Source organism: Bradyrhizobium sp., assembly GCF_030646015.1.
Classification (GTDB): domain Bacteria; phylum Pseudomonadota; class Alphaproteobacteria; order Rhizobiales; family Xanthobacteraceae; genus Bradyrhizobium.
Genome location: NZ_JAUSLT010000174.1, coordinates 1 through 57671 on the forward strand (window position 1 = coordinate 1; position 57671 = coordinate 57671).

The 57671-nt window shown below is 62.0% G+C and carries 49 protein-coding genes (1 of these 49 running past the window's edge); 34 read left to right on the top strand and 15 right to left on the bottom strand.

Annotation, left to right across the window (positions count from 1 at the left end; translation table 11 throughout):
- Positions 1-237, top strand: a 237-nt coding sequence (locus Q7T45_RS25390) for a hypothetical protein (RefSeq protein WP_304874599.1), incomplete at its 5' end; no start/stop codon positions are given.
- Between the two features lie 76 nt (positions 238-313).
- Entirely contained in the window at positions 314-3085 is a 2772-nt protein-coding gene (locus Q7T45_RS25395) for an EAL domain-containing protein (RefSeq protein ID WP_304874600.1), read from the top strand.
- 21 nt (positions 3086-3106) lie between these two features.
- Here Q7T45_RS25395 and Q7T45_RS25400 read toward each other — a convergent pair whose 3' ends face one another.
- Positions 3107-3319, bottom strand: coding sequence for a hypothetical protein (locus tag Q7T45_RS25400; RefSeq protein ID WP_304874601.1), 213 nt, complete (start codon positions 3317-3319; stop codon positions 3107-3109).
- A 367-nt stretch (positions 3320-3686) separates the two neighbouring features.
- Between Q7T45_RS25400 and Q7T45_RS25405 the strand changes: the two genes are divergently transcribed.
- The 10 genes from Q7T45_RS25405 (at position 3687) to Q7T45_RS25455 (ending at position 14609) form a co-directional block, all read left to right on the top strand.
- Complete coding sequence (locus Q7T45_RS25405; protein WP_304874602.1) at positions 3687-4619, top strand: hypothetical protein; 933 nt, start codon at positions 3687-3689, stop codon at positions 4617-4619.
- 1423 nt (positions 4620-6042) lie between these two features.
- Entirely contained in the window at positions 6043-7131 is a 1089-nt protein-coding gene (locus Q7T45_RS25415) for a hypothetical protein (RefSeq protein WP_304874604.1), read from the top strand.
- Positions 7132-7700: 569 nt separating this feature from the next.
- The gene (locus Q7T45_RS25420) at positions 7701-7868 is read left to right on the top strand and encodes a hypothetical protein (protein ID WP_304874711.1); all 168 of its coding nucleotides are present in this window, start codon (positions 7701-7703) and stop codon (positions 7866-7868) included.
- A gap of 75 nt (positions 7869-7943) precedes the next feature.
- Complete coding sequence (locus Q7T45_RS25425; protein WP_304874606.1) at positions 7944-8372, top strand: GNAT family N-acetyltransferase; 429 nt, start codon at positions 7944-7946, stop codon at positions 8370-8372.
- A gap of 347 nt (positions 8373-8719) precedes the next feature.
- Positions 8720-9727, top strand: coding sequence for an ABC transporter substrate-binding protein (locus tag Q7T45_RS25430; protein WP_304874607.1), 1008 nt, complete (start codon positions 8720-8722; stop codon positions 9725-9727).
- A 38-nt stretch (positions 9728-9765) separates the two neighbouring features.
- Positions 9766-10581: an ABC transporter permease gene (locus Q7T45_RS25435; RefSeq protein WP_304874608.1), complete on the top strand. Its 816-nt coding sequence runs from the start codon at positions 9766-9768 to the stop codon at positions 10579-10581.
- Positions 10582-10585: 4 nt separating this feature from the next.
- Positions 10586-11371, top strand: a complete 786-nt coding sequence (locus tag Q7T45_RS25440; RefSeq protein WP_304874609.1) for an ABC transporter permease — start codon at positions 10586-10588, stop codon at positions 11369-11371.
- Positions 11368-12429 (top strand): ABC transporter ATP-binding protein, encoded by a 1062-nt coding sequence (locus Q7T45_RS25445; RefSeq protein WP_304874611.1) that lies wholly within the window; start codon positions 11368-11370, stop codon positions 12427-12429. The genes Q7T45_RS25440 and Q7T45_RS25445 overlap by 4 nt, the downstream gene beginning before the upstream one ends.
- 10 nt (positions 12430-12439) lie before the next feature.
- A complete protein-coding gene (locus Q7T45_RS25450) occupies positions 12440-13276 on the top strand; it encodes a phosphodiesterase (RefSeq protein WP_304874612.1) in 837 nt (278 codons plus the stop codon).
- 100 nt (positions 13277-13376) lie between these two features.
- Positions 13377-14609: an acetyl-CoA C-acetyltransferase gene (locus Q7T45_RS25455; protein WP_304874613.1), complete on the top strand. Its 1233-nt coding sequence runs from the start codon at positions 13377-13379 to the stop codon at positions 14607-14609.
- Between the two features lie 66 nt (positions 14610-14675).
- On the opposite strand, the gene Q7T45_RS25460 is transcribed toward Q7T45_RS25455, so the two are convergent.
- A complete protein-coding gene (locus tag Q7T45_RS25460; RefSeq protein WP_304874614.1) occupies positions 14676-15608 on the bottom strand; it encodes a CHAD domain-containing protein in 933 nt (310 codons plus the stop codon).
- Positions 15609-16026: 418 nt separating this feature from the next.
- Here Q7T45_RS25460 and Q7T45_RS25465 point away from each other — a divergent pair, with 418 nt between their 5' ends.
- Positions 16027-18720 carry a bifunctional acetate--CoA ligase family protein/GNAT family N-acetyltransferase gene (locus Q7T45_RS25465; protein ID WP_304874616.1) on the top strand — a complete coding sequence of 898 codons (2694 nt, stop codon included), beginning with the start codon at positions 16027-16029 and terminating at the stop codon, positions 18718-18720.
- A 61-nt stretch (positions 18721-18781) separates the two neighbouring features.
- Here the strand turns inward: Q7T45_RS25465 and Q7T45_RS25470 are convergent, their stop codons facing one another.
- Positions 18782-19099 (bottom strand): cytochrome c, encoded by a 318-nt coding sequence (locus Q7T45_RS25470; protein ID WP_304874618.1) that lies wholly within the window; start codon positions 19097-19099, stop codon positions 18782-18784.
- Positions 19100-19249: 150 nt separating this feature from the next.
- Between Q7T45_RS25470 and Q7T45_RS25475 the strand changes: the two genes are divergently transcribed.
- The 6 genes from Q7T45_RS25475 (at position 19250) to Q7T45_RS25500 (ending at position 25370) form a co-directional block, all read left to right on the top strand.
- Complete coding sequence (locus Q7T45_RS25475; protein ID WP_304874619.1) at positions 19250-19963, top strand: helix-turn-helix domain-containing protein; 714 nt, start codon at positions 19250-19252, stop codon at positions 19961-19963.
- 105 nt (positions 19964-20068) lie between these two features.
- Entirely contained in the window at positions 20069-20203 is a 135-nt protein-coding gene (locus Q7T45_RS25480) for a hypothetical protein (protein WP_304874620.1), read from the top strand.
- Positions 20185-20634, top strand: coding sequence for a hypothetical protein (locus Q7T45_RS25485; RefSeq protein ID WP_304874622.1), 450 nt, complete (start codon positions 20185-20187; stop codon positions 20632-20634). Before Q7T45_RS25480 ends, Q7T45_RS25485 begins: the two co-directional genes overlap by 19 nt.
- Before the next feature lie 12 nt (positions 20635-20646).
- Positions 20647-21399 (top strand): tripartite tricarboxylate transporter substrate binding protein, encoded by a 753-nt coding sequence (locus Q7T45_RS25490; RefSeq protein ID WP_304874707.1) that lies wholly within the window; start codon positions 20647-20649, stop codon positions 21397-21399.
- A gap of 333 nt (positions 21400-21732) precedes the next feature.
- Positions 21733-24939, top strand: coding sequence for an AAA family ATPase (locus Q7T45_RS25495; protein ID WP_304874624.1), 3207 nt, complete (start codon positions 21733-21735; stop codon positions 24937-24939).
- A gap of 41 nt (positions 24940-24980) precedes the next feature.
- On the top strand, positions 24981-25370 hold the full coding sequence (locus Q7T45_RS25500; protein WP_304874626.1) for a hypothetical protein: 390 nt from the start codon (positions 24981-24983) through the stop codon (positions 25368-25370).
- Between the two features lie 147 nt (positions 25371-25517).
- Here the strand turns inward: Q7T45_RS25500 and Q7T45_RS25505 are convergent, their stop codons facing one another.
- The gene (locus Q7T45_RS25505) at positions 25518-26903 is read right to left on the bottom strand and encodes a cytochrome P450 (RefSeq protein WP_304874627.1); all 1386 of its coding nucleotides are present in this window, start codon (positions 26901-26903) and stop codon (positions 25518-25520) included.
- 543 nt (positions 26904-27446) lie between these two features.
- Here Q7T45_RS25505 and Q7T45_RS25510 point away from each other — a divergent pair.
- A complete protein-coding gene (locus Q7T45_RS25510) occupies positions 27447-28181 on the top strand; it encodes a Crp/Fnr family transcriptional regulator (protein WP_304874709.1) in 735 nt (244 codons plus the stop codon).
- Positions 28182-28274: 93 nt separating this feature from the next.
- Here Q7T45_RS25510 and Q7T45_RS25515 read toward each other — a convergent pair whose 3' ends face one another.
- The gene (locus Q7T45_RS25515; protein WP_304874628.1) at positions 28275-29051 is read right to left on the bottom strand and encodes a cyclase family protein; all 777 of its coding nucleotides are present in this window, start codon (positions 29049-29051) and stop codon (positions 28275-28277) included.
- 42 nt (positions 29052-29093) lie between these two features.
- A complete protein-coding gene (locus Q7T45_RS25520) occupies positions 29094-30083 on the bottom strand; it encodes a fumarylacetoacetate hydrolase family protein (RefSeq protein ID WP_304874630.1) in 990 nt (329 codons plus the stop codon).
- Positions 30084-30177: 94 nt separating this feature from the next.
- Between Q7T45_RS25520 and Q7T45_RS25525 the strand changes: the two genes are divergently transcribed.
- Genes Q7T45_RS25525 through Q7T45_RS25545 form a run of 5 tightly spaced genes read left to right on the top strand, consistent with a single transcriptional unit; the run spans position 30178 to position 34149 of the window.
- Positions 30178-31104, top strand: a complete 927-nt coding sequence (locus tag Q7T45_RS25525; RefSeq protein ID WP_304874631.1) for an ABC transporter substrate-binding protein — start codon at positions 30178-30180, stop codon at positions 31102-31104.
- Positions 31105-31112: 8 nt separating this feature from the next.
- Positions 31113-31811 (top strand): GntR family transcriptional regulator, encoded by a 699-nt coding sequence (locus Q7T45_RS25530; RefSeq protein ID WP_304874710.1) that lies wholly within the window; start codon positions 31113-31115, stop codon positions 31809-31811.
- Between the two features lie 9 nt (positions 31812-31820).
- Positions 31821-32624 (top strand): ABC transporter ATP-binding protein, encoded by an 804-nt coding sequence (locus tag Q7T45_RS25535; RefSeq protein ID WP_304874632.1) that lies wholly within the window; start codon positions 31821-31823, stop codon positions 32622-32624.
- Entirely contained in the window at positions 32621-33385 is a 765-nt protein-coding gene (locus Q7T45_RS25540) for an ABC transporter permease (RefSeq protein WP_304874634.1), read from the top strand. The genes Q7T45_RS25535 and Q7T45_RS25540 overlap by 4 nt, the downstream gene beginning before the upstream one ends.
- Entirely contained in the window at positions 33382-34149 is a 768-nt protein-coding gene (locus Q7T45_RS25545; protein ID WP_304874635.1) for an ABC transporter permease, read from the top strand. Before Q7T45_RS25540 ends, Q7T45_RS25545 begins: the two co-directional genes overlap by 4 nt.
- A gap of 17 nt (positions 34150-34166) precedes the next feature.
- Here the strand turns inward: Q7T45_RS25545 and Q7T45_RS25550 are convergent, their stop codons facing one another.
- The 4 genes from Q7T45_RS25550 to Q7T45_RS25565 are packed head-to-tail and all read right to left on the bottom strand — an operon-like array spanning position 34167 to position 38471.
- Positions 34167-34874, bottom strand: a complete 708-nt coding sequence (locus tag Q7T45_RS25550) for a substrate-binding domain-containing protein (protein ID WP_304874636.1) — start codon at positions 34872-34874, stop codon at positions 34167-34169.
- Positions 34871-37012, bottom strand: coding sequence for a molybdopterin cofactor-binding domain-containing protein (locus tag Q7T45_RS25555; protein ID WP_304874638.1), 2142 nt, complete (start codon positions 37010-37012; stop codon positions 34871-34873). Before Q7T45_RS25555 ends, Q7T45_RS25550 begins: the two co-directional genes overlap by 4 nt.
- Positions 37009-37479 carry a (2Fe-2S)-binding protein gene (locus tag Q7T45_RS25560; RefSeq protein ID WP_304874640.1) on the bottom strand — a complete coding sequence of 157 codons (471 nt, stop codon included), beginning with the start codon at positions 37477-37479 and terminating at the stop codon, positions 37009-37011. Before Q7T45_RS25560 ends, Q7T45_RS25555 begins: the two co-directional genes overlap by 4 nt.
- A gap of 11 nt (positions 37480-37490) precedes the next feature.
- Positions 37491-38471: a tripartite tricarboxylate transporter substrate binding protein gene (locus Q7T45_RS25565; protein WP_304874642.1), complete on the bottom strand. Its 981-nt coding sequence runs from the start codon at positions 38469-38471 to the stop codon at positions 37491-37493.
- Positions 38472-38626: 155 nt separating this feature from the next.
- Here Q7T45_RS25565 and Q7T45_RS25570 point away from each other — a divergent pair, with 155 nt between their 5' ends.
- The 6 genes from Q7T45_RS25570 to Q7T45_RS25595 all read left to right on the top strand — a co-directional run bounded on the left by Q7T45_RS25570 (position 38627) and on the right by Q7T45_RS25595 (position 46823).
- Complete coding sequence (locus Q7T45_RS25570) at positions 38627-39691, top strand: ABC transporter substrate-binding protein (protein ID WP_304874644.1); 1065 nt, start codon at positions 38627-38629, stop codon at positions 39689-39691.
- 18 nt (positions 39692-39709) lie between these two features.
- The gene (locus tag Q7T45_RS25575) at positions 39710-41071 is read left to right on the top strand and encodes an MmgE/PrpD family protein (protein WP_304874645.1); all 1362 of its coding nucleotides are present in this window, start codon (positions 39710-39712) and stop codon (positions 41069-41071) included.
- Positions 41072-41077: 6 nt separating this feature from the next.
- Complete coding sequence (locus Q7T45_RS25580) at positions 41078-41836, top strand: 3-oxoacyl-ACP reductase family protein (protein WP_304874646.1); 759 nt, start codon at positions 41078-41080, stop codon at positions 41834-41836.
- Between the two features lie 256 nt (positions 41837-42092).
- Entirely contained in the window at positions 42093-44201 is a 2109-nt protein-coding gene (locus Q7T45_RS25585) for a molybdopterin oxidoreductase family protein (protein WP_304874647.1), read from the top strand.
- A 71-nt stretch (positions 44202-44272) separates the two neighbouring features.
- Entirely contained in the window at positions 44273-45052 is a 780-nt protein-coding gene (locus tag Q7T45_RS25590; protein WP_304874648.1) for an enoyl-CoA hydratase/isomerase family protein, read from the top strand.
- 802 nt (positions 45053-45854) lie between these two features.
- Complete coding sequence (locus Q7T45_RS25595) at positions 45855-46823, top strand: Bug family tripartite tricarboxylate transporter substrate binding protein (protein ID WP_304874649.1); 969 nt, start codon at positions 45855-45857, stop codon at positions 46821-46823.
- A 6-nt stretch (positions 46824-46829) separates the two neighbouring features.
- On the opposite strand, the gene Q7T45_RS25600 is transcribed toward Q7T45_RS25595, so the two are convergent.
- Both Q7T45_RS25600 and Q7T45_RS25605 read right to left on the bottom strand, forming a co-directional pair.
- On the bottom strand, positions 46830-48461 hold the full coding sequence (locus Q7T45_RS25600) for an alkaline phosphatase family protein (protein WP_304874650.1): 1632 nt from the start codon (positions 48459-48461) through the stop codon (positions 46830-46832).
- Between the two features lie 4 nt (positions 48462-48465).
- Entirely contained in the window at positions 48466-50832 is a 2367-nt protein-coding gene (locus Q7T45_RS25605) for a putative nucleotide-diphospho-sugar transferase (protein WP_304874651.1), read from the bottom strand.
- On the opposite strand from Q7T45_RS25605, the gene Q7T45_RS25610 reads away from it, so the two are divergent.
- Entirely contained in the window at positions 50812-51936 is a 1125-nt protein-coding gene (locus Q7T45_RS25610) for an ABC transporter permease (RefSeq protein ID WP_304874652.1), read from the top strand. The genes Q7T45_RS25605 and Q7T45_RS25610 overlap by 21 nt on opposite strands.
- 5 nt (positions 51937-51941) lie before the next feature.
- The gene (locus tag Q7T45_RS25615) at positions 51942-52709 is read left to right on the top strand and encodes an ABC transporter ATP-binding protein (RefSeq protein WP_304874653.1); all 768 of its coding nucleotides are present in this window, start codon (positions 51942-51944) and stop codon (positions 52707-52709) included.
- An 11-nt stretch (positions 52710-52720) separates the two neighbouring features.
- Here the strand turns inward: Q7T45_RS25615 and Q7T45_RS25620 are convergent, their stop codons facing one another.
- The 3 genes from Q7T45_RS25620 to Q7T45_RS25630 form a co-directional block, all read right to left on the bottom strand.
- The gene (locus tag Q7T45_RS25620; RefSeq protein ID WP_370691361.1) at positions 52721-53695 is read right to left on the bottom strand and encodes a glycosyltransferase family 2 protein; all 975 of its coding nucleotides are present in this window, start codon (positions 53693-53695) and stop codon (positions 52721-52723) included.
- A gap of 280 nt (positions 53696-53975) precedes the next feature.
- Entirely contained in the window at positions 53976-54404 is a 429-nt protein-coding gene (locus Q7T45_RS25625; RefSeq protein ID WP_304874655.1) for a heme-binding protein, read from the bottom strand.
- On the bottom strand, positions 54397-57387 hold the full coding sequence (locus Q7T45_RS25630) for an FAD-binding and (Fe-S)-binding domain-containing protein (protein ID WP_304874657.1): 2991 nt from the start codon (positions 57385-57387) through the stop codon (positions 54397-54399). The genes Q7T45_RS25625 and Q7T45_RS25630 overlap by 8 nt, the downstream gene beginning before the upstream one ends.
- 118 nt (positions 57388-57505) lie before the next feature.
- Between Q7T45_RS25630 and Q7T45_RS25635 the strand changes: the two genes are divergently transcribed.
- Positions 57506-57671: the 5' end (the start) of a glycosyltransferase gene (locus Q7T45_RS25635; protein ID WP_304874658.1), read on the top strand. 827 nt of this gene lie beyond the right edge of the window; 166 of the gene's 993 nt are visible here — the first part of the coding sequence; its start codon is at positions 57506-57508; the stop codon falls past the right edge of the window.

The window sequence follows — 57671 nt, forward strand, 5'->3', positions numbered from 1 at the left end:
GGCAACGGCAACGGCAACGGCAACGGCAACGGCAACGGCAACGGCAACGGCAACGGCAACGGCAACGGCAACGGCAACGGCAACGGCAACGGCAACGGCAACGGCAACGGCAACGGCAACGGCAACGGAAACGGCAACGGAAACGGCAACGGAAACGGAAACGGAAACGGCAATAACGGCAACGGCGCGAACGGCAACGGCAATGGCAGCAATGGCAATGGACGCGGGCATCGTTAACCGGTCGGGGCCGGCCGAAGGGGTGGATTGAAAAGGGGGCGCGCTTTCCTGGTGGGAGGTGCGCAAGGGGGACGACTTGAAACACTACCGGCCGCACATCTTTGTGGTGGTTGCGTTGGCGATCGTGCTGTCGACCGACTGGCATGGCGCGCTTCGCAGCGCGCTGACCGATTTGCGGTTTGGCTGGCAGTCGCGTCAGGCCAGTGGCGACATCGTCGTTGTCGCGATAGATGCTCCCTCGATCGAGAAAATCGGAATCTGGCCCTGGCCGCGCCGCCTCCACGCCGAGTTGTTGCGGCGGCTGGAAAGTGCCGACGTAACGGACGTTGTCTTCGACGTCGATTTCTCGACGCCATCCGATGCCGCGTCAGACCAGGCATTCGTCGAGGCGCTCAAGGCTGCGGGAGGATCCGTGGTGTTGCCGGCCTTCAAGCAACCAGCCACCGACGCCGGTAACGCAACCGCCGTGCACATCAATCGTCCGCTTCAGCAATTCGGTGAGCATTCGTGGACGGCCGTGGTCAATGTCGCGGTCGAGCGTGACGGGCTCGTTCGCCGTTACCCGCTCGGCGATACACTCGACGGGAAATTTTATCCGTCGATGGGAGCGGTATTGGCGGGGCAACTTGCTGCAAGGAGTACGCCGTTCCTGATCGACTTCAGTATCCGTGCTGCCTCAGTTCCGAGCGTGTCCTATGTCGACGTGCTGCGCGGGGATGAGACCGCTCTGAACAGGCTGAAGGGCAAGAAGGTCATCATCGGCGGCACCGCGTTAGAACTGGGGGATCGGTTCAGCGTCCCCAACGGCAAGGTTGTTCCCGGACCCATCCTGCAAACCCTCGCCGCCGAATCGATTCTGCAGAACCGCACGCTAAGCTGGACTTCTGACGTCGTGGCGCTGGCGGGGTTATGCATCCTTTCGCTGGTCATGATGTTTTCGTGGCGCCGCCTTTCGGCGGGTGTCCGGGTGATCGTTCTGGTCGGAATGGCGGCTGCCACTGAGGCCATCGCCATTCTGGTGCAGGCAAAGTTGCCTCTTGTTCTCGATACGTCGCTGCTTTTGACTGCGATAGCAGTCTACATGGCCGCCATCGCACTCGACGAAATCGATTTTCGGGATCTGCTGGGCAGCATTGCCGAAAATCGCTTTCAGCGGATCGCGATGTCGCTGGGCGATGGCCTGGTGTGCACCGATTCCAGCCATCGAATCACGGTGTGGAACCCCGGCGCGGTCACGATCTTCGGCTACCAGCCAGATGAAATGATCGGACGGCCGCTCGATTTGATTTGCGCGGCGTCGGCCAGGGCCGCACCCGGTTCGGTTTCGACCTTCGAAGCAGCCCGCACCCGATCACAGCAGCCCGGTGGGCTCGTGATGGAGTTCGACGGGCTGCGAAGCAACGGCGAGGTGTTTCCGGCCGAAGCCTGTTTCTCCGGCTGGCAGGGTACCGACGGCTTTCAATATGGCGCGATCCTGCGCGACATCTCGGTGCGGAAACGCGAAACCGAGCGTATCAGGTATCTGGCGGAATACGATTCGCTTACCGGGCTGGCCAACCGCGATACGCTTCACGACAGTTTGTCGGTGATGATTTTCAACGCGGAGAAGCAGGCCGGTGAAGTGGCGCTGCTGGTCGTCGGCCTCGACGGATTCCAGCATATCAACGACATGCTCGGACACGCCTGCGGCGACAGCGTGCTGCGTGCGGTGTCCGAACGGCTGAGGGCCGAGAGCGCGGGTGCCGGAATCGTGGCGCGTCTGAGCGGCGACGAATTCGCCATCGCTGTTCCCGGCGCCACCATGACGGAAACGGTTGCGCAGCTATCGGAACGCATCGCGCTTACGTTCGCCACGCCCCTCCTGGTCGGAACACGGCTGCACCGACTCAAGGTCAGCATCGGGGCCGCCGTCTATCCCGCCGATGGCCGTACGGCCGAGAAACTGCTGAGCAACAGCCATCTCGCATTTTGCCGCGCCAAGGCGACCAGGCGTGGCGGGCACGTGGTATTCGAAAGCGCCATCCGGCAGGAACTTGAATCGCGCCTGACGCTGGAGACGGAACTGGCGCGGGCCGCCGAGCGGAATGAATTCGAATTGTTCTATCAGCCGCAGGTCCGTCTCGCGGATGGCGGCTTGATCGGCGCGGAAGCCCTTATTCGCTGGCGCCATCCCGTCCGCGGCCTGGTCTCGCCGGCGGAATTCATGCCGGTCGTCAATATGTCCTCCATGTCGGAGCGGATTGCGGGCTGGGTTATGGAAACCGCATGCCGGCAGGCGCGGATCTGGGAACGGGCCGGCCACAGCATCCGCGTCGGCATCAATCTTTCGCCTTCGCAGCTCCAGTCGGGCGACCTCGCAGCCTCGGTTGCCGAGATGCTCGATGTCACCGGCCTGACGCCTTCGCTGCTTGAACTGGAGCTGACCGAGGACATTCTGCTGCTGGACGAGCAGCGGGTGCTCGACACCTTCCTGAGAATCCAGAAGCTTGGCGTGCGCGTCGTGTTCGACGATTTCGGCACCGGCTATGCCAGCCTGAGTTATCTCAAGAAATTCCCGCTCGATGGGCTCAAGATCGACCGCTCCTTCGTGCTCGAGCTGCGTGCCGATTCCGACGATGCGGCGATCGTCAGTTCGACGGTCGGCCTCAGCAAGAAGCTCGGCCTGTCGGTGATCGCCGAAGGTATCGAGAATCGCGCCACCGCCGATCTGCTGATGAGCATGGGATGCGAGGAAGGGCAGGGCTATTTCTTCGGTCGCCCGATGCCGGCTCAGGCGTTCGAGGACCAGTTTCTGACGGTGCGCGAGCTCACCACCGCACTCATGCTTGAAGAAGGCGAGGTTGCCTAAGCAAGGCTCGCCTCGCGCGGGCTACGGCGCATCAACGCTGTCGTGGCCGACAGTCGCCGTGCCGGCCTCCTTGAGCGCGGCGTCAATTTTCGACTGAACGCGGCGGGCAGCCATGGCGCCGAGCCTGGTTCTGGTCTTGCCGGTCTTGACGTCGTCGCCGATCTGGAATTGCCATTGCCAGACGTCCGGCTCGACGGTCGGCGCGACGCTGTATGGGACGCCTCTATAAATCACAAAAAGGTTCCATCGCCAGAATTGGCCGAGGGACGATATTTCGGTTCCCCGATCAATCCCGGGCAACTACGGGGTTGCCGGCACGGGGCTTCCTGCGGCCATCCCAGCGCCGCGCCGCCGAAAGCCGTGAACCACCATCATGGCCCAGCCGCTCCACGGTGAACGCGCGGACAATTCGCCTCTATGGCGAACTTGACGCGTCGGGCAAATCAAGCGCATTTTGACACATCGCAGGAATTTCAGAGCCCGCGCCGGAAAACCGGCCGCGGGCTTTTCTCAATCGGAGAGCATAGGCGTTTGGGGCGATTGTGTCCTTGAACGTGGACCCCCTCGCAGTATAGCTTTGGAGCAGTTGGAGGACATTCGAATGGGAAGGGCCGCGCACGTCCGGCCGGTCTGTCGCGTAGCGTTCGCCGGGTTGATGCTGATTTGCTTTTCCGGCCTCGCTTTGGGCAAGGACGCAGATGACGGCGACGAGGAATCGGCAAAGACCGCTTCGACGCCAAATCTCTATCTGGACCTGAGGACGAACTACGGCACCTTTCCCGCCGGCTCGCTCTCGATCGGCTTCGGCGGCTTTGGGTTCGGCGGACATCCGGCGCTGTCGGCCCTCGCGGGCTTTTCGAGGTTTTCGAACCTCGCGACGCCCCCGGCCTTCTCGTCGCCATCCAGCCAGAGTATCGGGCTCGACGTGCCCCTCACGATCGATCTCAACGACCGGGTTTCGGTGTATGGCGGCTTCAGCGCGAGCGCGTCGCGCACCGATCTGTCCGACTGGTCGGCGCTCACGATCTACAGCTGGAACGTCGGATTCCAGGCCGACGTCTATCAGCAGAACGGCGGATCGATCCCGACGATCACGCTGCAGTCGACACTGACCCTGCCGGTGCCGCACGCCACGCTGCCCACGACGTCGCTCAATACCATTCTTGAATTCGACTACGCGCTGAATGCCGACGAAACCCGCGGGCTGCTGGCTGGCGTGCAGCATACAGGCGTTGCGGTGGACTCCGGCTTTGTCAGGATCAACCCGAATGTCGTCGGCTATGTCGGCGGCTATTATCAGTGGGACAACAACTGGAAGTTTTCCGGCCGCCTCGGCGTTCAATCCTTCGGCGGCGCGCAGCTTCTCAACAGGACGTCGTTCGAGCCTTTCACCCAGCCGATCGTCAGGCTGGATCTCGACCGGATGGATGACGACGACAATCGTCTGTTCGGGATAACGGCAATGATCTCGTGGGTGCCGAAGCCATCCTATCAGTTGACGGTGCGAACGCCGCTTTACCTGGTGAAGAACTAGCGGGCTTTCCGAGTGCCAAAAAAGTTTTGACACGTCGGGCAAATCACCGGCATAATTTCATCATCGCGGCAAGTGAGCCCGCGCCGGGGAACCGGCAGCGGGCTTTTTGAATCGGGCGATCATTGCCGCAACATTTCCCTTGTGCCGCCGTATTTTCGCTGTCCCGTTGCCCGTGCTGGGCTCAAGGACATCGCGATGAAAAAATGGCTTGTGGGCGCACTGATCGCAGCTTCGTTTTTCCCGTTTGCGGCAAGGGCACAGGAGCGTGCCGGGAGTGCGGCGCTGGGCGCGGTTTCAGGCGCCGTGGTGCTGGGACCCGTCGGCGCGGTAGCAGGTGCTTTCATCGGATACACCGCAGGGCCCTCGATCGCGCGCTCTTGGGGAATGCAGCGATCTTCACCGCGATCCCGCGCAAGGCATGCAACACAATCCGGCCCCGCACCCCAGCGACAGGCGGCCGCTGTGACAGGTCCGCCGCCAGCCGTTAGGACTTCGCCGCCTCCCGTGCAGAGAGCCGCGCCGCCACCGGTTCAGGGGTTTGAATAGAGCACGGTTGGGTGAAGCGGGGGCGCGACAAGACATTTGACACGTCGGGCAAATCACCCGCATATTGTCACCATCGCAAGAATTAAAACGCCCGCGCCGGGAGACCGGCCGCCCGAGCTTTCTGAATCGGACGGCGGTCGCGCGCCATGGTGTCACATCCTCCGATGCACCGCTGCGAGAAACGTCGCCAGCGGGCCGCCGTCCGAGCTTGCAACTGGTCGTCTGCACAAAATATCCTGATTTTATCCGCAATAGGCAGCGCTGAAGTGCACGAAATGCCTCCGGCAAAATGTGCATTGAGGCGTCGGATACTTTGACTATCGGGGCAGACCTAAAGCCACGGCTCTGCTGACGAATACTTTGCCGGCTTGATAGCTGACGTCTTTGGAGTAGAAATGGTTTCCTTGGCGCCGCGGCGATCGGCAGGCGTTGAAGCAGCTTCGATGAGGCAAAGGGGCGTGCCGTGGCATGGATATTCGATGGGTTGATATTTATCGTCGGGTACACAGTGGCGCGGCTTGCTCTGCCACGCCTTTCGTTTGGGAAGATATATGTTGAGCTTCTAACTAGTCCCCGAAAAAAAAAGTTAACGCGCTCGGCTACAGGTACGACGACAGCGGCCGGGTAGAGATATCGGAGACGATCGCAGGCTTCATCGGATTTCTCCTCTTCCTGGCAGCGTTTTTTGTAGTTTGCCTGTTGATTCGATCTGCGGCGTGAAAGTCGCTGGCCCGGGAAAGTCTGCTCGCAAGACATAGCATAGGAATATGCAGCGCATTGGGCGAGCGCCAGAAGAGCGCCCGTCAGCAGGTGCATTCCTGTGCCGGACTTAGCCCAGTCTTGAAATCGCTTTTATCCGCTTTGGTTGGAGCTGCCGATGTTGAACCTAGTTTCCAAAATAGGAAAAAAGTTTGCTAGTGAATTAATGACCAGTAGTGAGGCGAATAAGCCAGAGGCCTACATCGATCGGATTAAGAGAGAACTTCGGCTGCCTGAGTACGCAGACGCGTTGGTTCGTTACTATTCCAATCCCGCCTACTGGAAGAAATTGTACGGTGACGATCCGTTAAATTCTCCAAATCATCCTGTTCCTCAAGACGCCTTGCCTCCCCCGAAGGGCGGCAGCTATCGAGACGCTCCGTCAAGCAGCGATCCCGTGTATCGTGGTTTTCCGCTGCTTCCGGATTTTCATTACCAGCTTCAAATGCCGAGCCCTGTCGATTCTTTCGGCACCCGGTTCGGAAAATGGGACTCAATCGCGAATCCTCCGGCTTCCTTAGATGATCGCTTCGGAAAGTGGGGCTCCGCCCCGGTCGCCGATCCACGAGGTTCGTTCAACGATCGCTTTGGAAATTGGGGTTCCGTCCCGGTAGCCGGTTTCGGCGATATCCGCTCGCCGGTTTTGCGCGCGCTGGAGAAATACCGGCGATCGGAGACTCCCGATGGCTTGGCAATGGCTTCGGCACAAGGAGCGTTTCCAGCAGCAGTCTCGTTTCAACCCGATATTGTCAGCACGGGTGGCGTGCTTGGCAAGTTCGTGGAGAACGGCGTGAGTCCACCTGCGCGGACGGTGCCGCCATCTTTGCCGGAGCCCGCGGCGCCAAATTTTGCGAACAAGGAATTTGCTTTCGACAGGGGATCGGGAAATGCGTCGGGCGCGTCGAGGCCTATCACGTATCGGGTCAGTTCTGCTTTTCCCAACACGCCGCGTGACCTTGGGCAGCCGGTGAACCCGCCGCAACCCGCCCCGCTGCCGGGGATATTCAGCGGCGAGCCGATATTGCCGCTTCCGCATGCGGTATGGGATTTACCGGATAAATCCAGCGCATCTCCCCGCGACGCCTTGTCCGATTTTCTGGCCGGTCTTAGTCGGAGAGATCCAGCGGAGCTTTCGCCGGATGACGACCCACGCGGATTCGATCGCGACGAGCGTGGGCAGCCCTGGCTCCTCCAAAGCCAGCGCTAGACGCCGGATCGGCGGCTGGCTTGCGACTGGCGCCGCCAAAGTCAAGATTTTCATCGCCGACGTTTCAAGGCATTTGACACGTCGGGCAAATCACCGGCATATCTTCATCATCGCAAGAATTCAAAAGCCCGCGCCGGGAAACCGGCTGCGGGCTTTTTCAATCCGAATTTCCTGAATCGGACGGCGGCCGCACGTCATGGCGCCACATCCTCCCATGCACCGCTGCCAGAAGCGTCGCAAGCGGGCCGCCGTCCGAACCTATTCCTGAATTGCGCCGGTACGCGCGAACGTGCCGGTAGGCGGGCGTGGCAGAAGTCCACGGCCGCACGCGGCCTCCATTGCATGGAGATAGGGTTCGCGCCCGAAATGATCGCGTGACGCGATCATGCCGCACATTTATTTCATACCAAGCAGGAGGCCCACGTGACCGCATTTCTGATCGCGCTCGCCCTTGCGGGCCTCGTCGCCATTGCCGTGTGGGAGGCGTTCCAGTGAGTGCGCAGATCTTCCAGTCGCGCCCAAAACGCCATTAGGCGTTGGAGCAAGCCTTAAAGGAATCCGGATCGAAAATGGCTAAGGCGGTTACTGAGTTGCGCGCGGACTTTCAGCACCTGCGGCGTTGGCGCAAAAGCGTCGAGCAGGCGCAGAGCTATACCTTCAAGGCCATGATCACCGTGATCGTCACGGGTTTTGTCGGAGCGGTGTGGCTGGGCGTCAAGGTCATGCTCGGCAAATGACTCGCCTCGCTGTCAGCGGCTTCGATGGTATGAGCCAAATGCCGCTCGGCGGCCGATTTCCCAGGGGGCTGGTCGATGTACAGGATCCGTGAGGTCGACGGGCATGACGATGAAGTCGCAGACATGTTGGCGGATCTTCACCGGCTGACATTCTTCGACGGGGCTCCGATTCCGGAATTTGATCAGGGGCATTGGTGGCTCGCCTATGATGAAGCCCTCCCGGTCGCCTTTGCCGGCGTGGTGCCATCGACACGCGCACACAATGCGGGATACTTCTGTCGGGTTGGGGTATTGAAGAGGCACTGCGGGAACGCGCTTCAATTGCGCCTGATGCGCGCCCTGGAATCGCGTGCGCGGCGGGTTGGATGGAGTTCAGTGGTCTCGGATACCACCGCCAATCTCATCTCTGCCAACAACTTCATTCGCGCCGGCTACCGGATGTATCAGCCGCTTTATCCATGGGGTTATCCGAACACATTGTATTGGCGAAAATCCATTAAATAGGAGCGGGAACGTCCTGCCCCTTCCGAGATTGCGACACCCGCCCGGTGGCCTGATGGCCACCGGGTTTTTTTGCGTTTTGGGGCATGCGGGAGATGTTCAGCATTTGGCTTTCTATTGCCCCAAGCTGGCACAGCTGGCTCAATAGCTCTGCTGGCCTCGCCCCCCGATGCAAGACGTGCCCCGGGGACAGGCCGCATTAGACAATGCCCATTGTCCCGTGCTCCCTGGTTTGCTGCACAGCAAAACGGGACCGTCGCAAATAGTTCATGCGTGGCCTATACTTGATCGTCTCGCTAGTATTGAAATCGTTCCAGGAGATACCTCTCCTTGAAATCGGAGCTTTTGGCATGAAGATCGCCCGTTTTGTCCTGACATTGCTCGTGCTGTCGCTGGCGGCACCGTTGCAATCTGCCAGGGCGGCTGACGTCATCTGCTACAACTGCCCACCGGAATGGGCGGACTGGGCCTCAATGCTCAAGGCCATCAAGGCCGATCTCACCTACGATATCCCCCATGACAACAAGAATTCTGGCCAGGCGCTGGCGCAGATTCTTGCCGAGAAGAGCAATCCGGTCGGCGATATCGGCTATTTCGGTGTCACTTTCGGCATGAAGGCAAAGACCCAGGATGCGCTGGAGCCTTACAAACCAGCAAAGTGGGATCAGGTTGCACCCGGTTTGAAGGATGCGGACGGCTACTGGACCACGATTCACTCCGGCACGCTTGGCCTGTTCGTCAACAAGGACGCGCTCGGCGGCAAGCCGGTTCCCGCTTGCTGGAAGGACCTCCTGAAGCCGGACTACAAGGGCATGGTGGGCTATCTCGATCCGTCGTCCGCCGCTGTCGGATATGTCGGCGCCGTCGCGATCAACATGGCGCTCGGCGGCACCTCGGCCAATTTCGATCCGGCCATCAGCTTCTTCAAGGCGCTGAGGAAGAACGATCCAATCGTACCCAAGCAGACATCCTATGCCCGTGTGGTTTCCGGCGAAGTGCCGATCCTGCTGGATTATGATTTCAACGCCTATCGCGCCAAATATTCGGAAAAAGGCAATTTTGAATTCGTGATCCCGTGCGAAGGGTCCGTGGTGTTTCCTTACGTCGCCGGCCTCGTCAAGAACGCGCCGAACAAGGACAAGGCCAAAAAGGTGCTGGACTATCTCCTGTCCGACAAGGGGCAGGCTATCTGGACCAATGCCTATCTGCGCCCGGCACGCCCGATCGAATTGCCCGAGGCCGTTAAGAAGAAGTTCCTGCCGGATAGCGACTACGCGCGTGCGACGAGTGTCGACTGGGGCCAGATGGAATCGATGCAAAAAGGCTTTGTAGACCGCTATCTCGCCGAGGTTCGTTGATGCAGTATGGAGCCCTGCGTTAGGGGCGCCATTTCTTCATGCCGCATAAATCTTTCGTCTGGCTGTGCCTGTTGCCACTCGTCGTGCTGACGGTGGCGTTCTTTCTGTTGCCGATGGCAAGGCTGGTCGTGACCGGAGCCGAAGGTCCGCATGGGCTGGCCGGGTATCTGGCCATCCTGGTCGAGCCACGCTATCGCGCCACATTGATCAACACCGTTTTGCTGGCGGCGGCCACCACGGTCGTGACACTCGTCGTTGCGACGGTGGCGGGGATGTTCCTGCAACGCCATCGCTTTCCCGGCCGCGCTGTGCTGATCGCAATGCTGACCTTTCCGCTGGCGTTTCCCGGCGTGGTCGTTGGATTCTTGATTATCCTGCTCGCGGGACGTCAAGGCCTGATCGGCGATCTCTCGAACCGCATGTTCGGCGAGAAGCTGGTTTTTGCCTATTCGATCTTCGGGCTTTTCCTCGGCTATCTCTATTTCTCGATTCCGCGTGTCATTCTCACCATCATGGCCGCGGTCCAGAAACTCGATATCGGCCTGGAGGAGGCCGCGCGTTCGCTCGGTGCCAGTCCCTGGGCCGTGCAGCGTGATGTGGTGCTGCCGGCACTGGGGCCTGCGTTCGTGGCCTCAGGTGCGATCGCCTTTGCAACCGCAATGGGCGCATTCGGTACCGCGTTCACGCTTGCGACCAATATCGATGTGCTGCCGATGTTGATCTATACCGAGTTCACACTTGCCGCGAATTTCGCAACGTCGGCGGCTCTGTCGGTCGGACTCGGAATCATCGCCTGGGCCATCCTGGCGCTTGCGCGCTCGTTCAGCGGCAGCACCGTCGCGGCGGCTGGATAAGACCATGCGCGATCGTCTTATCTTCACCGGCCAGTTGCTGTTTACCCTGCTCGTTGCCGCATTCCTCGTGGTACCCGCGATCCTGTCGATCTCCGCCGGAGTCACGGTGAATTACTTTCGCGGGATATCCTCGGGCGTGACGTTGCAGTGGGTATTTCAGGTCTGGGAGCTCTATGCCGGCACCATCCTGCTGTCGTTCGTGATCGCATTCGCAACCCTCGCGGCGACGCTGGTCGCCGGCGTTCCCGCAGCCTATGCGTTGCACGTGCGGGCAGGGCGTCTCTCGCGCATCATCGAGGAAGTCATCACGCTGCCGCTGGCGATCCCCGGGCTCGCGATCGCGCTGGCGCTGCTGTTCACCTATCAGGGCTTCAGCGATTTCCGCCGATCGTGGCTGTTCATCCTCACTGGCCACGTCATCTACACGATGCCGTTCATGGTGCGGTCCGTGATGGCGGTGTTCGCGACGATCGATATCAAGACCCTCGACGAGGGCGCGGCATCGCTCGGGGCCCCGCCGTGGCGGCGCTTTCGCGACGTGATCGTACCCAATGCAGTGCCGGGGATACTTGCCGGTTCCTTGATGGTGGTCACGCTATCGCTCGGCGAATTCAATCTGACCTGGATGCTGCACACACCCCTGACCAAGACGCTGCCCATCGGCCTTGCCGACAGCTATGCGTCGATGCGGCTGGAAGTGGCATCGGCCTATACGCTGATTTTCTTTGTCATGATCATTCCGCTTCTTGTGGCGATGCAGATGTTTGCCGATCAGGAGCAGAAAAGATGAGTGTACCGGCCGGACATGGCGTATCGGTGCGCATCGAGGCCTGCGGCAAGACGTTCGCCGACGGCACGCGCGCGCTTGAGCCCGCTACACTCGACATCGCGCGCGGCGAAACGCTGGTGCTTCTCGGCCCTTCCGGCTGCGGTAAAACCACCATGCTCCGCATCATCGCGGGGCTGGAATTGCCAGATGCCGGGGGCCGCGTGTTGTTCGACGGCAACGACATGACGTCGGTACCGATCGAACGGCGTAACGTCGGCATGGTATTCCAGTCTTACGCCCTGTTTCCCAACATGAGCGTTGCTGACAATATAGGTTATGGTCTGAAAATCAGAGGTATGGCGAGGCAGGAGCGTGCGGCGCGGGTCGCCGAACTGGTGGCGCTGACCAATATATCGGGGCTGGAGAACCGCCGGGTCGATCAGCTCTCTGGCGGCCAGCGCCAGCGCGTCGCGCTGGCGCGAGCGGTGGCGATCCGACCAGGTATCCTGCTGCTCGACGAACCCCTGACCGCGCTCGACGCCGCGCTTCGCGATCGGTTGCGTGGCGAACTTAACCGCCTGCTGCGTGCACTCGGCATCACCACCATCTATGTCACGCACGATCAGTCCGAAGCCATGGAGCTCGGCGACCGCATCGTGGTCATGCAGAGGGGGTCGATTGCTCAGATCGGCACGCCGCGCGAGATTTACTTCAAGCCGAAAAATCGCTTTGTGGCGGAATTCATCGGTGCCGCGAACATCATCGAGGCGCCGGTCGAGAACGGCGAACTTGTGCTGCCGGGCGGACGGCAGCCGATCGGCGGCGAGGCTAGCCAGGCGGCCGCGGTCGCCATGATCCGTCCCGAGACGATCGGGGTCGTCGAAGAAGGAGCCGCGCCGCTCTCGGGGACCATCGACAGCGTGAGCTTCATCGGCGACCGGCAGCGTATGTTGGTCAGCGGTGCGTCCGATAAAGTTCTCACCGTCGATGCGCCGAACACCATCAAGGCCCAGGCCGGCGAACGGATCGGACTTTTGATCGCGGCGGAGGCTGTCCGTCTGTTACCGTCGGAAAACTGAGGATGAGCCGATGACCGAGAGAACGGTTCTCATCGCGCAGATTTCCGATCTGCACATCAAGCCCCCGGGCCAACTGGCCTACGGACGGGTCGATACTGCCGTGGCGCTTGAGCGTTGTGTGGCCGCCTTGAATGAATTCAGGCCGAGGCCAGACCTCGTGGTAATCTCCGGCGATCTGGCCGATACGCCGACGGTTGAGGAATATGAACATCTCAAACGCCTGCTGGCGCAGCTTGAACTGCCATTTGTCAGTATTCCCGGCAATCACGATTCGCGCGAGATGATGCGCGCGGTGTTTCCGCATGCCTTTGCCTTGCGAGCCGGGCCGCTCAATCAAACAATTGAGATCCGGGAGCTCGATCTTGTGCTGCTGGATTCCAGCGTGCATGGCAAGCCGCATGGCGAACTCGATGCGCCGACCCTGCAATGGCTCGAGAAGGCTCTGGCGGCCTCGCCAGACCGGCCAGCACTGCTGTTCCTGCACCATCCGCCGTTCAGGGCGGGGATATGGCATATGGACCGGCAGAATCTCCTCAATGCCGCAGAACTGGCGCTGCTCGTCAGGCGCCATCCACGCGTGCAACTGATCGCCACAGGGCACGTTCACCGCGCTGCTCTGACCATGTTTGCCGGGGTCCAGACTACGATCTGTCCTGCTCTCAATCACGCGGTCGATCTTGATTTGGCGCAGTTGCGGCAGCCGTCGTTCAAGGTCGAGCCGCCGGCGTTTCATCTCCACAGCTGGTTTGCCGGAGAGGGCTTCGGCAGCGTGGTGACGCATCAGGTTCCAATCGGCCAATACGACGGGCCGCATCCATTCTTCGGACCGGACGGGAAGCTGCTTTAAAGCGGGGTGACCGAGCCGTTGTCCTGCATAGGCCGCATGAGTTGACTTTGAAACTCGGCCGGCTGCAAATGTCGGCAATGAATTTACGGAAGGAAACATCATGGCTGACGCCTGGATCATCGACGCATGCAGAACGCCGCGAGGCATCGGCAAGGCCGGCAAGGGTGCGCTGGCAGGCATTCACCCGCAGCAGCTCGGTGCGGCGGTGTTGCGGGCGCTGGCCGACCGTACCGGGATCGATACCGCCGATGTCGAGGATATCGTGTGGGGCACCAGTTCCCAGCGCGGTCCGCAGAGCGGCGATCTCGGCCGGATGTCGGCGCTCGACGCGGGCTATGACGTCCGCACCAGCGGCGTCACGCTCGATCGTTTCTGCGGATCCGGCATCACCAGCGTTAACATGGCGGCCGCGTCCATCATGTCGGGATCCGAGGATCTGGTGATCGCGGGTGGCACCGAGATGATGTCGATGGAAGGCCGTCGTGGCGAAGGGCCGTTGATGATGGACGCTGGCAATCTTCGCCTGCGCGCCAGGCATCCGCAGTCGCATCAAGGCGTCTGCGCCGACGCCGTCGCAACGCTCGAAGGCATTACGCGGCAGGATGTCGACCGGCTGGGGTTCGAGAGCCAGCAGAAGGCGGCTGCCGCCATCAAGGCCGGCTATTTCGACAGGAGCCTGGTTCCTGTTTATCGCGAAGACGGCAGCCTTGCGCTCGACCGGGAGGAGTATCCGCGGCCGCAGACAACGCTGGAAGGGCTGGCCGGTCTGAAGCCCGCCTTCACGGCGGTGGCGGACTATCCGCTCGATGACAAAGGCACCACCTACCGCAGCCTGATCCTGCAAAAGTATCCCGACCTCGAGATCGATTTCATGCATCACGCCGGCAATTCATCCGGTGTCGTCGACGGTTCGGCGGCGATCCTGCTGGCATCGCCCACCTACGCCAAGGCCCACGGCCTCAAGCCGCGCGCACGTGTCGTTGCGATGGCAAATATGGGCGACTCGCCCACGTTGATGCTCAATGCCCCTGTCCCGGCGGCGCGCAAGGTGCTGGCCAAGGCCGGGCTCACGCTGGATGATATCGATCTTTTCGAAATCAACGAGGCCTTTGCGGTCGTGACCGAGAAGTTCATCAGGGATCTCGAACTCGACCGCGGCAAGGTCAATGTCAACGGCGGGTCGATTGCACTGGGTCATCCCATCGGCGCGACCGGTTCGATCTTGATCGGCACCATTCTCGACGAACTGGAGCGACGTGACCTCAGGCGCGGCCTGGTGACCATGTGCGCCGCGGGTGGTATGGCGCCCGCGATCATCATCGAACGCTTATAGCTGGCGAGTGCGTGGCGCGGCTGGCGCGAACGCTCGGCCGCGGTGCTCGACTACATCATCCCGCGATTACTCCAGTGTGGCCAGCTTCCGGTAGGTCGCGACCGTTTCCCGTATCAATCGCTTTTCGCGCTTGTGGCTCAGAAATTGCCAATGCACCCGGCCGCCCTCGCGCTCCAGAGCGACCGCGAGCGAATGGCCTCTTGCATCGTCGTTCAACTGCCCGAGGGCTTTTTGCGCCTTGCGCAGGTATTTCAGCGCCTTCCGCTGCTGGGAGAATTTCCTGTTCGTAAACAGGTCTTCGAAAGATCCGATCGAGTAAGACAGTTTCTTGTTCAGCAGACGCAGCCGATGCCGTTTCGCCGTGTTCATTTTCGGAAGCTTGCGGCTCTTCTTCAGCAGCTTCTCCTGCCACCGCCTCAGTTTGCGGAGGCTAAAGGCCTCAACCGGAGAAGCGCGTTTCAGCGCGGCCCGTTTGCCTCTCCTGATCGACCAAGGTCCACGCTCGATCCAGTCGGATGTGATTTTGAGCAGGCGCCGATATCTGACTGACCGGAGCGCGCGCACCAGATCTCGGTGGGCTCCGGCGCGCTTCGCGGTCCATGCCCGATAATGGGGTATTGCTTGCGGTCGGCGCCTGTCGATTTTCTTAAGCCGCTCTATCGCGACGTCCAGATCACGCATGACGCCCAGATGGGTGTTCAGCCACTTCAATTCGGCTCTTACTCGCGTCCGCGTGGCGTCCGCAACCATCGGCGAGAAGAATAAGATGGCCGAACGCAGATGAGTCAGCGCGATGCGCATCCGGTGCAAGGCAACCGGGTCGCCTCCGCAGGTCGCATCACGGTTCGCCGTCAAATCCGCCAGATAACGGCGTGCGACTATTCGAAATGCGGTGTCGCATGGCATCGCTGCATTCAGTCGCGGGGCTGAATCGCGGCGTTGTTGCGCCCGGTTGGCTGGGGCGGCGGCTGGATTGCCTGATTTTGGCGAAAGCGGCATGCTGCTTCTTGCTATCGGCCGTGAGCCGCCTCACCTGTAGCGATCCAGGTTCGGCAGTGTTCCAGAATTTGCTCCGGTGTTCCAGATCAGGGCGTCGACTACATCTTCGCACGCGCCTGTTTCTCCCGAAGGGAATCATATCGCGGAAAGAGCCATGCATACGGCACCGAGCACGCGTTCCCTTGACCTCAATCAAATGCATGCCGAAGGCATTATCTATCAGTTTGAAGTTCTTGTGGTTTTGATGAAAAGCAACGATAGATGCGCACGATCGCCCGTCGCCTGTGCGCTGGTGCGGCCAAAACAGTCATCGCGCGGCCACAGGGCTGGGTTATGATGCCCCATCGGCCCACCCGGTCACGCGTACGAGCGTGCGCTTCCCAACCCACAGGCCGGCGCGAGCCGGGCAATTGAACCAATGTCAACCTATCGTTTGCAAAATGTGCTTTCGCCCCGTTCGGTTGCGCTGGTCGGGGCCAGTCCGCGACGAGCATCGGTCGGGCGCGCCATTCTTGAGAATATTCGCAAAGCGGGATTCCAGGGGGAATTCGGGCTCGTGAATCCACGCTATGCCGAAATCGGCGGTGTTCGGAGCGTCGGCAGTTTGAGTAAACTGCCGTTCGTACCTGAACTCGTGGTGATCACGGCGCCGGTGCCGGCCATCGTGGGCCTGGTTGATGAAGCAGGAAGGCTGGGTGCGGCGGGCGCCTTGATTATCACCGCTGGGCTTGGGCATGGTGCGGGGTCGCTTGCGGAGGCGGTCGAACGCGCAGCTCACAAGTATGGAATGAGGTTGATAGGGCCCAATTGTCTTGGCGTCATGATGCCGGGCGCAAGCCTCAATGCCAGCTTTTCCGCGCACATGCCGGGCCCGGGAAGTCTGGCGCTGATCTCCCAGTCCGGCGCCATTGCAGCGGGGATGGTGGATTGGGCGGCGCAGCGTGCGGTGGGCTTTTCCGGAATTGTCTCTATCGGTGACCAGCTCGATGTCGATATCGCCGATCTGCTGGATTATTTCGCGATGGACGGCAAGACGAGGGCTATTCTGCTCTATGTCGAAGCGATCAAGGACGCCAGCAAGTTTATGTCCGCAGCGCGCGCCGCCGCCAGGATCAAGCCTGTTGTGGTCGTTAAATCCGGCCGCTTGGCGCAAGGCGCGAAGGCGGCTGCGACCCACACCGGCGCACTGGCCGGGTCGGATGCGGTCTACGATGCTGCGTTCCGTCGCGCCGGCATCTTGCGGGTATCCGACCTGCGCGAGTTGTTCGATTGCGCCGAGACGCTGGGCCGCCTCGAATCGCCGCCGGGCAAGCGATTGGCGATCCTGACCAATGGCGGTGGCATCGGGGTTCTGGCGGTCGACAGGCTTGTCGATTTGGGAGGAATTCCAGCTACAATCGGCCCTGAGACCAGGCAGAAGCTCGACGCAGTATTGCCGTCGACATGGTCCGGCTCGAATCCCGTCGACATCGTTGGCGACGCCGGCCCCGAGCGTTACGCAGCAGCGCTCGAGCTGCTGCTGGCCGATGCGAGCAATGACGCCGTCCTGGTCATGAACGTCCAGACCGCGATCGCTTCGGCTGACGACATCGCTGCTACCGTAACCGCAGTGGTCGGCAAGTACCGTGAGAAATATCGCCGCTCGGCCAAGCCGGTGCTTGCGGTCTGGGTCGGAGCGCACCAGAACATCGGCGACCTTCTGAGCGGCGCCGGGATTCCCAATTACCCTACCGAGGATGACGCGGTGCGAGGCTTCATGCATCTTGTGAAGCATCGCGAGGTCGTGACTGCGCTGGCGCAGGTTCCGCCTGCCATGCCAAGCGAGTTCGCGCCCGATAGCGAGGCCGCTCGCGCAATCGTGGCGGGCGCGCTTGCCGATGGCCGCCGGTGGCTCGACCCGGTCGAAGTCAGGCGCCTGCTGGAGGCTTATGACATTGCGATGGTTCCTACGTTTGCAGCCGCCGATGCCGATCAGGCGGTTGCTTACGCTTCGGAGATTTTCGCGCAGGGCGCGACCGTGGTGCTCAAGATCATGTCGCGGGACATTGTTCATAAATCCGACGTCGGTGGCGTCGTTCTCAATCTCACCAGCCCCGAAGCGGTGCGTGATGCGACGGCCGGCATCCTGTCGCGGGCCAAGGCGCTTCGCCCGGAGGCAAGGATTTCCGGCGTCATCGTGCAGGCGATGGTGGTGCGGCTGAAGGCGCGCGAGCTCATTCTTGGCTTCGCCGACGATCCAACCTTCGGCACCGTGATCGTATTCGGCCGAGGCGGTACCGCGGTCGAGATCATCAACGACAAGGCGTTGGCGCTGCCGCCGCTGGACCTGCAACTGGCGCGGGACCTGATCGAGCGCACCCGCGTCTCGAGGCTGTTACGCGCCTACCGGGATGTGCCGGCGGTCAAGCCGGACGCCGTTGCGATGGTTCTGGTCAAGTTGGCGCAGATGGCTGCGGATATTCCGGAGATCCGGGAGCTGGACATCAATCCCTTGTTGGCTGACGAAGCCGGAGTACTCGCGGTCGATGCGCGCATCGCCGTCGGGACGGTGGAGCGAAAGTTCAAGGGGTCGGGCCCCGGCAATTTCGCCGTGCGGGCCTATCCGTCGCAATGGCAGCGACATTTGGAGGTCAAGGACGGCTGGCGGGTCTTCGTGCGCCCGATTCGTCCCGAGGATGAGCCGTTGATCCACGAATTCCTGCGACATGTCACCAGCCATGATCTGCGGCTGCGTTTCTTTGCGCCGATGAAGGAGTTTACCCACGAATTCATTGCCCGGCTAACCCAGCTCGACTATGCCCGCGCGATGGCCTTCGTCGCGGTGGACGAGACCACTGACGAGTTGCTCGGCGTCGTTCGAATTCATTCCGATTCGATCTATGAGAGCGGCGAATACGCCATCCTCTTGCGCTCCGATCTCAAGGGCAGGGGGCTCGGCTGGGCATTGATGCAGCTGATCATCGAATACGCCAGGTCAGAAGGGCTCAAGGTGATCGCAGGCGACGTCCTTCAGGAGAACACAGTGATGCTGGGGATGTGCCGAAACCTTGGCTTCGAAGTGAAAGCCGATCCTCACGAGCACGGCATTTGCAACGTCAAGCTCAAGCTTTAAGGCGGCGAAAGCGCCGGCGGCTGGTGTCGGTTCCCGTTTCAGCCGCCTGGCTGCAACGGCGCTATTCCAGCGTCTTCAAAAACGAAAGCAGATCATTAATCTGGTCTGGCTCAAGCCGGAACTCCGGCATGGTTGGATGGCCGGTGACGATTCCCTCGGCCAGCGCTTCGGCGAGGGACTCTATCGGATAGCGTTTGTGCAAGGTGCGGAACGGCGGCGCGATCTGGAGTGGGCTTGGAGTTACCTGGTCGATCGAATGGCAACGCGCGCAATTGGTCAGTGCGAACGTCTTGCCACGCTGCTCGGCGGGCGAGGCGGCCAGTGCCGGTGCTGTCAGCATCAGTGTCACGAAGGCTTGACGCAGGGTAAATCGCAGCATGGCGGGCCGATCTTTTCTGTGACGGACATGCTTTGATAGAGCCGCGAAGCCGGCGGTCCTTGATCTGCATCAACCGGTAAATGGAGGATCCATTAAGATGCGGCGGATCGGCAGCTCATTTGGCTGCCGCCGGCCGCCTTGGAGTGATACATGAAGATTTCTCTGGTCGCAGGTGAGCCGATCGGGCAGCCCTGTGCCGATTGCGGGATACGCTGCTTCAGCGTTTGCGCCGCGCTCGACAAGGCCGAACTGCGGGAACTGGAGCATCTGGGCCGCCATATCCATTTCGTATCCTGCGAGACCGTGTTTGGGCAGGAGGAATTGACGACGTCAGTTTACAATCTTCTTGAGGGGGTCATGCGCCTCTACAAGCTGCTGCCCGATGGCCGCCGGCAGATCGTTGGCTTTGCCTTGCCCGGCGATTTCCTGGGGATGACGACATCAGCGCGACATAGCTTCTCGGCGGACGCGATCGGCGCCGTAGCCGTTTGCCGATTCTCCAGAACTTCGTTCGCGCGCTTCATCGAGGACAAGCCGCACCTTCTGCGCCGCATCAACGAATTGGCAATTCGCGAACTGAGCCGGGCACAGGACCACATGGTGCTCCTCGGTCGTCGCTCGGCCGAAGAGAAAGTCGCGACTTTCCTGCTCAACTGGCGCGATCGGCTGGTTCAGCTGAGGGGGCCGGCAAATACGGTGCCGTTGCCGATGAGTCGCCAGGACATCGCGGATTTTCTCGGCCTGACCATTGAAACGGTCAGCCGGACCTTCACCAAGCTGGAACGCGACCGTGTGATCGGAATCCAGCCCGGAAGCGTGTGCTTGCTGGATACGGCGCGCGCCGAGGCGATGGCCGCGGCCTGACGGGGGCGGCTGGCGCGCTCCCCGTACCGTTTGCGAATTTGATCCGCGTCAACGTCCGATAGCCCCGATAGACGATAATGAATCCGTTTTCTGGCGGAGGCCGTCATGTCAATGCTGGTGGTTGCGGGCGTATTGTCGGTATTCGCGGTGTTCGCCGTTGTGCTGATCTGGGGTGATTTTCAAACGCGGCCGGCGCGGCGAGAGACCGACGCGATTCATCAATGGCGTCGAAGCTTTTGAGCAGGGCCACCGGCGCCGCAGGGGCAGTTGCTGACATGCCGCGGCTTGCAGCGATGAGCACCTGGCGGGCGGAGCCGGTCCTTTTATCGTCCGCTGGCGACGGCCATGCGCGACCGGGTGTCTCGCCGGCGCATTGCCAATCCCAAGGCCAGAGTGCAATCATCTCCCAAAGGATTGCGGCCGGTTGTCCGGAAAACGCCGTCTTGGTGTCATGGGGGAAAATTGGCATGCGTTGGCTTCATTCGCTGGTACCGGCACTTGCGCTCCTCTTGAGCGGCCATGCCGTCGCGCAAACGGCTTATCCAGACCGGCCGATCAAGATGATCGTGCCCCTGGCGGCGGCCAGCGCGGTCGATGTCGCGGCAAGGATCGTGACCCAGAAGATGGCCGACAATATGGGCCAGCAAATCGTGATCCTGAATCAGCCCTGAGCGTCCGGGCTGATCGGCGCGGAGGCGGTCGCCAGAGCCGAGCCAGACGGTTACACGATTGGCGGTTTCAACGACAGCATCATGACCATGGTGCCCAACCTGCAGTCCAAGATGCGTTGGGACATCCTCAGGGATTTCGAGCCGGTGTCGTTGGTCGCGACGGTGGAGTGGGGGCTGATCGCCAACAATCAGACCAGCTACAGGAACGCGGCGGATCTGATTGCTGCGGCGAAGGCTTCTCCCGGAAAGATCGACTATGGCTCCGGTGGTCCGGGCAGCCCGCAGCATCTGGCAATGGCGATGTTCGCCTCCGCCGCCGGGGTCTCGCTGACGCATGTGCCCTACAAAGGCGCAACGCAGGCTGCAACCGATGTCGCTGCCGGCCAGATTCCCGTGGGCTTTCAGGGGCTCGGTACGGTCGCGGCGCTGGTGCGCGGCGGTTCGCTCAAACTGACCGGGGTGACCACCGAGAAGAGGTTGCCGCAATTCCCTGACGTGCCGACCGTTTCGGAATCCGGCCTGCCCGGATTCTTCTTCAATTCCTGGTTTGCGATTCTCGCGCCAGCCGGGACACCCAGGCAGATCATTGCGCGGCTGAACGCTGAAGTGCTGAAAGCGGTTGGCGATCCCGAGATTCGCCGCAAGCTGGAGGAACTGGGTTTTGCGGTGCGCGGCAGCTCGGCCGAGGAGCTGCGGGTCATGACGCGAGATCAGTTCGCCAAATATGCGCGCGTGATTAAAGAAATGGGGATCGCCAAGGAATAGCACCGCCGGCTGCGATCAGCAGCCGGCGGTCCGTCTTGGATTCGCATCGTGCCGACGGCCGTCGCGACCGCGATAGAACTGTGCGTCTTGCGCGCAGAAGGGTTCACGGTGAGGTTGGTGCCGCGTCGCAGCCTGTGGGTGCGCTATCTGTGATCCGCTACCACAGGCGATAACTCGCCCCGCCAGAATTGTCATCCAATCACTCCCATCCCAAAAATCCCATCCGGCGCTTTGCTTGCCCGCGCCCCCGTCATGCGCATAATGCGGCTGCAAATGCTTGTTCCGCCATGATCTTTCGCTAATCTGAATTCCGGGTGGATGGAGGAGCCGAGGGTGCGTTGTCAGGTTTGTCAGTCGACCCTGAAAGCCGGCGACGTGTATTGCTCGTCCTGCGGTGCGGTCGTCCCCGAACATCCTCCAGCAGCTCCCGAAGTTCGCGGCCGCATCGCCGGCGAGCGGAAATATCTCACGGTGCTCTGCGCGGATCTGCAGCGCTCGACCGATTTGATCTCGGAGCTGGACCCCGAGGCGGCGATTTCCCGGCTCGAGCCGGCGCTGATTGCGATGCGCACCGCTGTTCGCCGCAATCGCGGGATCGTCAGCAAGGAAGGCGGCGACGGGCTGATCGCGCTTTTCGGTGCCCCGCATGCCGACGACAATCACGCCGTCATGGCCTGTCACGCGGCGGTCGAGCTGGTTCGCCGGATCAGGCTGTTGAACGATCCGGCGCTTCTGGTGCGGGTCGGGGTTCATTCCGGCTATGTCGTCGCCCATGTCATCGAGGCCGACTTCTCCTCGATCTATGAAGCAGGGGGGCCTGCGGTCCATCTGGTCAAGCGGCTCGAAAACGCCGCGCAGGCCGGGCAAATCCTGGTCTCGGAATCCTGCCAGAGCCTGGCTGCAGGACTGGTGACTTTCAACGCGCTACCCCCGAGGCGGCTGGAGGGGTTTTCCGCGCTCGTTCCTTGCTACGAACTCGCCGAAATCAGCGGGCTTACCCGCTGGCGCGCCCGCTCGACCAAAGGGCTTTCGTCGTTTGTCGGACGCGCCGAGGAGATTTCCCTACTCGAGCGGGCGGCGCGGGAGGCCGGTTCGTCCGGACAGATCGTCGCGCTGGTGGGTACGGCCGGCATCGGAAAATCCCGAATCGCTCATGAATTCGTCGGCGCGCTGCGGGAGAAGAACTGGCAGGTGCTGGAGGCGGAAGGCAACCCGCTGGAGCAGGCGGTGCCGTATGCATTGCTGAAGAAGCTGCTCCAGAGCGCGCTGCAGGCGGGCAATGCCGGGCCGGCAGATCAACCTGACTTGCCGGAAGGGCCCGCACCCGCGCATTCCGACCTTTGGCCGGCCGCGCTTTGCTCGGTTCTGGACCAGCCGGTCACCGACAGCCGCTGGAACGATCTCGAACCGCTGTTGCGGCGCCGCGCGATCATCGATGCCGTCCGCAATGCGATCGGCAGGGTGATTGCGACGCGGCCAACCATCCTGCTTCTCGAGGATATTCACTGGATCGATGGCCAAAGCGAAACTGCGATCGAGGCTCTGATGTCGCTGACGGCGGGCCATCCGCTCCTGGTGCTGCTGACGTGGCGGACCGAAGACACGCCGGGATGGCTGGCCCGGCTGAACGTGCGCCGGATCTGGCTGCGGTCGCTCGATATCTCCTCGGCAAACGCCCTGCTTGACGACCTGCTCGGCGCCGGGCCGGAGCTCGACGCGCTCAAGGCTCAGATCCTTCGCCACACCGGCCTGGTTCCGCTTTTCATCGAGGAGGTGGCGCGGCAACTCCTCAATCGTGGCGTCCTCGACGCCGATGCCGGCCGGTTTGCCGCCAGAACCTCGTGGGAGGCGCTGGAAATTCCGCCAACCGTGCAGGGGGTCATTGCGTCACGCATCGATCGCCTGCCGAAGGAGGACAAGGCGCTTCTCCAACTCGCTTCCGTCGTCGGACCGCGCATCCCGCCCCCCTTGCTGACGGCCGTGACCGGCATGCCGGCAGCCGAGCTGCAGAGCCGTCTCTGGTCGCTGGAAATTCTGGATTTTCTGGTCGAGTCGCGTTGGCTGGCCGCCCCGGAATACGAATTCGCGCACGACCTCATTCGCGAGGTTGCCTACGATTCGATCCTCCGCCCGCAGCGCCAGGAGCTGCACTGCCGGATTTTGGCCGCGCTGGAAGCCAATGCGCTGGGTCACCAAGAGGAGGTCGCTGAGGCATTGTGCCACCATGCCGTCAAAGCGCGGGACTGGGCGAAAGCGGACCAGTACGGATACATGGCGGCGAAGAAGGCCTTGGCCAGATCTGCATTCCGCGATGCAACAGAATACTTCCAGATTGCGATGGACGCGGTCGACAAGCAACCGGCTTCGACGGCGCGTGAGCAGCGGGCGATTGACTTGCGTATCGAGGCACGAATGGCGTTTTCGCCATTTGGAAAGACGGCGGAATGGCTTGATCTATGTCATGATGCGGAAGCGCGCTCCGAAAAGATCGGAGATGAGTCGAGACAGCTTGCTTCGATCGCCGTAAGGGCAGCCGCGCTGAACTTTTATGGAACACCCTATGAGGCCATCACTGCGGCGGAGGAGGCCGTTGCTCTCGCCAACCGGTTGGCAGACGCGACCTGGCTGGGCTTCGCTGAGTATGGCCTCGGTCAGGCCTATTTCATCGCTGGCCGTTATCGGGATGCAGTACAGGCTCTAAGTCGGGCGACTGCGCGATTTGCGGCCAAGCCCGGGAATGTCCCGCCGGGAACGACAGGATCGAGTCTTCTTGTTCTATCTTGTATGATGAAGGCGATCGTCCATGCCTCGCTGGGCGAGTTCGAACAATCAGAGGATTGCGCCACGAAGGCAGGCGATCTCGCGGGAGAGAGCGGACTGTCATATGATATGATTGCGGCCAGCTACGGCCGCGGCCTGTCGCAGTTGGTTCTCGGCAACCTCGACGAGGCAGAAGGCGCCCTCGACGAGGCCGCTTTCCTTTCTCGCGAGAACGAAGTCCGGCTATTTTTGCCCCTTGTGTTATGCGGACTTGGAAATCTCTATCTCCAGCGCGGGCGCGCGGCGGAAGCGAGAGACATACTTCTTGAGGCAAAGGACGAGGCCGACGCACTTGGTCATTCGTCTAGTGGCCTGTTGGCGTCGACTTATCTGGCTTCCGCTTATGCGCAACTCGGGGATATTCCTCACGGGCTGGAAGGCGCGCGTGCGTGCCAGGCGGGGGCAAAACAGAAGGGCTATCAAGGGATCGAAGCATTGGCCTTCTTTACCGAGGCCGGCATTTTATCCCTTCAGGGTGCTCTCGGCGCCGTCGAAGCGATCGCCCGGCTTGAGAGGTCGATCGAAATCTCAGCCAGGCTTGGGATGCTGCCCCTGCTGGGGTTGGCAAAGGGAATGATGGCGCGTCTGCTGGATGCTTCAGGAAGGAAGTCCGAGGCCAAGCATGAACTAGTCCAGGCGATCGATCTATTTGACAAGTCGAAAATGAGCGTTCAACTTGAGCGAGCGAAGATAGCGCTCTCCAAGTTCACGGATTTTTAGCATTATTGCAATCGCGGCATCGCTTATTGAAGGAGTCGATCATGTCTGGATTGGTCTATGGCGGAAAATTTGAAGCATTGATGAATGAACTGAGCAGTCCCGAAAACGTTGCTGCGACGGCGGCGAAATTCAGGGCGCTGGAGCAGCAGCATGGCGCTTATTCCTTTGGCAAATTTGTCAAACTCACGACCCCCCAAGCTAGCGAGTATTCCAACTGGGAAACCCACGCGGGAGGAATACCGGAGTCGATCCAGAACCGCCTCACTGAAATTATTTCCACCAACTTCAGATCCGCAGCGCCGATGCCGATGAGGCTGAAGGTCGGCGATAATATCGACGCTACGCATGATTTGTATGTCAGAACGTTCGCGTACAATGGCCATATCTACATAGGCCTGCACATGCTCTGCCCGAATCCAGATTTGAAATGATCTGTTACTGAAGGGTGCTGTCAGCAGTCCTTATTTCAGGGCAAATGACATATCCTTGCGGATTCCAGGTTTTTCAGTTGGTTCAGGGTCGAGGTCGACATTTTGGGATTCCAGCAGGCATTAATTCTTGCTTGCTGGCGTTCCGGCTCAGCCGACCCGCCCGAGATTAACTCGTAACCCGTCCTTTGGCTTTGGAATTGGCCACATCTGCCAAACCGGCCGATAGCCGGGTTCGAGCGACACCGTCAGATTTTGCAGAAAATGTCGCGCAAAGCACTTGGCCTGCATGTATGCGAAATGCAGCCCAAGACACATGTGCGCGCCGCCGCCAAACGGCAGATAGGCGTAGCGATGCCGCCCTCGCTGCGCCGCGTCGGTGAATCGCATCGGATCGAACCTCTCCGGCTCGGCCCAGTGATCGGCCATGTGGTGGGTGTAAAGCGGATTTAGTCCGATCAGGGTTCCGGCGGGAATTGCGTAACCACCGAGTGCAAAGTCGCGTGTCGCGCGGCGGGCAATCGAGGGCACCGGCGGCTTCAGCCGCATGGCTTCCTTGAAGGCCATCTCGACCTGGGTCAATGAAGCCAGCTTTTCGTAGGGTAGCGGTTGCTCGGGAGAGAGTCCAAGCGAGACGACTTCGTCGCGCAACGCCGCTTGCCATTGCGGATTCACCGCGAGAAAATAGACGAACGTAGTCAGCGATGACGTCAACGTTTCATACGCCGCCGTCATCAGGAAACCCATATGATCGATGATTTCCTGGGTGGATAGCAGGTCGCCATTCTCGTGGGTCGCACGGCATAGCTGCGAGAACAGATCCTCACCGTTAAGGGAGCGGCGCCTGGACACCTCCCTGGAGAAATAGCCGATGATATGTGCGCGGCCTTTGAGGCCCCGCGCCATCTTGGTGCCCGGCCATGGCTTTCGTATGGGAGCCAACGCGGCTTCGACCATGTCGCTGATGGCCCGCTTGACGTCGTTGATCTGGCGGCCGGTATCCGGACCGAGAAATGAAGCGGCCGCCAGATCGAACGTCATCTGCTTCACCGCCGGATACAACAGCATCGGTCCCGGCTGGCTGCGCCACCTCGCGGCCTGCGCCGCGATACCCGCGTCAAGCGTTGCCAGATAGGACTTCATTGCCTCAGCCTTGAACGCGACAGAAATCGTGCGCCGATGCAGCCGATGCTCTTCGAAATCAAGCAGCAATAGCCCGCGCGGAAACAACCGGTCGAGCAAGACACTCCAGCCATGGGTAGAGGAGAACAACTTGGTTTGATCGCACAGAACGAATTCGTTCGCTTCGGGCCCAAGCAGTGCGATGCCCGTTTCACCAAGCACGCGCGTGCGATGAACCAGACCGTACTTCGCCGCCATTCGCTCGACCTCGCCCTTGGGGTCGGCAAGAATGTTCAACGTTCGGCCGATGAGAGGCCAACCCTCGTTTCCGGGAATGTGTGCAAGCGCATGGCGCCCCGCACGAAAGGCCGGCCCGGGCGCGGCGTCGGCGACATCAAGAATCTGCATCGACATCAATCATGTCCCGGCAAACGCAAGGCCGATCCGCCAAGAGGCTCGACAATCGGTCGGTGCAGCACGAGTCAAGCCAACTCTTGATTTGATCGTGCCGCACTGCAAACCAAGTGTCAAATGCCCAACTTACCTCAGCGGGTGCTTTCTCGATTTGCTCGGAGTCGTAGGCGGGTTGAAGAGATCTCCCTCGCTGGGCTCGGATTTCTGCAGCGTTGGTGCTCGGCCATATTTCTCTTTTTTGGACTCCAATCCGGCAGCAGTGTGGTTCCCAGCGCAGGGCGACCCAAGACTGATTGACTGGCCGGAGGCCGGATCCTCCCGGCACCCCGCATCCTGTCCTCGTTCCTATTTAAAATTGTTCGCTTAATTATCGCATCCTTGGCGAGCAGACGTTTGAAAGGTCTCGGTATAATCGGGGCCTTTCTTGCCGTGCGCTGGCCGCCGGAGTATAAAATACGGCGCGGCGGATTATTGCTCTCGTCTAGCCTTGCATTCAGCACGACCCGCCGTTGATGGGCAAAGTATCAGATGGTCGTGACCGGCGTGCCTCAGGACAAGACGGGTGAAGCTCACGGTATTCCGAGCAGCAAATTATCGGTGCTCCGCAAGCATCCGATTTTCTGCGATCTTGAACCCGAGGCTTTCGACCAACTCTGTCGTTATGCCAAACACTCGACGCTAAAGCGGGGCGCCACGATCTTTTCCAAGGGCGATCCCGGCACCAGCATGTTTGCGGTGATCAGCGGTACCGTCAAGATCAGCACCTCCTCCGTCGACGGCCGTAACGCGATTCTGAATTTGATCGGCGCCGGCGAGATTTTCGGGGAAATGACGGTGCTCGATGGGCAGGTCAGGTCGGCCGACGCCACGGCGAATACCAGTTGCGAGCTTTTCATCATTGACCGCCGCGAATTCATTCCGTTCCTGAAGAGCCAGCCGGCGCTGGCGATGAAGTTCATCGAGCTGTTATGCACGCGCCTGCGCCGGACCAGCGAACAGGTCGAGCAGATCATCCTGCAAAACCTGCCGGGCCGGCTGGCCAGCGCGCTCCTTCGCCTGACCGAAAAACACAAGCTCGCACCCGGCGGCCGGACCATCGCCGTGACCCAGCAGGAAATCAGCGAAATGGTCGGCATGACCCGGGAAAGCATCAACAAGCAGTTGCGGGTCTGGGCCGATCGGAAATGGGTGCGCCTCGAACATGGGGCCATCGTCGTGCTGAGCGCCGAACCGCTGCAGGTGCTGGCCGAAGCGGGATCAGGCGACAACGGCGATTAGCTGGCGCCGTTGCGATGGTGGCGAATCCGCCCCATCGAGCGCGGCAATGCCCTGCGACCTTGCCGCGGCTCACCGTTGGCGACCTGCTGCAGATCATCCCTCGATGATGGCGACCGCCCGGGTCCAGCCCGCCGAGGCGCGTTCGATCTTGACCGGAAAACACGACACGGTGAATCCGGTCGACGGCAATTGCTCGAGGTTGTGCAGCTTTTCGATATGGCAGTAACCGATGTGTCGCCCGGCCTTGTGGCCTTCCCAGATCAGGCTGGCGTCCCTGGTCTCCGCGTATTTCTTCGCGGTATAGACGAACGGCGCATCCCAGCTCCAGCCGTCGATGCCGGTCAGCCGCACGCCGCGCTCGAGCAGATACATCGTCGCCTCATAACCCATGCCGCAACCTGACGTGACATAATCCTGTCGGCCGTATTTGATTCCGGCGCTGGTGTTGACCACGACGATTTCCAGCGGCGAGAGTGTGTGGCCGATGCGCTTCAGCTCGTTTTCGACATCTTTTGCCGTTGCGACGTAGCCGTCCGGCAAATGGCGGAAATCCAGTTTCACGCCGGGTTGCAGGCACCATTCCAGCGGCACTTCGTCGATGGTCCACGAGCGCTCGCCGCGGTTCATGGTGGGGTGAAAGTGCCAGGGCGCATCGAGATGGGTGCCGTTGTGAGTGGAGAGCTGGACCTGCTCGACCGCCCAGCCTTGACCGTCCGGCAGATCCTCGGCCTTCAACCCGTCGAAGAACTGCAGCATGCGCGGCAGGCCCTGCTGGTGATCGATGTACTGGATGGTGGGATGTCCGCCCGGCGGATCCGCCGGCACGTCGTTCTGCAGCGGTACGGAAATGTCGATCAGTCGTCTGGCCATTTTGCGCTTCCTCGAGTGCTGTTTTTATCGATGGTTCAGGCTTCAGGCGTCCTGCCGCTCGACCTTGTTTTTCAGGATTCCGATCTTTTCGACCTCGAGTTCGATGCTGTCGCCGTGTTCGAGATACCAGCCGAGTTCAAGCCCGCAGCCGTTGCCGACGGTGCCTGATCCGATGAATTCGCCGGGCATCAGGGTTTCATCCCTGGTGACGTGGGCAATGATCTCCTCGAACGAAAACAGCATTCCTTCGGTAACGCCCTGCGAGCGCATCTTGCCGTTGACGCGGGCTTCCATCCTGAGCTTGTAGGGATCTCCGATCTCGTCCGGCGTGACGATCCACGGTCCCATCACGTTGCCGCCGTCGAAGCTCTTGCCCTTGGCCGGGCCGAGCCGTCCTTCCATCTCGATGCGCTGGGCATCCCGCGCCGAGAAATCGTTGAAGATGGTGTAGCCGAAGATGTGGTCCGCGGCCTTCGAGGCCGGGATATTGGCGCCCTTGTTCTTGGTAACAATGCCGAACTCGAGTTCGTAATCCATCACCTTGCTGTAGCGCGGCCACTTCACCGTCGTGTTGGTGCCGCGCACGCTGAAGCGGTTGGTGATGTAGTAGATCGGCTGCTTGCGGTAGACCTCGGGCAATTCGCCCAGCGGTTCGGCGTCGATCCGCGCCAGCTCCGCCATGTCGTTCTTGGCGCGCGCCGCAAGCTTGAGCTGGCCGCGCGGAGCCTGCAGGATGTGCAGCGGAAACGACATGCCGTCGCGCATTTGCCGCGGCTCGGGGATCGGCGCCAGGATCTCGGCAGCGGCGACATCTTCGGACAAGCTTTCATCCTTGCCGCTCTTGTCGAACAACGTCCGGGCCTGGTCCAGAGCCGGGGAGCCAGCATCGATCAGCGACAGCATCGACGCGAAGGCCGGATTGGATTTGCCCTCCCGGTCCGCAGCCGCCGCCAGGTCGAACAGCCGCGAGTCATCGCGGTGGACCAGACCAATCTTTTCCCGGCCGCCGGATCGAAATGTCGCAAGTTTCACCGCTGTCTCCTCTTGTGGTTTCGTAAAATATATGATCATTAAAAATATCGATAAACAAGAGGCGATGGAAAATATCGCAATCGGGAGGCGATCCATGACCAGATTTCTGGCGGCAGTGAGTTTTGCGGCGCTTCTGGCCGCCGGTCCTGCTCAAGCACAGACCAAAATCCAGATCGGTTGCACCGCGACTTCCGACTGCGCTTCCGCCATGGTCGCGATCGACGAAGGCATCTTCAGGAAGCATGGCCTCGATGCCGAAATGGTGTTGATTGGCATCAATTCGAACATTCCGGCAGCGATCCTCTCCAACTCGATCCACATCGGCGGGCCGACCTCTACCGTGTTCCTGCAGGCAGCCGATGGCGGCCTCGACCTGGTAGCGCTTGCGGGTGCGAGCGTGATGAGCCCAATCACGAACGGCAATGTCAGCGCGTTCGTTCGCAATGGTATCGTCATCAACGAGCCAAAGGATTTCATCGGCAAGAAGGTCGGCGCACCGGGGCTCGGCGCGTTCCTGCATGTCCTGTTCGTGAAATGGCTGGTCGAGAAGGGCGTCGATCCCAAGAAGGTCAATTTTGTCGAGGTGACGTTCCCGACCATGATGGATATCGTGAAGTCGGGCAGTGTCGATGCCGTCCTGACGGCAGAGCCGTTCGTGACCCGGATGACCAATGCCGGGCTGGGGTCGGTCGGCGCCCGCTACGCCGTCGAACTCGCGCGGACCGAACCGATCATTTTCTATGCCGCCTCCCGCGAATGGGCGGAGAAGAATCCCGACACCATCAAGAAATTCCGCGCGGCGATTGCCGAAGCAGCCCCCATCGTCAACAACGACCGGGAAAAAGCCTCCGCCTCGATTCAAAAATTCACCAAGCAGCCAATCGAATTGGTCAGGGCCACGCCGCCGAACCGGTCGGAACCGATTCTCAAAGCAGAGCAGCTGGCGTGGTGGATCGACATCATGGCGTCGCAGAAAATGTTGCAGAGCAAGCTCGACCTCAACAAGCTGATCCTGAAATAGAACGGAACATGGCATCAGCGGTGCAAAGCGGCTCAGGGGAGGTGTCGGGTTCGGACACCTTGAGCGAGCGCGCGGCCAGCCTGGTGGAACGCGACATCATTGCCGGCGATCTCGCGCCTGGCGCGCGCCTTGGAATCGTCGATCTGGTCCAGCGCTACGACATCGGCGCCACGCCACTGCGCGAGGGCCTGTCCCGGCTCATTTCCAGGGGACTGATCGTCGGAATTGGCCAGCGCGGTTTCCGGGTGGCCGATGTCAGCCGCGAGGATCTGAAAGACATTACGCAGATGCGCACGGTGGTCGAGATCGAGGCGCTGCGGCTTGCGATGGCGCACGGCGACGACGCCTGGGAAGCGGGAATCGTCAGCGCGCTGCATCAAATGCGCCGCCACATTCAGCGAACCGGCAACAAGTTTCGCGAGGGTGCGCCGGAGTTCGACGCCTTGCACAAGGGATTTCACACCGCGCTGCTGAGGGCTTGCGGATCCAGACGGCTGCTGACGGCCCATTCGGATCTCTATGATCAGGCCTACCGGTATCGCCGTGTCATGATGCGCGGCCTGGGTAGCGGCGAGGATTTTGTCGCGGCACACCAGAATCTTGCGGATCGGGTGCTTGCGCGCGATGTCGATGGCGCACAAAGCATGCTCAGGTCCCATTTGGCTTCGACGCTCAATTACGTCTATCCGCCGGCCAAAGGGGGCTAGATCGTGAACATGATTGCTGCGGTAAACCAAAGGGCGAACGGCCCTGGCGCCGGGAGGGCGCAGATCGCATTTTCCGGCGTCACGCTCAATCTCGGCGGCAAGGCAATTCTGGAAAATATCAGCCTTGACGTGAAGCCGGGCGAGTTCCTCTGCATCATCGGCGCGTCGGGCTGTGGCAAGACTACCGCGCTGCGGCTTGCGGCCGGATTGTATCAGCCGACCAGCGGTACCGTGGCCTTCGACGGCAAGCCGATGCTGGCGCCGCGGCGCGATATTGCCATCGTCTTTCAGGACTACGGCAAGGCGCTGCTGCCATGGCGAACCGCGTTCGGCAACGTGTCGCTGGCGCTGGAGGCATCTGGCATGGCGGCCTCGCAGCGCGCCGCCCGCATCGACGAATTGCTGAAAAAGGTCGGATTGCCCAACCACGCCGGAAAATATCCGGCGGAGATGTCCGGCGGCATGCAGCAGCGCCTGCAGATCGCGCGCTGTCTCGCGCAGGAGCCCAAAGCACTGTTGATGGACGAGCCGTTCGGCGCGCTCGATGCGATGACGCGTCAGGGGTTGCAGGACGAAGTCCTGTCGCTGGTGCGCGCCAGCGATGCGACGGTCGTGTTCGTCACCCACGATCTGGAAGAGGCGATCTATCTGGGCGACCGTGTCATCGGCCTGTTGCCGCATCCCGGCCGCATCGGCATCGAACTCAAGATTGACCTGCCGCGGCCGCGCGACCAGCTGACGACGCGCGAAAACCCTGAATTCCTGCGGCTGCGCCGCGAACTGTTCGATTTCATCAAGGCGTCGGAAGCATGATCCCGGAGCGCATCAAGGCGCTTGTGCTTCCGATCGCGATCCTGGCCATATTCGAGATCTGGGCACGCGTGGTTCATCTGCAAAGCGACTCGCTCGCGCCGCCGAGTGCCATTGCCGCGGCACTTGTCGAGGCATTCCAGGACGGCTCCATGTTGACCGCGACACGGGATACGCTGATCTCGGCGTTCGCCGGGCTCTCGATCGGAGGCGTCGTCGGCCTTGCCCTCGGCATCGCGCTTGGAATTTTTCACATCTTCGACCGGCTGATGGAAGTCACCATCGAGGCGATCCGCCCCATTCCGTCCATCGCGCTGTTGCCGATCGCGCTGATCGCGCTGGGTTTCGGCTATCGCATGGAGATCACGATCGTCGCATTCGCATGCGTCTGGCCGATCCTGATCCTCACTCGCGCGGCCGTCGGCGGAATTGAGCCGCGCTTGATGGAGGTATCGCGCGCGTTGCGGCTATCTCCGGCGGACCGGGTTCGCAAGATCATCATTCCGGCGGCGCTGCCGCGGATTTTTCTGGCGTTCCGCCTAGCTGCCGGCATAGCGCTGATCGTCGCCGTCACGGTCGAGATCGCGATCAATCCGATCGGGCTGGGGGCCGCGATCATGACGGCGCAGCAGGCGCTGCGGCCAGACCTGATGCTGGCCTATTTGTTCTGGATCGGCCTGATCGGCTACCTCTTGAACACCGGCCTCATGGTCGCGCAACGTCATTTGTTCGGGCGCGCGGCTTTGGTTGGAGATTCGGCATGAACCGCGCCGTGCTGTACTGGCGCGCCGCCAGCTTCGCGGTCGCCGCCGGGTTTGTCGGGTTGTGGCAGCTGATTGCCGATCAGCGGCTGGTATCGCCAGTGTTCCTGCCCGGACCGGATCGCGCCTGGGCATCGCTGGTAAGGGGATTTGCCAGCGGCGATCTGCTGGACAAGCTCCTGGGAACTCTGGAGCACATGGCCTATGGCTGGTTCGTCGCGTCGATCGCCGGCATCGCGCTTGGCGCGATGATCGGTTCGTCACGCACGATGCGCAGCTATGTTGCGCCATCGCTGGAATTCCTGAGACCGCTGCCGGTATCGGCCGTCATTCCGGTCGCGATTGCGATGTTCGGCTTGACCCAGAGCATGGCCCTGTTCGTGATCGCGTTCGGCGCGATCTGGCCGATGCTGTTGGCAACCATTCATGGCTTCGCGGCCGTCGAGCCGCGGCTTTACGAGGTGGCGCGGTCGCTGCACATGTCGCGACTGGCGATCATTTTCAAGATCGCGTTGCCGTCGGCAAGTCCCGACATCCTGGCGGGCATGCGATTGAGCGTGACCGTGGCGCTGATCCTGTCCGTCGTCTGCGAAATTCTCGCCGGCCTCGACGGCCTCGGACACTGGGTGCTGCTGTCGGCCCGGGCGTTCCGTTCGGCGGACCTGTTTGCCGGCGTCATCCTGCTCGGCGTCATCGGCTATCTGACCGCGCTCGCGATGTCTGTGGTAGAAAAGCGGTTGTTGAAATGGCGGTCGAGCGGCCATTGAACACCGTCTGCGCGACGCTACGGCCGGGCGTCAATGAAGCCGGCGCGTGTTCGCACCTCGCGTTGACCGGCGCCGATCAACAGGTCGATCAGGCCCTGCGCCTGCGGCGCATGAGCGGCCCGAGTGGCCACCGCTGCCGTATACATGGTCGAGAGGTCGCAGCCCCGGGGCAGTGAGCCCGACAGGATCACACCATTGGTGCTGATAATCTCTGTCGATTGCGTGCAGCCGATCGGCCTGATGGCGTCGGTTTCAGCCAGTTGGCGCATCGCGGTCGCACCGTTCGGAAAAATTCGGAGCCGCGCCGCCACCTCGCCGGTGATGCCGAGTTGCTCCAGTACCTTTGCCACGTGGATCCCGGCGGTGGACGCCTTTGTATCTGGAACGAAGATCGCGTCCGCCGCGAGCAACGCGTCACGCAGTGCCGCCGCATCATTGACCTTGACCATGGAATCACCGGCCCGGATGGCGACTGCAGTTTCGACCAGGCCGATGTCGGTGATGGAGGCGGGGGCCACCCAGTTCTCTTCCGCTAGCCTGGCGATAATCGCTGCCGTCAGGATGATGATGTCGGCCTTGGTGCCGGCGCGCAATTTGTCGGCCATGGCTCCGACCGCGCCGAACTCACCCGCGATGTCGAGGCCGGTCTGCGCCTTGAATTGTGGCGCAAGACTGGCGACCAGACCCTGCGCCGCGCCGCCGCTCAGGATGTTCAACGCAGTCATGAGGTCGATTCCATTGCGGCGATCAGGCTGTCGCGTGTGATCGGCAGGTTGCGGACGCGCACGCCAAGCGCATCGAACACGGCGTTGGCGATCGCCGCGGTGACCGGGCCGTGTGCCGCTTCACCGGCACCGAGGGGGTCACTATCGGGCCGCTGGATCAGCTCGACCTGCACGTCGGGCACCTCGCTGAAGCGAAGGATCGGATACGCTCCCCAGGTGGTGCTGGTGATGCGCTGCCGGTCGAAGCGGACGCGCTCTTTCAAGACCCAGCTGGTGGCCTGGATCGCGCCGCCTTCGATCTGATTGATCACCCCATCGGGATTGATGGCTTCGCCGACATCGACCGCGATGGTCAGCCGCCTGACGCTGATGTCCTCGGCCCCCTCGACCTCGGCAATGACCGCACAATAGGCGCCGGCGTTCTTGTAGCGCGCGAAGCCGAGGCCGTAGCCCTTGCCGGCCTGCTTGTCCGGTTTCCACTTCGCGCGTTTCGCGGCGACGCGGATCACGTCCTTGGCCCGCTCGTCCGACAAATGACGTAGCCGGAAATCGACCGGATCCTCGCCGCGCTCGGCGGCGAGCTCGTCGAGAAAACATTCGATCGCGAACACGTTTCCTTGGGCTCCCAACGTCCGCAGCGCGGAGGTCCGGATGGGCATGGTCAGAAGGCGATGACTTTCGATCCGCCAGGATGGAAAATCATAGAGCGGGATCGAATTGCGATCGGCGCCGCCGCCATTGGCTTGCGGCGGATTGGTGGAGATGGTGCGCGGAAACGGATTTGCCAGCTCGGTTCCGGCCAGCAGCGCCGGCGAGGCTGCGCGTCCCGGCCGTGCGGCGTGACCGTTGCTCCAGATCGAGTGACGCCAATTGACGATCTCGTTCTGCGCATCGAGATCGGCCTCGATCTCGATCGCCATCGCCGCGCCGAATGGCGCGTGCGACATCTCGTCTTCGCGCGACCATTGTACCCGCACCGGCCGGCGTTGGGCCGCTTTCGCCAGCAGCACCGCGTCGAGCGCGACGTCGTCGGCGGCATTGTGCCCGTAGCAGCCGGCGCCTTCCATGTGCTCGACCGTGATGTTCTCGACCGGCAATTTCAGGACCAGCGCGAGATCGGCGCGGAGAAGATAGACCCCCTGGCTGTGGGTCCAGACATGGACGCGATCCTCCGCGGTCCACTGCGCTATGGCGCAGGACGGCGCGATCGAGGCATGCGCGATATAGGGGCGGGTGTATTGTCGTCGGATCGTCCGCACGGCTGCGCGGGTCGTCGACGCCGTTCTGGTATCGATCACCGTCGGCTCAGATGGCTGGGCTTTCAGGAACGCAGCCAGTTGGTCTTCATCCGGCAGCCTTGCGTCCGATGACCAGGTCGCACCCTTGCGCAAGGCCTTCAAGGCGTCCAGCGCGCCATTCTCGGTTTCGCTGATGACGCCCACAAAGTTACCGTCGCGCACGATGGCGACAAGGCCGGCAACGGCGCGCGCGCCATCCTCACTTAGGGCGGTGAGTTTCGCCGCCGACAGCTCCGATCGCAGCACCCGGCCATGCAGCATCCCGGGGAGAGGGGTATCGTGAATGAAGCGGGGCTGCGCGAAAACCTTGTCGGGAATGTCGAGCCGCTGAACTGAATTTCCGGCCAGTATGCGCCGGGTTGACGCCTTGGGCACGGCTCCGAGCGTCGCGTCACGATCCAGCGAAACCTGCTCCGCGAGCTCCCAGTAGCTGGTCCTGACATTGCCGGGACCGGAGATAGTGCCATCTTCGACCGCGAGCGCGTCGATGCCGACGCCCAGACGATCCGATGCAGCGTGCAGGAAGATTTGCCGCACTTCAGCGCAGGCCTGCCGTATCGCGCGGCCGGACTGCTGCACGGAAAGACTGCCCGAGGTGACGCCCTCGTTGGGACTGGCCGACGTCGAGGCGCGCACCATCTGCACGCGGCCGATATCGACATCGAGTTCGTCGGCGGCAATCTGGGCCAGCGCGGTGACGATGCCTTGCCCGATTTCAACCTTTCCCGGCGAAACCGTCACCTGGCCATCCCGCGAGAATTGGACCCATGACGACAGAACGGGGTTGGCCGCCAGGCTGACGGGCAGTTTCGGCGCGGGGGAGGGTGCGCGCTCGGTCATCGGGCGGCCATTTCGGCCGCTGCGCGCAGCACCGCCCGCACCATGCGGTTATGCGACCCGCAGCGGCAAAGGTTGCGATCAAGCGCAGCCTTCACGTCATCGCTGGTCGGTGTCGGGTTCCGCTTCAGCAGTGCGGCGGCGCTGATCAGGATGCCGGAAACGCAGTAGCCGCACTGCAGCGCCTGCTCGGCGATAAACGCACGCTGCAGCGGGTGCGGCGCTTGCGCATTTCCCAGCCCCTCTGGCGTAGTAACGTCCTTGTCCGCGACCGACCACAGCGGCGTGTCGCAGGCGGCCACCGCATGATCGCCGACCAGGACATTGCAGGCGCCGCATTCATTAGCGCCGCAGCCGAAATGCGGCCCGGTCATTCCAAGCGTTCCACGCAGGACATCGAGCAGCGATCGGTCGGGATCAGCGCCGACCTCCGTCTCGACGCCATTGAGGCGAAACCGAACGCTCGACATCGAAGCGAACCTTACTTCGGCTTGTCGGCGAATTTCTTGACGACTTCGCCCCATTTCACGATATCGCCGCGCAGATACTTGTCGAACTCCTCCGGAGTCATCGACATCGCGACCGTGCCCTGTCCGGTCCAGAGCTTGACGATATCCGGCCGTTTGACCGCCGCGTTCACGGCGGCGTTGAGCTTGTCGATAACGGGCTTCGGTGTTCCCGCCGGCGCCATCAATCCGAGCCAGATCGTCGCCTCGTAGCCGGCGACGCCCGCCTCGGAGGCCGTCGGCACGTTCGGCAGCACGCTCGATCGCGATTTGCCCGTGGTGGCGAGCGCGCGCACCTGATTGCCGGCGACGTTCGGCGTCATCGCCGGAACCGCGTCGATCATCATCTGCACCTGTCCACCGATGACGCCCGTGCGTGCCTCGCCGCTGTTGCGATAGGGGACATGCACGACCTCGATGCCGGCCATGGATTTGAACAGCTCACCGGCCATGTGGTACGGCGTACCCTGGCCGGACGAAGCGTAGTTCAGTTTCCCCGGTTGCGACTTGGCGAGCGCGATGAATTCGGCGAGGGTCTTGGTCTGAACCGACGGATGCACCACCATCACGAGGTCCGAATAATTGACCGGCGCGATCGGCGCCAGATCGCGCATCAATTCATAGTTGCGGGTCGGCACCAGCGATTCATTCGCCGTCTGGGTATTCGACATCATCAGCAGCGTGTAGCCGTCCGGCGGCGACTTGACGACTTCGACCGTGCCGATCACCCCGCCGGCGCCGGTCCGGTTCTCGACCACGAAGGGTTGTCCAAAAGTCTCCTGCAGGATGCTGCCGATCTGGCGCGCCGTGACATCGGCCGGGCCGCCGGGGCCGAACGGAACGATGATCTTGACCGACCGGGCCGGATAATCCTGCGCAGCACATTGCCTCGCAACAAGACCCGAAGTCGCAAGTAGCGTCGTCGCAAGTGCCAGCGCAAACCTTGAGCCCGTCATTTCAACCTCCCGGCTTTTGATCTTTCTTCAATGTTAGCCAACTCTAGCGGCAATGGGAGTGAGCTGTCGACGATGGACTCGCGACGCCTCAGGGGAATAATACAATGCGTCCGGTGTACCGGCTTCAACCCGAAACCTGCGGATAGAACAAATCCATGAAACATCCGGGATGGTCGCGCCGCAACGTACTCAAGGGCACTGGCGCTGTTCTCGCAGGCGCAGCATTTTCGACCCGCGTGATGGCAGCGGCGCCGCCGCCGGAGCCGGTCATGCCCGCGCTAATCGAGGCGGCGAAGAAGGAAGGCCAGGTCAACTACTACACCTCGACCGATCTGCCGGTCGCGGAGAAGCTGGCCAGGGCTTTCGAGACGAAATATCCGGGCATTGCGGTTCGTGTCGAGCGCACCGGTGCGGAGCGGGTGTTTCAGCGCATCGGCCAGGAATATGCCAGCAACATCCGCGCAGTCGATGTGGTGAACTCGTCGGACGCCGCGCATTTCATCGTCTGGAAACGCGACGGCGTCCTCCTGCCTTACCTGCCCGAGGATGTCGCGACATATCCGGCCGAGCACCGGGATGTCGACGGCCAGTTCGCGAGTTGGCGCATCTGGCTCAGCATCATCGCCTACAACAGCAATCTGGTGAAGGCGGAGGAAGCGCCGAAGAGTTTTGCCGATCTGCTCGACCCCAAATGGAAGGGCAAGATCGTCAAGGCGCATCCCGGCTACAGCGGCACCATCATGACCGCGACCTACCAGATGCAGCGCGATCTCGGCTGGAGCTATTTCGAGCAGCTCGCCAGACAGAACATCATGCAGGTGCAGTCGTCGGCCGACCCGCCGAAAAAACTCGACCTCGGCGAACGCGCCGTGATGGCCGATGGCAACGAATACAATGTTTTCCAGATGAAAGAGGCCGGACGTCCGGTCGAGCCGGTCTATGCCAGCGAAGGATCGCCGTTGATCATCGGCCCGAACGGTGTGTTCAAGACCTCGCCGCATCCGAATGCGGCAAAACTGTTTCAGTCGTTCTGCTTCAGCCGTGAGGCCCAGCAGCTTATCGTCGATGTCGGCGGCCTGCGTTCGGTGCATCCGCAGGCGGTGGAAAAACCGGGACGGAAGCCGTTCAAGGATATCAAGACCATGAAGGATGACGCAGCCGCGGTGGAGAAAGAGAGTGACGCCATCAAGGCGCGCTACACCAAGATTTTCCGCGTCTGATCCGCGATGACATCCGGCTTGCCAAAGATTTCCGTCGCCGAAACTCTGGCCGGGAAGATCGTCGCATTGCAGGAAGGCGGGCTTCCCGCCGCGACCACGCGCAAATGCGAGGACTTGCTGATCGACGTGGTCGGCCTCTGCGTCACCGCGCGCAACGAGGACTATATCGCAAGCGCGCTTGGGAGCTGCGATGACGACGGGCCGTGCACGGTCATCGGTCATAAGCGCACGCTGACGGCCTCCGGTGCCGCCTTCGTCAACGGCACCGCGGCGCATGGCGAGGATTTCGACGACACGTTCGAGGGCGGTCCGGTGCATGCCGGCGCGGTGATCGTGCCGGCGGTTCTGGCGGCCTGCGAGCGGCACAATCCCGACGGGCGCATGGCGCTGACAGGGATTGCCGTCGGCACCGAAGTGCTGTGCCGGCTGAGCCTCGTGGTGCCGAAGGCCGTGCACAAGGCCGGTTTTCACCCGACCGCGGTCTTTGGCGCGATGGGGGCGGCGGCCGGTGTTGGTGCCGCGCTCGGCCTCAATGCGAAGCAAATTGTGGACGCGCTCGGAATCGCCGGCAGTATGGCAGGCGGCATCATCGAATATCTGGCCGAGGGCGCCTGGACCAAGCGGTTGCATGCGGGCTGGGCGGCCCAATCGGGCATCCGGGCGGCGCTGTTGGCGCGACATGGCTTTTTCGGTCCGCGCACGGTGTTTGAGGGTGTCCATGGGCTGTTTCATGGCTTTGCGCATACCACCAAGGGCGACTACGACGCCCTGACGGGTGATTTCGGCACGCGCTGGGTGACCGACACGCTGGCATTCAAGCCCTATCCCTGCGGGACGATGGCGCAGCCCTATATCGATTGCGCGCGGCGGCTGGCCGCGCGCGGCATCAAGGCTGAAGACATCGGTGAGATCGTCTGCGAGGTCGCGGAAGGGACGGTGCACCGGCTGTGGGAGCCGCTCGCCGACAAGCAACGGCCGCGCAACGGCTATGCCGCCAAGTTTGCGGTGCCGTATCTGCTGGCGGCCGGCTTTGTTCATGGTGGCGTCGGGCTTGGGGCCTTCACGGAAACCGCGATCCGCGACGCCAAGGTGCTCGCGCTGGCGGCAAAGGTGAAATTCGTGGTCGACCCGCAAAATCCCTACCCGAGCAACTATACCGGCCACGTCCGGGCGACCCTGACGGACGGCAGCGTGGTCGAGGAACGCCAACCCCACTTGCGCGGCGGCGCCCAGGAGCCGCTGACCCGGCAGGACGTAACGGACAAATTTTCCCTCAATGCCCGGCATGGCGGCTGGACCGCCGATCAGAGCGATGCGACGCTGGAACTGTTGGCGACGCTCTACAACGGGCGCATCGACCTTTCGTCGTTACGCGGTTAGGAAATCATGGCTGGCAGCAACGAACTCAGCGGCAAGGTCGCCATCGTCACCGGGGCGGGGCGCAATATCGGCCGCGCGATTGCGCTGGCGCTGGCGGATGGCGGAGCCTCCGTCGTGGTCAATGCGCGTAGCAACCGCGCCGAGGCGGAATCGGTCGCGCGCGAGATCGAAGCGGCTGGCGGCAGGGCGCTGGTCCACATTGGCGACGTGGCCGACGCAGCCGACGTGCAGGGGATGGCGGATACGGCAACAAGACAATTCGGGCGTCTCGACATCCTCGTCAACAATGCGGCCCTTCGCCGGGAAAAACCTTTCGCCGAGATGAACTACGCCGAGTGGCGCGAAATCCTCGATGTCACCCTTGATGGCGCGTTTCATTGCGCCAAGGCCTGCCTTCCGGGCCTGCGCCAGAGTGGAGCGGGGACCATCGTCAACATCGGAGGCCTCAGCGCGCATACCGGCGCGAAAAATCGTGCGCATGTGGTGACGGCGAAGGCGGGACTGATCGGCTTCACCCGTGCGCTGGCGCACGATCTCGCTTCCGACGGCATCACCGTGAATTGCGTGGTTCCCGGCCTGATCGGCACGCCGCGGCCGAAAGACAAGCCGGAGCCGGCGCATCACCTGATCCACCAGACCATCAGTGGTGAACGCGGCCGGCCGGAAGACGTCGCCGCGACCGTACGATTTCTCTGCGGTCCCGGTGCGCGCTATATCAACGGGCAGGCCATCCACGCCAATGGCGGGGCTTATCTCGGCGCTTAATGCATAGCCCGCGTTGCGATTCTTCTCCCCTCCTCCCACGCGCTCTTGCGCGTGGCGGGGAGGGGTCGGGGGTGGGGGGCGTCTCAGCAAATTCGCGAGCAACGGCATGCGCCGACGCACCCCCCACCCCCGCCCCCACCCCACCACTCGCTTCGCTCGCGGGGGGAGGGGAGAAGAGGCTGCGCGCGCATTTTTGACGTCGCGTGGCGGATAAATGCGCTCGGCGGCCCCGCCTTTTGATGCTAGCAATCGGGGCATGAACCAGCAGCCAAGAATCGACATCCGGCATTCCACCTGTCCGCACGATTGCCCGTCGGCCTGCGCGCTCGATGTCGAGGTGATCGATGGCGCCTCGATCGGCCGGGTGCGCGGCTCCAAGCTGCAGACCTATACCGCCGGCGTCGTCTGCGCCAAGGTCGCGCGCTACGCCGAGCGTATTCATCATCCCGACCGGCTGCTCCATCCGATGCGCCGGACCGGCCCGAAGGGGTCCGGGCAGTTCGCGCGGATTTCGTGGGACGACGCGCTGGACGAGATCGCGGCGCGGTTCGACGCGGCCGAGCGCGAGTTCGGGGCCCAATCGGTCTGGCCGTATTACTACGCCGGCACCATGGGCCTCGTGATGCGCGACGGCATCAACCGCCTCGCGCATGTAAAGAAATATTCCCGCTTCTACCAGACGATCTGCGCCAATGTCGCGCGGATCGGATTCGCCATCGGCACCGGCAAGATCGCCGGCGTCGATCCGCGCGAGATGGGCGTCTCCGACCTCGTCGTGATCTGGGGCACCAACCCGGTGAATACCCAGGTCAATGTGATGACGCATGCGATGCGCGCCCGCAAGGAGCGCGGCGCCAGGATCGCGGCGATCGACATCTACAACAACGACACCATGAAGCAGGCTGATATCAAGATCATCCTGCGGCCCGGCACCGACGGCGCCTTTGCCTGCGGTGTCATGCATGTGCTGTTCCGCGAGGGTTATGCGGATCGCGCCTATATGGAGCGCTACACCGATTGCCCCGGTGAACTCGAGGCGCATCTTGCCACGCGCACGCCGGAGTGGGCTTCTTCGATCTGCGGCGTCCCGGTAGCGGAGATCGAGGCGTTCGCGCGTCTTGTCGGCCAGACCCAGCGATCGTTCTTCCGCCTCGGCTATGGTTTTACCCGCAGCCGCAACGGGGCTGCGCAGATGCATGCGGCGCTGTGCATCCCGGCCGTGACCGGCGCCTGGCAGCACGAGGGCGGGGGCGCGTTCTTCAACAATTACGCGATCTGGAAGTTCGATGAATCAATCATCGAGGGCCACGACGCCATCGATCCGACCACGCGGGCGCTGGACCAGTCGAGGATCGGGCGCATCCTGACCGGCGATGCCGAGGCCCTGCACAACGGGCCGCCGGTCAAGGCGATGCTGATCCAGAACACCAACCCTGTGACCGTGGCGCCGGAGCAGACGTTGGTACGGCAGGGCTTTGCGCGCGAGGACCTGTTCGTAGCGGTGCATGAGCAGTTCATGACCGAAACCGCTGTCATGGCCGATATCGTGCTGCCGGCGACGATGTTCATGGAGCACGACGACCTCTATTACGGCGGCGGCCACCAGCATATCTCGGTCGGCGCCAAGCTGATCGAGCCGCCCGGCGAATGCCGCTCCAACCATGAGGTGCTGCAGGGCCTCGGCCGCCGGCTCAACGCCGTGCATCCCGCTTTCGAGATGACGCCGCGCGAACTGATCGACGCCACGCTGAAGAAGAGCGGCCATGGCGATATCGAGACCCTGGAGGCCGATCTGTGGCGCGATATCCAGCCGGATTTCCGCACCTCGCATTACCTCGACGGTTTTGCTCACGCGGACAACAAGTTCCACTTCAAGGCGGATTGGGCCAATCCTCCGTTCGGTGCCGCCGGCATGGGCCCCTGGCAGCAGATGCCGGCGCTGCCGGATCACTGGACCATCATCGAAGAGGCGGACGAGGCGCATCCGTTCCGGCTCGCCACCAGTCCGTCGCGCAGCTTTCTCAACACCAGCTTCAATGAAACGCCGTCGTCGATCGCGCGCGAGGGCGCGCCCTCTGTGATGATCCATCCCTTGGATGCGGCTTCGCTCGGGATCGCCGACGGTGACGCCGTCACGCTCGGCAATGTCAGGGGCGAGACGACGCTGACCGCGAAGCTGTTCGACGGCCTGCGCCGCGGCGTGCTGATCGCGGAATCGATCCAGCCGAACAAGGCCCATATCGGCGGCCGGGGCATCAACACCCTGACCGGCGCGGAGGTCGTCGCCCCGATCGGCGGCGCAGCGTTTCACGACAACAAGGTGTGGGTAAAGAAAGCGGCGCCAGCCACTGCGCGCAAGAACTGATCCGGCTTGCAGTCCACCGTTATCCCAAGGCAAATGTTGCGAGCTCATGATCGAAACAGGCGGGTGGGACAATGACCGACAATAGCGTGATACGTGAAAAGCGCGGGGCTGCGTTCTGGATCACCATCAATCGGCCGGACAAGCGCAACGCCCTCAACGGCGAGGTGATCGCCGGTATCGCCAGGGGCTATCGCGACGCGCATGACGACAAGGACGTGCGAGTCATCGTGCTGACCGGGGCGGGCGACAAGGCGTTCTGCGCCGGCGCCGACCTGCAGAACTCGGGCGCCGCCTTCGCGATGGATTTCGCCAGGCCCAACGTCGATTACGCGGATCTCCTGCGGTTGTCGCAGAACGCCACCAAGCCGGCGATCGCGCGGGTCGGCGGCGTCTGCATGGCCGGCGGCATGGGACTGTTGTGCATGACCGACATGGCGGTGGCGGCCGACCACGTGATTTTCGGATTGCCCGAGGTGAAGGTCGGCGTGTTCCCGATGCAGGTGATGGCGCTGTTGCAGTCGATCGCACCGCGGCGCCTGATCAACGAGTGGGCGCTGACCGGCGAACCCTTCGACGCCCGCACGGCGCAGGCCGCCGGGCTGCTGAACTACGTGGTGCCTGCAACCGAACTCGACGCCAAGGTCGACTGGCTGATCGGCCGCATCGCCGACAAGTCGCCGACCGCGATCCGGCGCGGCAAGTACGCCATGCGCGCGATCGCCTCGATGTCGTTCGACGAAAGCATCGCCTACACCGAAAGCCAGATCGCCTTGCTGGCGATGACCGAGGACGCCAAGGAAGGTCTCAAGGCTTTTGGCGAGAAGCGCAAGCCGTCCTGGCCGGGGAAGTGATCGATGTTTCGTGTTGGTACTTCCGTAGCCCGGATGGAGCCAACGGATCGCGCGAAGGCGCGGGCCGACAGCGCAATCCGGGAACGAAGGTGAGGCCGGCCCCGGATTGCGCCATCGTGCGGCGCTGTGCGCCGGCACGTTGGGCTCCATCCGGGCTACGGCTTTAGGTCCAAGCAGCAAACACAACTTCGCGATCTCGCGGTTGGATACACCCGAGGTTTGCCAGTAATCTCCTTGCCCTCCAATCAGAGGGCGCGGGGAGGCCGGGCGCCCGATGCGCCCGATAGCCGCGTGTGCAATGTTATTGGGTAGAAGCGCACACGCGTTAGTCAGGTCACACCGGAATCACCCGGCACTCCCCGCGCAATGGTTTACGGCTTATACGTGATCTCCCCGGCGATCGGCTTTCTTGCCACCGTCGCCTGCGGGACTGACCGCAGGCTTGACACCAGCACCGAGGTGTCAGGACAACACGACTTCGCCATCCGTTTCAGGCACCCTCGTCAGGAGCGCCTTCCGCGTCCATCGCATCCCCGCCCCGCGCTGGTGACGTTGCGCAACGCCCCTCTGAATGGGACGGGATGGCCAATCAATAATGCTGTTTCTACCTCGCCGTCAAATAAAATTTCTGAAAATCGGAAATTAATTTCGCGGCACCGACCGATGTCGGTTCTCTCGTGCCGGGAAGTGAACCGTCGGGCCAATGCCGTTTACGGGGAGGGCCTGGAAGTACCCGGGACAGCCTTCCAATTGCCGGGCCAGTCTGGTGTAGTAGCCAAAATCATCTGCTGGAGGGGGAAATATGGATCGCCGAAATTTCATGGCGGGATGCGCCGGGCTGGCGCTGTCAGCCAAGGCGGGCGCCGCGTTCGCCCAGTCCGGGCCGCTGACCAAGATCGTCTTTCCCTTCGCGGCCGGCGGCGGCGGCGACGCGCTGTGCCGGATCCTCGGGCAGCAACTCGGCCCGCTGCTCGATCGCACAATCATTATCGAGAACCGCACCGGCGGCGACGGGCTGATCGGGATCAAGGCGGTCAGGGGCGCCAACCCCGACGGCACTACCATTCTGATTACCACCGGTCCGACCATGTATCTGTTGCCGATGGTGGAGACGGTGCCGAGCTTCAGCGCCGCGAAGGATTTCATGCCGGTGTCGCAGCTCGCACGCTTCGAATTCGGCCTGGTCGCAAGCCCGACGATCGGGGCGAAGGATTTCAAGCAGCTGGTGGCCTGGCTCAAGGCCAATCCGGACAAGGCGACTTATGGCGTGCCGAGCAACGGCACCATCCCGCATTTCACGGGACTGAAGCTGGAAGAAGCGCTCGGCATGAAAATGACCAGGGTGCCCTATCGCGGCAGCGCGCCGATCATCAACGACCTGATCGGCGGCCATCTGCCGTTCGGCGTTACCACCATTGCGGACGCGATCCCGCAGCATCGCGCGGGCGGCGTCAGGATTCTCACCGTGAGCAGCGCGGCGCGCTCGCCATTCCTGCCTGACGTGCCGACCCTGAAGGAGAATGGTGTCGAACTGGTGGCCGATGCCTGGTACGGGATGTGGCTGCCGGCCGGCAGTCCGCCCGCTTTTGCCAGGCAACTGAGTGAGGCGGTGGCAAAGGCGCTGGCCCAGCCGGAGGTGCGCGAGAAGCTGCTGGCGATCGGCCTGATCCCGGTCGGGAGCACGCCTGAAGGTCTTACCCAGGAGCTCGCCGCCAACACCGCGTTCTGGCAACCGATCGTCCAGGCCTCGGGCTACAAGATCACCAATTAAGCGGCTTCAGGCCGGCGGGATGCCGATCTTCTTCCGGATCGCGGACAGCTCGGCCTCGTCCCAGATCCCGATCAGGACGCCGTTCCGGACCTGGAGCTGCTTCTCCGCATAGGAGGCGATCTTCTCCGTGCTGGTGGTGATGTGCCCCTTGGGGTGCAGCGCCCAGTCGAACAGGGCCGACTGCAGCCGAGCCATGACATCGGCGCAGGAGGAGTCTTCGCCGCGGTCGGTCAATTCCTGCGGGTCCTCAAGCAGGTCATAGAGCATCGGCCGGAAGCCGGAGGCGTGGATGTATTTCCAGCGGCCGTCATACACCATGAATAGCCGGCACTGCTCGATCGGCTGGTTGAGCTTCAGCCGGACGTCCTGCATGCAGTAATCGTATTCGGAGAATACGACCTTGCGCCAATTCGTGGGACGCTCGCCGCGCAGCCACGGCATCAGCGAACGGCCTTCCAGAATGTGATCCGGCGGCTTGCCGCCAAAGTACTCGATGAAGGTCGGCGCCAGATCGATCGCCTCCACCAGTGCGTCGCAGACCGTGCCTCGCGTGGCGTCGGCGGTCGCAGACGGATCGATGACGATCAGCGGGATTTTCGCGGAGGCATCATGGAACAGGTCCTTCTCGCCCATCCAGTGATCGCCGAGATAATCGCCGTGGTCGGAGGTGAACACGATCATGGTGGACTCGAGCAGGCCGCGTGCCTCGAGAAAGCCCATCAGCACGCCCATCTGGTCGTCGATCTGCTTGATCAGCCCCATATAGGTCGGAATGACTTTCTCCCGCGCCTCGTCGCGCGACATGTTGCGGGAGTAGCGCATGTCCATGTAGGCGGCGAATACCGGATGCGCCGATTGCTTCTCCTGCTCGGAGCGAACCGCCGGCAGCACGTCGCCGGGGCCATACATGCTGGCGTAGGGCTCCGGTGCGATGTAGGGCCAGTGCGGCTTGATATAGGACAGATGCATGCACCAGGGCCGGCCGTCGGCTTCGGCCTCGGTGATGAAATCCATCGCGCGCCGGGTCATGTAGGGCGTCTCGGAATCCTCTTCCGCGACGCGGGCGGCCTTGTCGGCATGCACCAGCAGCCAGCCATTCTGCAGGCTGCCGTCTTCGTCGGCGCCTGAATTGGCCCAATGCTCCCAGGGATTGGTCGCCTCATAGCCGCGCTCCCGCAGGTAGGCGTCGTATTTCGGGCGGGGCCGGCCGGTCGGGTGCAGGCCGTCGTCGCGCTCATAGGGCTCGAAGCCGCATTCGGCCACGTGAACGCCGATGATGGAGTCAGGCGCGATCCCGAGCATCTTCAGGCCTTCGAGATCGGGCGTCATGTGGGTCTTGCCGACCAGCACGTTGCGCACCCCGATTTTCTTGAGGTGATCGCCAAGCGTCGGCTCGCCGACGCGCAGCGGCCAGCCGTTCCAGTGCGAGCCATGCGAGCGCATGTAGCGGCCGGTATAGAACGACATCCGCGAGGGGCCGCAGATCGGCGACTGCACATAGGCGTTGGAGAACCGCACGCCGCGACTGGCCATGGCGTCGATATTCGGCGTCTTCAGCGTCGGGTGTCCGGTGCAACCCAGATAATCATAGCGAAGCTGGTCGCACATGATCCAGAGGACGTTTTTTGCGGGTGACATGGTTTCAGGCTTCGGGTTGGAGACTGGAATCGGTGTATTCAAATTCGATGGAAAACAACGGCAATCCGAGACGGCGGCCGGGCTGGTCATTGACGGATGGTTCGAACAATTCCCGCACGATCACGACGACGTCGGTTTCGCATGGCGGCGCCGACGGGGGCTTGATGCTGAACGTCAGGTTTCCGCCGTCGATCGCAATATCGCTCGATGATAGCATTCGGCCTCCCGCGACCACAATCATATCCGATGCGACAAGTCCGGGACGCAGGTTTCGCGTCTCCAGCGTCAACGCCCCCTGGCGCGCAACAAGCGCGAGGCGCAGCAGGAAAACCGGCTGGGTCCAGCGAAAATGCGCTTCGCCCAGACGTTCCATGGAGTACAGGCCGACAACGGCCTGCCGGCCGGTTACGGCAATCGGCCACTTTCGTTTCCCTATCTGGGTTTGCAAGGATCGCAGCGGATTGTTCGCCATCCAGATCATCTGCCCAGTTCGAACGACCCGACTATGGGCTTTGAGGAATCGCCGCCACAGCGTTGCTTCCGACACCGGCAGGTGCATCACCAGGAATTCGTCCGCAGCCGTCCTTGCCGCGAGCATTCTCGCCCGGTCCCGCAAACTGATCAATGCTGCCGGCCAGAAGGGGATGGCTTGCGTCAGAAAATCCCATGCCTTGCCGGGCCGGTGCATCGCCGTCACCACCAGGGCTCCGACCATGCAACGCGCATGCCGCGCCGCCAGAATCATATTGGGGCCCTGACCTGGCGGAGGTCCAAAATACTTCTCGAAGAAGGCGGGATCGTTGGCGATCCGTGCATTCATCTCGCCCTGTACGTAGTCTGCGGTATCGTTGTGATGTTGCGATATCTCCCTGGAATCGTCATGCATGACCACGGAGGTCGGCAGCGCCGAGATGGCATAACCGCACTGGTGCATGCGAGCTGACAGCAGCGGTGGGGCGAACTGGCCGTATTCCGGCTCGAAGGGCCCGACATTCTCGAAGACGTCGCTTCGGATTGCAAACGCCGTGCGATGAAGGCGGGGCCATGTCGAACTCGCGGACCAGCCGGCCTGGACCTCCGCGAACCATCGCTTCATGAGTGCCGCGACGCGATGGCCATCGATGTTCTCGATGCGGAAATTGCATGCCTCGCCGTCCGGGTTTGCCGCAATCCACGCGGCGAGTGTGGACAGATTGTCACGCTCGGGCACGCCATGCCCCTCAACGAACAGCAGCCATGGAGTGTCGGCCTGCTGCGCGCCTTCATTCCAGTAATCGGCCTCGCGCCCATCAGCCGGGACGCGTAGAATGGCATCCTGACTTCGCAGGACACGTCGCAGGCTGTCTTCGTCAAGCGCCGTGCCTGCCCCTGCCACCACGATGACGCGGTACGAATGGCTGGCGAGGTCCTGTTGTTCGGTCCAGAGCCGGACCCGCGCGCCGACATCACCGCGCACGTCAAAAACGGGATAAATGACGGTCAGCAGGGGCGGCGGTTTCGACTGGGCCGCAAGGTCGGCGTCTGCCGGGGTAGCCCCCGTTGCCGTGGTCTGATCCACCAGCGGAGCATCGCCGAGCAGCCAGGTGCCGGTGCTTGCCAGCAGCTTGCGCTTGTTTTCGATTCCAACGGTCCAGTTCGCATGGAAAACGAACGGCATCAGCTCGCCTTCGATTCGGCACGGACTGGCGCCGGCATTCAGCAAGTTCCGGTATCCAAGCCCGTTTGGAAACAGCAATTCGGGCAACGGGTAAATGTCGCGTAACCACGTTTTGTCGCCTTCAATGAGATGCTGCGCGGCGACCTGATCGTCGTCGACATCACCGCTGCCAATCTGGGCGGAATGGAATTCGAGCAAGGCATCGAGGAAGGCAATCGCCCGTTTCGATTGCTTGAATGAAGCAAATCCCCAGCAGAGTGCGGGGGGGAATCGCGGGAATCCCTCGGTCTGGATGGCGATGGGATAGGCCTGCGCCACCTGAATGAGATAGGGAAGCGGATTCCTGATCCAGGAAACGTCGAGATCGGCATAGACCACATGCGGATAGACCTCGATCAATTGCCGGATGAAGAGTATTTTCTTCCACGAGATCTCGGTAAATGAACCCGATCCGAAGCTGGAATATGCCGTCATCTCCACGGCGTTCTCGGAGAACTTAGCGTTGCAAACGACGTGGATGTCGGCGGAATATAATCGCGTGACGCTCTTCACCGACCGCTGCGCATTGAGAGGGCAGCCGACATAGATCTGACGGGCCTCGACGCCGGCCTGCAGACATCCCTTGATGGCGTTGGAGAGGAAGGCCTCCATACCGCGGGTGCAGAACAGGGCGACGACAGGTGCAAAACCCGCATGGTTAGCAGTGCCCGTCATGTCGTCTTTTCCCAACCCGCCAGCGGCCGCTGGTCGCGATTTTCCAAACATACGAATCGCAAGTCCGGCCTGGCCTTGGCGATCGTATGCCGCATTCAGACCGATGTTCGTACCATCTGCAACCCGGATATGCGACGGTCGAAAGCACAGCAGCGAAGGGGCTTCCGGGAAGTTGCCCAGGGAAGTCGGAGCTGTGCCGTCCGGATAATACGGCTTGGCTTCCGTTGTCGACCGGGTTATCCAGCAGCGACTATTTGTGATGGGGTCGCCTTTTGCTTTTGGGAAACCGGAGTGGTGCTCGAAAAACGAAAGTCAACCAGTCAGTTCGACCTCGCGATCGCTGACTTCGCTGCCGCTGTCAGGTTGCGTCCGCTGTGGATCAGGCTTGGCTGGAACGATATCCTCTCTCGATATCGACGCTCGACGCTGGGGCCATTCTGGTCGACGGCGAATATGGCGATTACGGTTCTCGCGCTGGGAGCGGTGTATTCGCAGATATTCAACATGCCGATCCGGCAATTGCTGCCCTACATTGGCGCCGGCCTGATCGTTTGGGGCTTCATCAGCTCGATCATGCTTGATGCCGGCGCGCTGTTTTCGGGCTCGGAAAGCTACATCAAGCAGATAAGACTACCCTATTCGCTTCACGCCTGCCGCTTCGTGTTCGGTAAAGTGATTTTGTTGGCTCATGATCTGCCGATTTACATCGTCCTGGTCGCGTATTTCGGGGCCTGGCCCGGCGCCGTCGCGCTCTACGCGATTCCGGGCTTCTTGCTGCTGGTGGTCAACGCGGTGCTCATCAGCCTCGCCCTCGGAATGGCTTCCGCCAGATTTCGCGATATCCCCCGCATCATCACCAGCCTTGTTCAGATCGTGTTCCTGATCACGCCTATTATCTGGACTCCGGACCTGCTCGGACCCCGGGCGTATCTCGCCTATGCCAATCCCTTGTTTCATTTGATAGAGATCGTACGGGCGCCCTTGCTCGGCTCGCTGCCATCGGCGCAAACGGTAATGGCGACGCTGGCGATAACCGCGGTAAATCTCGTTGCAACGACGTTCTTCTTCATCCGTTTTCGCGGCAGGATTGCTTACTGGATATGACCTCGATGATTTCAGACGGAGGGAGCGAGACGATTGTCCGGTTGGATAACGTGTCGGTGTCGTTTCCGGTCTACCAGGGTGGGTCGCGTTCCCTCAAGAAGCGCGTTCTGTTCCATGGGTCGGCTGGAAAAATCGGGCGGGATGCGAACCAGAAGATCGTTATCGAGGCCCTGTGCGACGTGTCGTTTTCGCTTCCGGCCGGAAATCGCGTGGCGTTGATCGGGCCCAACGGCGCGGGAAAGACCACGCTGTTGCGGACCATCGCTGGAATCTACGAGCCGATCGAGGGTAGTGTCGTCACGCGCGGGCGTATTTCACCGATGTTCGATATCAGTCTTGGAATCGATCCGGACCTCAGCGGTTACGAGAACATCCGCCTGCGCGCGCTGCTGCTCGGTTTTCCCCCGGGCGAAATCGAAACGCACCTGCCCGATATCGTCGAATTCACCGAACTCGGCGACTATCTCGACATGCCGGTACGGACCTACTCGACGGGTATGATATTGCGGCTCAGTTTTGCCGTCGCGACCTGCTTCAAGCCGGAAATACTGCTGATGGACGAATGGATTTTGGCCGGCGATGCGCACTTCATGGGCAAGGCGGAGGCGCGGGTTCGAAATTTCATCGAACGCGCGAGCGTGATGGTGCTGGCCTCGCATGATCTCAAGCTGTGCAGCCGCTGGTGCACGATGGCCATCTGGATGGAGCAGGGCCGAGTCAGGGAAGTGGGCCCCGTCGATCAGGTCATCAAGCAATACACCAGGTCCGTCTAAACCAGCGCTGATCAGCGTCTTATCAGACCGAGTCGGTAGCCCCAGTGAAAAATGAACTGGCGCAACAGATAGGGCGCCAGGGCGTTGGATATTTCGAGCTGGCTCGGCACGTATCCCAGGTTCCTCAAGCGAAGGCTCTGCATCTCCTTTCGCCCGAGTTCGTAGTTCTTGGTGGTTTTCTGTGCGTCATGCACGCGAAAGCAGGCGAGAAACCTGCGCAGCCGCGCGAATTTGAATCCGGCCGCGTGGGCCCGCAGCATGAAGTCCCAGTCCAGCGCATACTGAAATTTGGTATCCATTGGCCCGACCGCATCCCACACCCGGCGTCGCCAGAACATGGTTTCCTGGGGCACGTAGCCGGCATAGCGAAGCGCTTCGCTGCTATGCGCCGGCAAAATGGCGCGACCGATTTCGGAGCCGGCATAATCGACGAAAATGCGATGCCCGTAGACGATGTCGATTTCCGGTCTCGCCTTGAAGAAATTGGCGATGCAGGCCAGCGCGCCGGGCAGCAGGATGTCATCACTATTGAGATAGGCCATGATCTCGCAATCGAGGCCCGCAAAGCCTTGGTTGATCGCGTCGGCCTGCCCGTCGTCCGGCGCACTGCGCCAGCTGATCTTGTCGCCGTAGCGCTCTAAGATATCGATACTTCCGTCCGAGGAGCCACCATCCTGGACATGGTAGTGCAACGCCGGGTAATTCTGGCTGAGGACACTGTCGATGGTTGCGCCCAGGAACGGCGCGTGATTGAGGCTTGGCGTCACGATCGCGATGGCCGGAACGCGCTTCGGCAAGCTCGGCGCCTCGGGCAGCGAATGCAGATCAAGCGGGCGAGGCGAATGCTGTTCGAAGGTCCACATCGGCGGCCGCAGCCAGAAGCGGCGCAGATGCGCGCGAGATCTGGCGTAGGCCTCCTGAAGCTGGCTCTGACTCTTGTCCAGGCCATCCAGCCGAGACTCGATTGCGTTCAGGCGCGCCAGCAACTCACGCTTAAATTCGTCGTCCATTTAGTCACTATCTGGGAAAACTCAGAAAGGGGGATGATAAGTTGATTTTAACGTCCAATCCACGGCCGACGAGGCCGGAAATGGTTTTTCGACACCGGCTATCGAGCCTCTGTCGGCTGGCTGACAAAGCATTTCGGGGCTCCGGTTCGAGCAAACTGTCGGCGTCATGCCTGCCAAAACGGCAGTGTACTTGCTAAGCCGACTTTCGCAATGGTTCTTCACCAAGGCGTGAGCCCGCGACAGGGCTGAGATCGAGCTATCCCGCATTGGCCTTCAGGCCGGCAGCCTCGATGCCCGCGACCGCGCAGATCTCGTCATTGTCCGAAGTGTCTCCACTGACACCGACCGCACCGAGCAGGACGCCGCCGTCCTGGATCAGCACGCCGCCGGGCACCGGAATCAACCGGCCCTGCGCCATTGTGTTCACGGCACTGACAAAATAGGCCTGCTCTTGCGCACGCTGGAACAGCGCCCTTGAACCCATGCCCATTGCCAATGCGCCGTAGGCCTTGCCATGGGCGATCTCGCTGCGCATCAGGCTGGTGCCATCCTGCGCCGCGGAGATTTTGACGCAACCGCGCGCATCGAGAACGGTGACCACGAGGGGTTTCAGTTTCTTCTCGACGCCCTTTGCGAGAGCGACGTCGAGAATCTTGCGGGCGACGTCGAGGGTCAGTTCAGCCATGGATCGGTTCCTTTGTGATCGGGGAGGGATAGGGGGTGGCGCCCGCGCTGTCGAGGCTCATCGCCAGCGCGCGGGCGACGTGAAGGGCGCCACGGCCGGCGCCGTCCTTGATCTGGTGCCGACACGAGGTGCCGTCGGCGATAATGAGCGTGGCCTCGTCCGCGCGCCTGATGGCGGGCAGCAGCGACAATTCGGCCATCTCCATCGAGGTGTTGTAGGTATCGGCGCCGTAGCCGAAGGCGCCGGCCATGCCGCAGCAACTGGATTCGATGGTCTCGACATTCAGGCCGGGGATCAGCCGGAGCACCTGCTCGACCGGCTTGAAGGCGCCGAATGATTTCTGGTGGCAGTGGCCATGCACCACGGCTTTCGCGGCAACAGGTCCGAGCGGCAGCGAAAGGCGGCCGGCCTCGGCCTCCCGCACCAGGAATTCCTCGAACAGCAGCGCATGCGCGCTGACGCTTTTGGCCGTCACGTCCGATCGCAGTGACAACAGCTCGTCGCGCAGCGTCAGCAGGCAGCTCGGCTCCAGCCCAATGATCGGCACGCCGCGCGCGGCGAACGGCGCATAGGTCTCGACCAGCCGATCGAGTTCGGCGCGGGCGTGATCGACGAGGCCGGCCGAGAGAAAGGTCCGTCCGCAGCACAGCGGCCGGCCTCGGTCCGCCGGCTTTGGAATATGGACGCGGTATCCGGCCTCGACCAGCACGCGCAACGCGGCGTCGAGGTTTTCGCGCTCATAGGCGCGATTGAACGTGTCGGCGAACAGCACGACCTCGCGGCCATCGGCCGGGCCGGTCGCCTCGACGTCCGATTTGAACACGTCGCGCCGCCACTCCGGCAGAGCGCGCTGCGCGCTGATCCCGGCGAATTTCTCGAACCATTTTCGCAGCAGCGGGCTGCGGTTGCGAAGATTGGCGAGTGGGGCGAAGCGCGAAGCCAGCGCCGCATAGCGCGGGAGATAGCCCACCAGCCGGTCCCGCAGCGACAGCCCGTGTTTTGCCGCCCGCGCCGCCAGCACCTCGATCTTCATCTTGGCCATGTCGACGCCGGTGGGGCATTCGTGGCGGCAGGCCTTGCAGGACACGCAGAGTTTCAGCGTGTCCATCATCTCGTCGGACGCCAGCGCATCCGACCCCAGCTGGCCTGATATCGCCAGCCGCAAGGTGTTGGCCCGGCCTCGCGTGACATCCTTCTCGTTTCGGGTGGCGCGATAGGACGGACACATCACGCCGCCTTCGAGCTTGCGGCAGGCGCCGTTGTTGTTGCACATCTCGACCGCGCCCTGAAAACCGCCGCCGGCACCGGGATAGGCGGACCAGTCGAGCGCGGTCTTCAACTCAGCGACGCGGTAGTCCGGCGGATAGCGGAACAGCGACCGGTCATCCATCCGGGGGGCATCGACGATCTTGCCGGGATTGAGCACATTGCCGGGATCGAAGCGCTGCTTGACCTCGCGGAAATCGGCGATGATTTGCGGGCCGAACATCGCCTCGTGAAATTCCGAGCGCACCAGACCATCGCCATGCTCGCCGGAATGCGAGCCTTTGTATTCCCGCACCATGGCAAAGGTTTCTTCGGCGATGGCGCGCATCGCCTTGACGTCCTTCTCCAGCTTCAGGTTGAGCACCGGGCGCACATGCAGGCAGCCCTCGGAGGCATGCGCATACATGGTGCCGCGGGTGCCGTGCCGGGCAAAGATCTCGTTGAGCCGCGCGGTATAGTCGGCCAGATGCGGCAGCGGCACCGCGCAGTCCTCGACGAACGAGACCGGCTTGCCCTCCTGCTTCATCGACATCATGACGTTGAGGCCGGCGGCGCGGAATTCGGCGATGCCTGTCTGCAAGCTCGGTTCGGTGATCTCGACCACGCCGCCCCATTTGCGTTGCGGCTGGTCCCAGCCAAAACCGAGATCGGCCATCAGCTCGCCGAGCTGCTTCAGTCGCCGGAGGTTTTCGGCCTGATCCTCCTCGGCGAATTCCACGATCAGCACGGCATCGGGATCGCCGCGCACGGCGGTGCCGATGATCGGCTGGAACATCGCGATCTCGCGTCCCAGCGCCAGCATGGTGCGATCGACCAGTTCGACCGCGATCGGGCGCAATTTCACCAGATGCTGGGCGGCATCCATCGCCTCGTAAAAGCTGCCGAAATGGCAGACGCCCAGGACCTTGTTGCGGATCACCGGCCACAGTTTCAGTTCGACCTTTGTGGTGAAGGCCAGCGTGCCTTCGGAGCCGATCAGCAGATGCGCCAGATTATTCGGCGCATTGCGCGGCACCAGCGCATCGAGATTGTAGCCGCCGACCCGGCGCTGCACTTTCGGGAATCTTTCGGCGATCTCGGCCGCCTCCCGGGCGCCGAGATCGAGCATGTCGCGGAATAGGGCAGGGCCGTTGTCGCCGGAATTCACCTCGCCGAAATGCAGCCGACTGCCGTCGGCAAGTGCTGCATCCATCGACAGCGTGTTGTCGCGCATGGTGCCGTAGCGCAGCGACCGGCCGCCGCAGGAATTGTTGCCGGCCATGCCGCCGATGGTGGCGCGCGAGGCGGTGGAGACATCGACCGGAAACCACAGCCCGTGCTTTTTGAGCTGCCGGTTGAGGTCGTCGAGCACGATGCCGGGCTCGACCACGCAGGAGCGGTTCTCGAGGTCGAGCGAGACGATGCGGTTGAGGTGTTTGGAGAAGTCGACCACGATGCCGTGGTTGACGGTCTGGCCGCATTGCGAGGTGCCGCCGCCGCGCGGCGTCACGATCCGGCCGTCATCGCGGGCGATTGCGAGCGTCCGCAGCGCCTCGTGCATGGTCTTGGGGATGACGACCCCGGCGGGCATGACCTGATAAAACGAGGCGTCGGTGGCATAGCGGCCGCAGTTGAACGGGTCGAAAAAGACGTCGCCCGTTATCTCGCGGCCCAGACGCGCGGCAAGGGCGCTGTTTTCAGCCGAATTCCCGGTCTTTTCGGCCCGTTCCGCCGCCATCGGTGCGCTCTCGTGTGATGCGCCATGTCTTGCATCCGGGTTTTGGCTTTGCAAGGAATACCTCAGTGTACGGGGTGCTTGACGGCCGATGGGGCCCTGTCCATAAATCGGGCGGATCATGGACCCAGGCAAGCAGATCGATCTCGGGGACATCAGCCAGAAATCCGGGCTCATTCCCGATCGCGTGGTGCGCACATTCTGGCATGGTCCGTTCTCGCCCTATGAAGCGCTGTGCCTGTCCAGTTTCGTGACCGCCGGGGTTGGCGTCGAACTGTTTTCGGAAG

What these genes read in the sequence shown, in the direction of transcription:
- Q7T45_RS25405 (WP_304874602.1), top strand. Translation starts at nt 3,687, where the DNA reads ATGGGAAGGGCCGCGCACGTCCGGCCGGTCTGTCGCGTAGCGTTCGCC.
- Q7T45_RS25415 (WP_304874604.1), top strand. Translation starts at nt 6,043, where the DNA reads ATGTTGAACCTAGTTTCCAAAATAGGAAAAAAGTTTGCTAGTGAATTA.
- Q7T45_RS25420 (WP_304874711.1), top strand. Translation starts at nt 7,701, where the DNA reads ATGGCTAAGGCGGTTACTGAGTTGCGCGCGGACTTTCAGCACCTGCGG.
- Q7T45_RS25425 (WP_304874606.1), top strand. Translation starts at nt 7,944, where the DNA reads ATGTACAGGATCCGTGAGGTCGACGGGCATGACGATGAAGTCGCAGAC.
- Q7T45_RS25430 (WP_304874607.1), top strand. Translation starts at nt 8,720, where the DNA reads ATGAAGATCGCCCGTTTTGTCCTGACATTGCTCGTGCTGTCGCTGGCG.
- Q7T45_RS25435 (WP_304874608.1), top strand. Translation starts at nt 9,766, where the DNA reads ATGCCGCATAAATCTTTCGTCTGGCTGTGCCTGTTGCCACTCGTCGTG.
- Q7T45_RS25440 (WP_304874609.1), top strand. Translation starts at nt 10,586, where the DNA reads ATGCGCGATCGTCTTATCTTCACCGGCCAGTTGCTGTTTACCCTGCTC.
- Q7T45_RS25445 (WP_304874611.1), top strand. Translation starts at nt 11,368, where the DNA reads ATGAGTGTACCGGCCGGACATGGCGTATCGGTGCGCATCGAGGCCTGC.
- Q7T45_RS25450 (WP_304874612.1), top strand. Translation starts at nt 12,440, where the DNA reads ATGACCGAGAGAACGGTTCTCATCGCGCAGATTTCCGATCTGCACATC.
- Q7T45_RS25455 (WP_304874613.1), top strand. Translation starts at nt 13,377, where the DNA reads ATGGCTGACGCCTGGATCATCGACGCATGCAGAACGCCGCGAGGCATC.
- Q7T45_RS25460 (WP_304874614.1), bottom strand. Translation starts at nt 15,608, where the DNA reads ATGCCGCTTTCGCCAAAATCAGGCAATCCAGCCGCCGCCCCAGCCAAC.
- Q7T45_RS25465 (WP_304874616.1), top strand. Translation starts at nt 16,027, where the DNA reads ATGTCAACCTATCGTTTGCAAAATGTGCTTTCGCCCCGTTCGGTTGCG.
- Q7T45_RS25470 (WP_304874618.1), bottom strand. Translation starts at nt 19,099, where the DNA reads ATGCTGCGATTTACCCTGCGTCAAGCCTTCGTGACACTGATGCTGACA.
- Q7T45_RS25475 (WP_304874619.1), top strand. Translation starts at nt 19,250, where the DNA reads ATGAAGATTTCTCTGGTCGCAGGTGAGCCGATCGGGCAGCCCTGTGCC.
- Q7T45_RS25480 (WP_304874620.1), top strand. Translation starts at nt 20,069, where the DNA reads ATGTCAATGCTGGTGGTTGCGGGCGTATTGTCGGTATTCGCGGTGTTC.
- Q7T45_RS25485 (WP_304874622.1), top strand. Translation starts at nt 20,185, where the DNA reads ATGGCGTCGAAGCTTTTGAGCAGGGCCACCGGCGCCGCAGGGGCAGTT.
- Q7T45_RS25500 (WP_304874626.1), top strand. Translation starts at nt 24,981, where the DNA reads ATGTCTGGATTGGTCTATGGCGGAAAATTTGAAGCATTGATGAATGAA.
- Q7T45_RS25505 (WP_304874627.1), bottom strand. Translation starts at nt 26,903, where the DNA reads ATGTCGATGCAGATTCTTGATGTCGCCGACGCCGCGCCCGGGCCGGCC.
- Q7T45_RS25515 (WP_304874628.1), bottom strand. Translation starts at nt 29,051, where the DNA reads ATGGCCAGACGACTGATCGACATTTCCGTACCGCTGCAGAACGACGTG.
- Q7T45_RS25525 (WP_304874631.1), top strand. Translation starts at nt 30,178, where the DNA reads ATGACCAGATTTCTGGCGGCAGTGAGTTTTGCGGCGCTTCTGGCCGCC.
- Q7T45_RS25530 (WP_304874710.1), top strand. Translation starts at nt 31,113, where the DNA reads ATGGCATCAGCGGTGCAAAGCGGCTCAGGGGAGGTGTCGGGTTCGGAC.
- Q7T45_RS25535 (WP_304874632.1), top strand. Translation starts at nt 31,821, where the DNA reads ATGATTGCTGCGGTAAACCAAAGGGCGAACGGCCCTGGCGCCGGGAGG.
- Q7T45_RS25540 (WP_304874634.1), top strand. Translation starts at nt 32,621, where the DNA reads ATGATCCCGGAGCGCATCAAGGCGCTTGTGCTTCCGATCGCGATCCTG.
- Q7T45_RS25545 (WP_304874635.1), top strand. Translation starts at nt 33,382, where the DNA reads ATGAACCGCGCCGTGCTGTACTGGCGCGCCGCCAGCTTCGCGGTCGCC.
- Q7T45_RS25550 (WP_304874636.1), bottom strand. Translation starts at nt 34,874, where the DNA reads ATGACTGCGTTGAACATCCTGAGCGGCGGCGCGGCGCAGGGTCTGGTC.
- Q7T45_RS25555 (WP_304874638.1), bottom strand. Translation starts at nt 37,012, where the DNA reads ATGACCGAGCGCGCACCCTCCCCCGCGCCGAAACTGCCCGTCAGCCTG.
- Q7T45_RS25560 (WP_304874640.1), bottom strand. Translation starts at nt 37,479, where the DNA reads ATGTCGAGCGTTCGGTTTCGCCTCAATGGCGTCGAGACGGAGGTCGGC.
- Q7T45_RS25565 (WP_304874642.1), bottom strand. Translation starts at nt 38,471, where the DNA reads ATGACGGGCTCAAGGTTTGCGCTGGCACTTGCGACGACGCTACTTGCG.
- Q7T45_RS25570 (WP_304874644.1), top strand. Translation starts at nt 38,627, where the DNA reads ATGAAACATCCGGGATGGTCGCGCCGCAACGTACTCAAGGGCACTGGC.
- Q7T45_RS25580 (WP_304874646.1), top strand. Translation starts at nt 41,078, where the DNA reads ATGGCTGGCAGCAACGAACTCAGCGGCAAGGTCGCCATCGTCACCGGG.
- Q7T45_RS25585 (WP_304874647.1), top strand. Translation starts at nt 42,093, where the DNA reads ATGAACCAGCAGCCAAGAATCGACATCCGGCATTCCACCTGTCCGCAC.
- Q7T45_RS25590 (WP_304874648.1), top strand. Translation starts at nt 44,273, where the DNA reads ATGACCGACAATAGCGTGATACGTGAAAAGCGCGGGGCTGCGTTCTGG.
- Q7T45_RS25595 (WP_304874649.1), top strand. Translation starts at nt 45,855, where the DNA reads ATGGATCGCCGAAATTTCATGGCGGGATGCGCCGGGCTGGCGCTGTCA.
- Q7T45_RS25600 (WP_304874650.1), bottom strand. Translation starts at nt 48,461, where the DNA reads ATGTCACCCGCAAAAAACGTCCTCTGGATCATGTGCGACCAGCTTCGC.
- Q7T45_RS25610 (WP_304874652.1), top strand. Translation starts at nt 50,812, where the DNA reads ATGGTTAGCAGTGCCCGTCATGTCGTCTTTTCCCAACCCGCCAGCGGC.
- Q7T45_RS25605 (WP_304874651.1), bottom strand. Translation starts at nt 50,832, where the DNA reads ATGACGGGCACTGCTAACCATGCGGGTTTTGCACCTGTCGTCGCCCTG.
- Q7T45_RS25615 (WP_304874653.1), top strand. Translation starts at nt 51,942, where the DNA reads ATGATTTCAGACGGAGGGAGCGAGACGATTGTCCGGTTGGATAACGTG.
- Q7T45_RS25625 (WP_304874655.1), bottom strand. Translation starts at nt 54,404, where the DNA reads ATGGCTGAACTGACCCTCGACGTCGCCCGCAAGATTCTCGACGTCGCT.
- Q7T45_RS25630 (WP_304874657.1), bottom strand. Translation starts at nt 57,387, where the DNA reads ATGGCGGCGGAACGGGCCGAAAAGACCGGGAATTCGGCTGAAAACAGC.